This window comes from Streptomyces sp. NPDC048734 (assembly GCF_043198675.1).
Taxonomy (GTDB): Bacteria; Actinomycetota; Actinomycetes; order Streptomycetales; family Streptomycetaceae; genus Streptomyces.
The window spans coordinates 1-56954 of the sequence record NZ_JBICUZ010000013.1 but is presented as its reverse complement, the minus strand read 5'-3'; the positions used below and the strand labels follow the sequence as shown (position 1 = coordinate 56954).

Here is a 56954-nt window from a genome sequence, read left to right as displayed (position 1 = left end):
TCCGATGTCGTCCGCCGGATACGGGCGCAGCAGCGCCGCGGTGTCGTCGTTGACGTAGCGCAGCAGGGTGTAGCCGATGCCCTGGTCGGGCAGGGCCCGCCGCCGCTCCTTCACCCGCTTCAGGGCGTCACCGGCGGCGGCTCCCCCGGTGATCGCGGCGTCGACGTCGATCCCCGAGACGTCGAGGCGTACGGGGGTGACCGTGGTGAACCAGCCGACCGTGCGGGACAGGTCCGCACCGGGCGCCAGCTCCTCCTGCCGGCCGTGCCCTTCGGTCCGTACGACCGTCGTGCCCTCGGTGAGACCTCGCCGTTCCCGGGCCAGCGCGAGGACGAGGGCGGTGAGCAGGACGTCGTCCGCGCCGCTGCGGTAGGCCGCGGGGACGGAGGTCAGGATCGCGTCGGTGAGGTCGGCCGGGAGCTCCACCCGGACGGTGTCGGTGGTGGAGGTGAGGTCCCGGCCGGGGTCGAGCGGCCGGGAGCCCACGGGTGCGACGGGGGCCGCGAGCAGGTCGCGCCACCACGTCACCTCCGCCACCCGTTCGGGGCGGGCCGCCTCGTCGGCCAGGGCGTGCAGCCATCTGCGCAGGGAGGTGCCCACCCGCGGCAGAGCGGGGATCCGGCCTTCCTGGACCTGGTGCCAGGCCGCGGCCAGGTCGGGCAGCAGCACCCGCCAGGACATGCCGTCGACGACCAGGTGGTGGACCGCGACCAGCAGCCGCCCGGGCCCGCCCGCGGCCCCCCGGAACCAGACCAGCCGGAGCATCCGCCCGTCCCGGGCTTCGATGTGCCGCACGGCCTCGGCGGCCTCGGCGCGCAGCAGGGTCTGCCACGCCTCGTCGTCCCAGTCCCCCGGGCAGTCGACCCGGTCGACGAGCGCGTCGGCGTCCACGGTGCCGGGTGGCCGCACCAGCAGGCCGTCGTCCGTCAGCCGTGCGCGCAGGACGTCGTGCCGGTCCAGGACGCAGCGCAGGGCCGCGGTGAGGCCGGGGAGGTCGACGGCCGCGGGCAGCTCCAGCACCAGCCACTGGGCGAGGCGGTCCAGGCCGGGGCCCCGCTCGGCGTACAGCCGGGCCATGGGGGGCAGTGGCAGCAGGCCTACGCCCCCGCCCTCGAGTTCGGCGAGGGCGGCCGGGGCGGTGTCGCGGGTCGCGGCCTGCGCGAGCGCGGCGACGGTGCGGCACTCGAACACGGTGCGCGGGCTGAGCGCCAGACCGCCGGCGCGGGCGCGGGCCACCACCTGGATCGCCCGGATGCTGTCACCGCCCAGAGCGAAGAAGTCGTCGTCCACCCCGATGTCGCTCAGGCCGAGCACCTCGGCGAACGCGGCGGCCAGGAGGCTCTCGTCACCTGTCCGGGGCGGCCGGTGGGCACGGCCGGTGATCTCCGGCTCGGGCAGCCCGGCCCGGTCCAGCTTGCCGTTCGCGGTCACCGGCATGCGGTCCAGCGCGACGAAGGCGGCGGGCACCAGGTGGGCGGGCAGCCGGGCCGCCACGAAGCCCCGCAGCTCGGCGAGGTCCAGACCGGCGTGCAGATCCCAGTCGGTGCCGGTCGGGCCGCTGCCGCCGGAGGTGGCCGGGACGACGTAGGCGACGAGCTGCGCGGCTCCGTCCGCGCCTCGGCCGGGACGGGCGACGACGGCCGCCCTGAGCACCCCGGGGTGGTCGGTCAGCGTGTCCTCGATCTCCTGGGGCTCGACCCGGAAGCCGCGGATCTTCACCTGGTGGTCGGCGCGGCCGGCGAACTCCAGCTCACCGTCGGCGTTCCAGCGCGCCAGGTCGCCGGTCCGGTACATGCGCCGCCCGGGCTCCCCGAAGGGGCAGGCCACGAAGCGTTCCGCGGTCAGGCCCCGGCGGTCGTGGTACCCCCGGGCTAGTCCGGCGCCCGCGATGTGGAGGTCGCCGAAGACGCCGGGCGGCAGCGGTCGCAGCCGGCTGTCGAGGACGTAGAGCGCGGTGTTCCAGATCGGGGTGCCGATCGGTATCGTGCGCGCCCCGGGCCGGTACTGCCACGCGGTGACGTCCACGGCCGCCTCGGTCGGCCCGTACAGGTTGTGCAGCGGCACGCCGAAGGTCCGGTGGAACCGCGCGGCCAGCTCGGCCGGGAGGGCCTCTCCGCTGCACACGACGCGGCGGAGACCGGTGCACGCGGCAGCCCTCTCCTCGGTGACGAACTCGGCCAGCATCGACGGGACGAAGTGCGCCGTCGTGACGCCGGCCCGCCGGATCACCTCGGCGAGGTAGTCCGGGTCTCGGTGCCCGTCCGGTCGGGCGACCACCAGGGTGGCGCCGCTGATCAGCGGCCAGAAGAACTCCCAGACGGACACGTCGAACGAGGCGGACGTCTTCTGCAGGACCCGGTCGGTGCCGTCGAGCCCGAAGCGGTCCTGCATCCAGAGCAGCCGGTTGACGATCGCGGCGTGCGTGACGACGACGCCCTTGGGCCGTCCGGTCGATCCCGACGTGTAGATCATGTACGCGGGGTGGTCGACACCGTGCGGGGCGGAGGTGACGGGCCCTTCGGTGAGCGGGGCGTCGTCGACCATGACCACGGGGACATCCGTCCGGGGCAGCCGGTCCGCGGTGTCCTTGACCGTCAGCAGCAGCGCGGGCCCGGCGTCGGCGAGCATGAACTCCACCCGCGCGGCCGGGTAGTCCGGATCGACGGGGACGTAGGCGGCGCCCGCTCTGAGGACCGCGACCAGGGCGACGACCAGTTCCGGGGAACGGGGCACCGCGACCGCGACGAACCGCTCGGGCCCGGCACCGCGCTCGGTCAGCAGGCGGGCGAGCCGGCCGGACCTCTCGGCCAGTTCCCGGTAGGTCGTCCGGGAGTCCTCGAAGGTCAGCGCGACGGCGTCCGGGGTGGCGCGGGCCTGCCGGTCCAGCAGTTCGGTCAGGGTCGCCGACGGCGGGGTCACCGTGAGGCCGGCGTACTCGGTGAGCAGCGCGCGGCGCTCGGAGGGGTGCAGCGCGGTGACGGTCCCGACCGGGGCGTGCGGGTCGGCCAGGGCCGTCCGCAGGAACGTCACGAACCGCTCGGCGAGCCCGGCGACGTCCTGGTCGTCGTACTCGGCCCGCGGCGCGTCGAACCGGACGTACAGGTCGCTGTCGGCCCTTCCGTCGGTGTAGACGCAGACCATCACCTCGTCGATCACGCCGAAGGTGCCTCCGGCGAAGCGGGCCGAGGCGCCCGACAGGTCGAGCGCCTCCACGGAGGGGAGCACGTTGACGACGGCGCCGAACGGGCTGCGCGCGTCTCCGGTGTGGCCGGTGGCCCGTTTGATCAGGGATATGTCGTGCCGGGCGTGCCGCAGGACACGGCGTCGCTCCCGGCCGAGCGCCTCGGCCAGTCCCACGAAGTCGGCCGCGGGGTCCACCCGCGAGCGCAGCGGCACCCGGTTGGAGAGCAGGCCGAGGGAGCGGCGCAGTGCGCCGACACGGTGGTTGACGGTGATGGTCAGCAGCGGCTCGGACAGACCGCACATGTGCCCAAGAAACGCGGTGGCGGCCGAGGCGATCAGGTCGGGCACCGAGGTCCCGGCCGCGGTGGAGGCGTGTTCCCAGACGGCGAGTTCGGCGGCCGGGACCGTCGCGGTGCGGGTGGACATCCCCTGCGGTGCGGTGAGGCCGTCCCAGTACCCGGGCTCGCCGGCGGGGGCGCCGGCGCCGGGACGGACACCGGCGGGCAGGCGGGCGGCGGGCAGGCCTCCGGCGAGGTAGTCGGGCCAGAACCGCTCGGCGTCGGCGAACCGCTTCGACGCCCGGTAGGCGGCGTCCTTCGCCGCCGCGTCCTCCGGCGGGTTGGGGGCGCCCTCCGGCAGCGCGGAGCCGGCGCGCAGCGCGCGGTAGATCTCGGCGATCCGCCGGGACAGCAGGGTGAGAACGCCGAACGCGTCGGTGAGGATGTGGTGGAAGACGAGCACGAGCAGGTGACGGCCGGGGCCCAGCCGGATGGAGCCGACCCGCAGCAGCGCGTCCTCGGCCAGGTCGAACGGCCGGCGCACGAGATCGGCGACGACGGCGCGGGCCGCGTCGGCGGGGTCGGCGGCGTCGCCGACGTCGAGGTGGAACGGCTCCCACGCCCCGAGGTTCCGGGCGACCGGCCGCAGTCCGTCGTCGTCGCGGCGGAAGTTCACCCTCAGCGCGTCGGCTTCCGCCACCGCCGCCCGCAGGGCCTCGGCGAGCAGGGCGGTGTCCAGGTCACCGTCGATGTCCCAGAGCGTCGCCACGTTGTTCGGTACGTCAGGGGTGAACTCCTGCGCGAGCCACATGGCTTCCTGCGCGGATGTGACGCCGGTACAACCCATCCAGATGCCCCCAGCAAAGTGGTTTCCCGGACAACGGCCCCTCGCCGTGCCGATGCTTGTCGCGGCCCATGTGGTTGAACAACCGCGATGAAAGATGTTGGCCAGAGATCGAAAAGGAATTGGCCACCACCCGAAACAAATCCGCCATACAGTGCGGTTCGGCGCCCGTCCGGCGCCCGTTCGGCGTCCGTCCGGCGCCCGTCCGGCGTCCGTCCAGCGCCCGTCCGGCGCCCGTCCGGCGCCCGCCACAACCGTCCTCGAAGGACATCCCCCGTTCGCAGATCCGGGTGTCCTCGCGGCCGGCCTCCGCCTGCTAGGGCGTGTCTGACAATTCCCGTCGGGCGCGCGACGCCTGGCACGGCACTCCCCCGGCTTTCGGCCGGGGGAGTGCCGTGCCGGGCCTCGCAAGCCGGTGAGCCTTTCCGGTCACAGCACTAGTGCGGCTCCTCGGCCGCTGCGGCCGGGCTCCGGTCGTCGTGCGCGCTGGTCCGGATCACCTGGGCGACGGTCAGCTCGTAGGCGGAGTACCAGTGTTTCCTGCCCATGCTCTGCGCCACCTGGTGCTCGGGGTCGCAACGCCACTTGTCCAACGTCTCCTCGTCGCGCCACATCATGACGGCGAGACGTTCACCGTCCTCCCCGGTGTAGTGCTTGACCTCCACCGGGTCGGACCCGGCGATGGCGCGGACCCGTTCCTGCATCCGCTCCTCGGTGGCGTGGTACTCCTCGCCGGCCTGCTCGGACAGGTGCGACTTGAACAGGATCACGAACATCCGGAGTCCTCCAGGGTGGCTGGGGTCGGGGCGGGGGGAGGGGTGCAGGCGCGCAGCCGGTCGTCGGGCGCCGAGACCAGTTCGGTGCCGTACCGGGCCAGCAGATCCGCCACGAGCCGGTCCAGACGCCGGTCGTCGCGCAGTACGGAGGCGTAGCTCTCCTCGCTGAAGGCGCACCGTTCGTACAGCGGCACGAACCGGTCGGGGAAGAGGGCAGTCAGCCGCCCGCGCAGCACGTCCGCGGCGCTCTCCTCGCGAGGCGGATCGGCCATGGTGAAGTAGTGCCGGTAGGAGAGCCGGGAGATCGCGTCGGCGTCCTCGGTCCGCGACTTCTCGTAGGCGGCCAGGCCCGCCGCCCAGTCGGCGGAGGCGTCGAGGCAGTCGACGAGGACCCGGGCGTCCTCGAAGCCGCAGTTCATGCCCTGCCCCATGAAGGGCGCCATCGCGTGACAGGAGTCACCGAGCAGGGCGAAGGCGTCTCGCCAGACCCATCGGTCGCAGTGGACGGTCGTGAGGGTCGAGACGGCCTTGGTGGCCAGCTGGTCCGCGATGTCGGGGATGATCGCGGTCGGCTCGGGAAAGTGGGCGGCGAACATCTCGGACAGGTCCTGGCCGCCGCGGGCCGCCGCGTAGGACGGGGCGGGGCCGTCGAGACGCATGAACAAGGAGCCGGAGAGCTTCCCCGACGGCAGGGGGTGCGCGGCGAACATCGCCTTCCCGGTGGGCCAGTAGTGCGTGATGGTCGGGTCCAGCCGGCCGGCCGGTACGTCGATCTCCTGGTAGGCCAGGTCCAGCTTGCGCACCTCGACCCGGGCGCCACGCGCCTCCAGGGCGGCCCGGGCGGCGGAGTGCGCGCCGTCGCAGCCGAGGACCCGGCGGCACGTCAGCCGGCGCGAGCCGTGCCGGTCCTCCACCAGCACCGCGGGTTCGTCCAGGTCCACCGAGCGCACCCGCTGCCCGAAGCGGATGCGCACACCGGGGGTCGCCTCGGCGGCGTCCAGCAGGATCTGGTGCAGCCGCCGGCGTTCCACCGCCCAGATGGGCTGTCCGTCCCGGCTGTAGGGAGTCAACCGCGTCCGGCCGTCGGGCAGGTGCCCGCAGCGTCCGTGCAGGGGGACGCATATCCGGCGCACGGCGTCCGCGACGCCCAGGTCCGACAGGGCGCGCCAGCCTCGCGCCGACAGCATCACGACGAGCGACCGGCGTTCTGGACCGGGCTCCAGTCTGGGGTCCGCCCGCTTCTCCAGCAGGGTGACCGGTCCGAAGCGGGGGGCGAGGTAGCGAGCCGTGACCGCGCCCACCAGGCCGGCCCCCACGATGACGGTCTCCGGGTTCCCGTCCGCGCGGTTCGTGTCGTTGCCGTTCATGCTGTCCCCGCCCCTCGTCCGTCGTTCCGCCCGCAGTTCCGCGGTCGAGTCCGCCTCCACGCCTCGCTATGGCCGCCGCAGTTCGGTCAGGACCACGGTGCCCACCTCCTTCGTGCTGAGGGATCCGCCGAGATCGGGGGTGACGCGGCCGGCCGCCACGGCCGCGGCGACCGCCCGGCGGACCGCGTCCGCCTCCTCGGTTTGGCCCAGGTGCTCGGCCAGCAGGGCCACGGAGAGGATCGCGCCGAACGGGTTGGCGGTGCCGGTACCCGCGATGTCCGGGGCGCTGCCGTGCACGGGCTCGAAGAGCGCCTGTCCGGTCACGGGGTTGAGATTCGCCGACGCCGCGACGCCCAGGCCGCCGGCGAGCGCGGCCGTGAGGTCGCTGAGGATGTCGCCGTAGGAGTTGTTGGTGACGATGACGTCGAAGGCGGTCGGATCGGTGGCCAGCCGCAGGGCGGCGGTGTCCACGTAGAGGTGGGACGTCTCGACGTGCGGGTGCCGTGCCATTGCCTCGCTCCAGCACCGCTGCCACAGCTGCCCGCCGTTGCGGACGGCGTTGGCCTTGTCGACGAGGCACACCGACCTGCGCGCCACGGAGAAGGCGAACTCCAGCACCCGTGACACACCTTGACGGGTGTTGAGGTCCACGTCGATGGCGATCTCCTGGGGGGTCCCGGTGCGCGTACCACCGCCGATGCCGCTGTAGAGCCCCTCGGTGTTCTCCCTGACGATGACGCAGTCGATCGCCCGGCGGGCCGGGTCACGCAGCGGACTGAGCCTGTCGTGCCAGAGTCTGGCGGGCCGGTAGTTGACGTAGAGGTCGAGTTCGAGACGCAGGGTGGTGAGGACATCGCGCACGTACGCGGTGTCGCTGAGCCTGGGATCGCCGACCGCGCCGAGGAGCGCCGCCTCGCTGGACCTGATCCGGTCGAGGTCGGCTCCGGTCAGGGCCGTTCCGGTGCGCAGGTAGGTTTCCGCGTTGACGTGGTCCAGGACGTCCGTCCGCGCCCCGAGGCCGAGGGCGTCGAGGACGTCCAGCGCCGGCTCGATCACCTCGGGGCCGATGCCGTCACCGGGGATCACGGCGATGGTGGTCACGGCCGCCTCACTTCCGGCCCTGGCTCAGCACGTCCGCGACGAGTTCCGCGACGTCGGCCGTCACATGGAAGTGCCCGCCCGGCCGCGCGGTTTCCGTGAAGCCGCCGGAGGTGACGTCCGCCCACCCCGCCAGCTGGGCCTGCTCCACCAACGGGTCGCCCTCGCCGTGGTAGCAGCGCACGGGGCAGGACAGCGAACGGGTGCCCGGGCGGGGCCGATAGGTCGCGTGGGCCCGCAGGTCCGAGCGGATGACGGGCAGGAGGAGGTCGCGCAGCTCGGCGTTCCCGGCGATCGCGGGTTCGATGCCGCCCAGCGCGCACAGCGTCGTCCAGAACTCGTCGTCGGGTGCCAGGTGGACGCTTCTGTTGTTCATCCGTCCGGGCGGCAGAGCGGCGGACACGCAGAGCGCCAGGGGTTCCTCGCCGGCGTCCCGCAGCAGCAGGGCGGTCTCGTAGGCGACCAGCGCGCCCAGGCTGTGCCCGAACAGTATGTGGTCGCCCGGCGGCAACCGCAGCAGCTCCGCCGCCACGCAGCCCGCCATCGCGGCCACGTCGTCCACGGGCGGCTCTCCGAAGCGGTCGCCGCGACCCGGGTACTGGACGGCCATCAGCGACACACCGGGCGGCACCGCGGCGGACCACCCGCCGAAGGCGATCCCCGAGCCACCCGAGTGCGGGAAGCACACCACGCGCACGCCGAGCGGGTCACCGATGGTCATCGACCGCACCCATCCGCGTTCCCCTATCCGGCTCATCCTCTTCGCCCTCCTGGCCCGCCGTCGTTCCGTCCGCACCATGTTTTCCACTCGCCGCGGATTCGCGCGGCCCGCGACAGATGTCGGCAAGAGATCGGGGGGCGGCGGACCGTGGAGCTGACGATGCCAAGGGACAGGACAGCAAGGACCGCAGGCACGCCGCCGCACGGCACCAGGCTCACGCCGCGCGCGGACGTCGCGCACCACCGCACCGGACACCGCCCGCCACCGCGTGGAGGCACCCGCCCTCCGGCCGCATTGCCGACGGCCCGCGGCCGGGACGGACCGAGCGCACCCGCGGCTCCACCCGGACCTCCGCGCCCCTCGATCCACGCCTCGACCGACCGCTGAAAGGGAACGCGATCATGCTTGACGGTTTTGTGCACTGGCCTGAACAGCTCGCGGCGGAGCTGCGCCGGACAGGGGTCTGGCGCGGCCGGCCGATCGGTGACTTGTTGCACGAGTCGTGCCGGCGGAACGCCGAGCGGGTGGCCGTGGTGTGCGGCGACCGCCGGATGACCTACGCGGAGCTGTCCCGGCGGGCGGACGGACTGGCCGGCGGCCTGATCGCACTGGGCGTCAAGCCCCTGGACCGGGTGGTGGTCCACCTCCCCAACGTCCCGGAGTTCGTCGTCCTGGTCTTCGCGCTGCTGCGGGCCGGAGCCATCCCGGTGCTGGCGCTGCCCGGTCACCGCAGGGCCGAGATCACGCATCTGTGCGCGCACTCCGGCGCCGTCGCCTATGTGGCGAAGGACGAGTTCGGCGGGTTCGACTACCGCACGATCGCCCGGGAGCTCCCGTCGGTCCCGCACGTGATCGTCAGCGGTGACGCCCAGGAGTTCACACCGCTGGAGTCGCTGGACGCCCCGGACGTCGCGCTGCCCCGGGTGGACGCGTCCGACCCCGCGCTGTTCCTGCTCTCCGGTGGCACCACCGGACTGCCGAAGCTGATTCCCCGGACCCACGACGACTACGAGTACGTCATGCGGGCCAGCGCGAAGGCGATGGAGGTGGGCCCGGAGGTGGTGTACCTGGCCGTCAACCCGGCCGCGCACCAGGCGGCTCTCGCCTGTCCGGGCGTGTTCGGCAGTCTCCTGTTGGGCGGGAAGGCGGTGCTCACCTCCAGCGTGCGGCCCGATGACGTCTTCTCGCTGATCCGCCGCGAGGGGATCACCGTGACCACGGTCGTGCCCTCGGTGCTGCGGCTGTGGGCCGATTCCGGACGACCGCCCGGCGAACTGTCCCGCCTGCTGATCCAGGTGGGCAGCGCGCCGCTCGACCCGGCCCTGGCGCGCCGTGCGGCCCAGGTGCTGGGCTGCCGGATCCAGCGGTGGTACGGCATCAGCGAGGGGCTGCTGACCCACACCCGGCTCGACGACCCGGAGGAGGCGGCCGTCAACACGGACGGCCGCCCGATGTCACCGGGTGACGAGGTCCGGGTCGTCGACGAGTCGGGGCACCCCGTGCCCGATGGGGAGGCGGGCGAGATGCAGGTACGGGGGCCGTACACCATCCGCGGGTATTACCGGGCCCCCGAGGAGAACGCCCGCTCGTTCACGCCGGACGGTTTCTTCCGCACCGGCGACCTCGTCCGGCGCAGGCCGGACGGCAACATCATGATCGTCGGCAGGATCAAGGACGTCATCAACCGGGCCGGCGAGAAGGTCTCCGCGGAGGAGGTGGAGCGGCAGCTGCGCACCCACCCCGCCGTGCAGGACGCGGCCGTGATCGGCGTGGCGGACACCGTGCTCGGCGAACGGACCTACGCGTTCGTCGTCCTCGACGAGGCGGATGTCCGCCCGTCGGCCATGAAGGAGTTCCTCAGGGGCCGCGGCCTGGCCGCCTACAAGATCCCCGACCGGCTGATACCGATGCCGCAGCTTCCGCGCACACCGATGGGGAAGGTCGACAAGAAGGCACTGCGCGCGGGAATCGCCGCCTCGGAACGCTGACGATGCCCGCGACGCGGGACGGGATTCCGCGTCCGTTCCGCGTCTGCCTCGGCCGGTCGACCACCGCATCCGACCGGGATCCCACCGGGCACCGGGGCCTGCCCGGCCCTACCGCCGACCATGGTGCACACCGGCTCGTGACCGGCGGATGAGCAGTTCACTCGGCGCCGCCGGGCCGCCCCCGAGTGCGGCGACGGGCGCCCGTGTCAAGGAGGTGATCGGCAGTCCGGGCATGAACCGCATCGCTCAGCCCCGACATACGCGACCTGGCGCTCCATCAGGGCGAGCGTCACATGAGCGTCAGAACGGTCCGGCACCGCCCCGGCGAAGCCCGGGGGCATCATGCGTCCGCTTTCCCGTCACCGATCGAAACCGCAGGTCGGCCGGCGTCCGTCCGGCATGCGGCCCGCACCACGTCGCGCGCCCGTGAAAACAGGTCGGGCCGGCCCGCCCGGAACCTCAGGAATCAGAGAAGTCGCAGCTCAGAGGCTCTTCGCAGCGGGCTCAAGGACGGCGACACACTCCACGTGGTGCGTCATCGGAAAGATGTCCCGGCAGGATGGATCTCGCACAACACCAGGTCAGGGGCCGTTTTCTGCTCCGCCGAAGGGCCCTTCGTGCGCACGGGGCGTCAAACGGGCGTCACGCCCGAGGGCTACGTCCTGGTCGGTCATTGCCGGGGATTTCAGGACCCCTGCCAGTACAGCCAGCCGCTCGGCCTCCACGGCCCGGTGGCCAGACCGCCCGATGGGCGAAGTGGTCAGTTGTCGGGTTCCTTCTTCGAGCGCTGAGGGGCGGCGGCCCCGGTGGGGCGGGCGCCGGCCTCGATCTGCTGGGCGTACACGGCGTTCGTCACGAGCTCGCGCGCGTATGCGGCGTCCAGTCGACCGGGGCGGAAGAGGATGCGGTACATGATCGGCGCCACGACACGGTCGATCAGCAGTTCCGTCTCGGGCACCGGCTCCCCCCGCTGCACCGCACGGGCCAGCACGGCGTCGATCTGCTCTGCGGCATACGCCGAACACTGACCGGCGTTGGTTCCGTCGGGGTCACCGAGCAGGGCGTCCCGGATGTAGGCGCGCCCGGGCGGCGAGGCCATCTCGTCGAGGAACTGTTCCGCCCACGCGTCGAGATCGGCCCGCAGGCTTCCGAGATCGGCCGGAGCCGTTTCCGGGCGCAGTCGTTCGACGGCCACGTCGGACAGGAGTTCCTGCAGGTCGCCCCAACGACGGTAGATCGTGGAGGGGGTCACGCCCGCCCGAGTGGCCACCATCGGGACCGTGAGCGCGTCGCGGCCCACCTCCCCTACGAGTTCACGTACCGCCGCATGGACGGACTCCTGTACGCGTGCGCTGCGCCCGCCGGGGCGGACCATGGGCCTGGGACTCATGCGATCCACCTTAATGCGATTTTGTTGCTTCTAGGCGGTGGCCGGCGCCGGCGACCCGCGGGGCTGCGCATCCGGGCGCCCGAGCACGGCGGACGCCCCCGCAGCGACGCGACCGCATGCCTGCTGGAACGTCCGCCTTCCCTCAGGCAGCGAGGGGAGCAAGCCGCCCCGCGCCGGCCACCGACTCCTCGTAGACCCGGCCCACACGGAGCACCGTCGCGTCGTGGAAGGGGCGCGCCATCAGCTGCATACCGATCGGCAGTCCGGCGCGGTCGTGACCGACCGGCAGGGTGAGGGCCGGGACGCCGGTGATGTTGGCCGGGGCACAGAGGCGGACGTAGCTGTCCGACACGGCCTCGGTCGTGCCATCGGCCCACTCGACGGCTTCCTGCCCCGCCTCGGCGGCGGTCATCGGCACCGTCGGCGCGGCGAGGAGGTCGATTCCGTCGAACATGCGAGCCCAGGCTTCTCGCATCATGGTGCGGGCCCGCTGGGCGCGGAGGTAGTCGCCCGCGGAGGTGAGTTCGCCGGCCTCCAGCAGGATGCGAACGTCCGCCGCGTACAGGTCGGGGGTGGCCCGCAGCGACCGCTCGTGGTAGGCGGTGGCCTCGGGAACCATCAGCCCCCACTGAACGGCCTGGAGGTAACGCGCCATCGGGATCTCGACGTCGACGAGCTCCGCCCCCAGCTCCGCCAGCCGCTCGATCGCGCCGCGTACGGACTCCTCCACCTCGGGCGTGACCCGGTCGAAGTAGTGGTTCCGCGGTACGCCGACCTTCAGTCCTCGCAGGTCGCCCCCCGGGAAGCGGTCCAGCATCGGGCCGGACACGCTCGCCGGGTCGCGCGGGTCGTGGCCGGCGGTCGCCGACAGCACCAGCGCGGCGTCCTGGACGGTGCGGGTGAGAGGGCCCACGTGGTCCAGGGACCAGGACAGCGAGGTCACGCCTGTGCGTGGGACCAGGCCGTAGGTCGGCTTGAGGCCCACCACGCCGTTCAGGGCCGCGGGGACCCGGATGGAACCGCCCGTGTCCGTGCCCATGGCGAACGTCGCCCCGCCGGCGGCGACAGCCACCGCCGAGCCGCCGCTCGACCCGCCCGCGACCCGGCTGTGGTCCCAGGCGTTGTTCGTCTGCGGAGTGGTCAGGCCGTAGGCGAACTCGTGCGTGTGCGTCTTGCCCAGGAGGACGGCCCCGGCGGCGCCGAGCCGTTCGGCCACCCGGCTGTCGCGTTCCGCCACGTGCCCCGCCCGGACGTGCGAGCTCGCCGTGGTGGGCATCCCCTCTGCGTCGATCAGATCCTTGAGCGCCATGGGGATCCCGTGCAGCGGCCCGCGCGGTCCGCTTGCCGAGATCTCCCGTTCGGCGCGGACCGCTGCGGCCAGGGCCGCGTCGGCTGCGACGGTGACGTAGGCGCCCAGCCGTCCTTCGACGGCGGCGATACGGGCGAGCACCGATTCGGTGAGTTCGACGGGGGACAGCTCCCGGGCGCGCACCGCACGGGAGGCTTCGGTCAGCGACAGCTCAAACGGTTGCATCGGCGGTCCCCTGTCCGGCTCGGTAGGAGGACGCGGGAGGGGTCTCGCCGAAATCGAGCTCGCGCAACGTGCTGATCACGGAGTGGATGTGGTTGGCCGTCATGGCCACTCCTTCGTGTCGGCCGTCCCCGAGGGGGAGCCCCGCCCGCAGCGCCCCTCGGGCTGCCTCTTGGGGGGTGAGTTCGCTGGTCATGGCTTCCTTCCGGATCCGTGCGGCGCGACGGGCCAGGGCTGGTGCAGGACCTCCGACCACCGCAAAAGCGAATCGTTTGCTTTAGTCGATCATAGGATCTACGGTGGCTTAAAGCAAACGAATCGCTTTTAGTACGGGAAGGAGACTCATGCAGAGCGTCCCCGCGGGCCTCGCGCCTCCCCGCACCTCCCCATCCGGACGCCTGCCGTTCGCCTTGCACGCCTCGATCCTGATCGCGCTGCTCGCCGCATCCAGCGCGCCGACCCCGCTGTACCCCCACTACCAGGCTCAGTGGCAGTTGTCGTCCCTCGACATCACCGTGGTCTTCAGCGCCTACGCCCTGGCGCTCCTGATCGCACTGCTGACGACCGGAACCCTTTCCGACCATGTCGGACGCCGCCCCGTCCTCCTGGGCGCGCTCGCGGTCCAGGTCGCCTCCATGGCACTGTTCGCGACGGCCGGCGGCCTGACCACCCTGATCGGCGCCCGCGCGCTGCAGGGCATCGCGACCGGCGCGGCGACCAGCGCAGCAGGTGCGGCTCTCCTCGACCTGGAAGACCCCGCCCGGCCGGGTCGCCCCGCTCTGGCCAACAGCATCGCGCCGGTGACGGGCATGGCGGCCGGCGTCCTGGCAGCCACCCTCATGGTGCGCTTCGCCCCCGTTCCGACGATCACGGTGTACGCGGCTCTGATCGCCGTGTTCGCCGCGCAGGCCATCGCCCTTGTCCCGACGTCCGAGACCGTCCGCCGCCGTCCCGGAGCACTGCGCTCGACGCGGCCCCACCTGGCGCTGCCGCCGGCGGCCGCCCACGCTCTCCTGCTCAACGGCGCCGGCGTCGTCGCCGTCTGGGCACTCGGCGGCTTCTACTCGTCCCTGGGACCGGGCTTCACACGGCTCGTCTCCCCCGGCGGACCCGAGTACGCCGGCGGCATGGTCTTCTTCACGCTGACGGCCGTCGCCGCCCCGACGGTGTACTTCACGCGCAGGATGCCTGCCGACGTCTCCGCTCTTCTCGGGAGCTGCGCGGTGATTCCGGCGGCCGTCCTGACCCTGGGTGCCCTCTGTCTCGCCGGCCCCGTACTTCTCTTCGCCGGGGCGGCGCTGGCCGGGTTCGGCTTCGGAGCCGTCTCCCAGGGTGCGCTGCGCGCGGTCGTCGACTCGGTCCCGGCCCGGGAGAAGGGCGGCACGCTCGCCTCCTATCACGTACTCAGCTACCTGGCGATGAGTCTGCCCGCCATCGGCGCCGGCGCCCTCACCGCCGGCTTCGGGCTGCGTGCGGCAGCACTGGCCCATGCCGGCTGCGTGGCCGTACTGGCGACCGTCGCAGTCGCGACGTTGACCGCGTCGCTGCGCAGTCGGCGCCGGACACCGTCCCCGGACATCCACTCCCGCCCGGCAACGAGCAACTACACACCCGCCTCACCCGACACACCCGGCACACCCGGCACACCCGCTCCAGACATCTCCGTCCTCGCGACCCATGACAGGTAAGGAAAGTCGCCGTGTTCACCTCATCGCAAACGACCAAGTCCACTACTCCCCCCGCCTCTTCCTGGACGGTGGGCAACCACACCGTACGGCGCATCGACGAAGTGGTCCTGCCCGCCCGGACCGGTCCGTGGCTGCTGCCCGGGGCAACCAGCGATCTCGTGAGCCGGACTCCCTGGCTGAGCCCCGAATTCGCCGACGAACAAGGCGTCCTGCGCCTGGCGAGTCACAGCTTCGCCGTCGAGGTGGACGGCATGCGGGTGCTGGTGGACACCGGCATCGGAAACGGGAAGCGGCGCGCCAACCCCGCCTGGCACAACCTGAACAGCGACTACGAAGCACGGCTACGGGCGGCGGGCTTCGCGCCGGAGAGCGTTGACGTCGTGGTCCTGACCCACCTCCACGCCGACCACGTGGGGTGGAACACGCGCGCCGAGGGCGACGCCTGGGTGCCCACCTTCCCGAACGCGCGCTATCTCACCTCACGCACCGAGTGGGACTACTGGGCGGGTGTCGACATGGAGGAGGCGCGTCGGCAGATGTTCCGGGACTCGGTCCATCCCGTCCGGGAAGCAGGTCTGTTCGACCTCATCGATGTCGCGGACGAGGGCACGGACGTCGCGCCGGGCGTCCGTCTGCTGCCCACCCCCGGCCACACACCGGGGCAGGTGGCGGTGGAACTGAGCAGCCGTGGCGAGACCGCATTGGTCACCGGCGACAGCATCCACCACCCGGTCCAGATGGCGCATCCGGAGCTCTGCAGCTGTGTGGACGTCGCTCCCGGACTCGCGGCCAGGACCCGGAACCAGGTGCTCGGCTCACTGGCCGGTACGTCGACTCTCCTGCTCGGGAGCCACTTCCCGCCGCCGACCGCCGGACACGTGCTACGCGAGGGCGGCGGGTACCGACTGGTCCCGGCTCCCTCAGGGGTCACGCCCACCGGCGGCTGAAGCGGATCGGAGCACCCGGGACGTGCCGCACACCGAGTCGCACCGAGTCCGTGCGGGTGACGTCCTGGGCGTCCGCGACCGGACGGCCCGGGAGCGGCTGTGAGACTCCTCCGGCATGCGCTCCGTCGTCACCGACGGGGCCGGACGACGTCATGACCGATCACCGGCTCGCGCCCTTCGCGCAAGCCGGCTGTCGGCTGTCCCTCGTGGGCGACGGTCACGCCGACGCGTCGCGAACGAGGGCAATCTGCCGGCCCCACTCGCCCATCGCCGGCCGAGCGACGCGGCCCTGCTCCAGCCTCACGAATCGAGCGTCATTCGAGCGTCAACAATGATGAACGCACGTCGCCGACATCATTCGTACGAACCCCGCCACACCCTGCAACCGCAGGTCAGGCGAGTTTGAACAAGCAGTGGGTCCGCCCGACCCGCTGTACGGAGGAAAACAGGTCGAGCGGCCCACCTGGGCGGCGCAACCGCAGGTCAGACGCCCTTTGCCGCAGGTTCAAGAATCGCCACGCACTCCACATGATGCGTCATCGGAAAGGTGTCGGCCTGAGCGCATCTCGAAAAAGGCCAGGTCAGATCCGGTGCTGGTGCTCGTGGCTCCACTTGTCGGCACCCAGAGCGTCAAACGAGCGTCATGGAGGCTGCACGATTCCTACATCCGTCGCAGCCGGGACAGCGCCCATGCCTACGGCATCAACGGTGACCGGTTCGCCAGTCGGTGTCACGGTGCCCTGAGCGTGCCGCGCCCCGCGCCACCTCGGACACAGTCCCTGCTGTTGCATGCCCGGACCCGGTCAGAACGTCGAGGAGTGACAGGCCCCCCACTGATCCATCTGGCGGGATCGGGCCCGGCGGGTGCACGTCGGCGGCTGCGTCGTCCGTGTGGAAAGAGCCGGCGCGGACCCGGTACCCATGGTGATGATCCCGGCCCCTCAGGAATGTGGTCGGCAGCTCAGTCATCGTCGTTCTGCTTCTCGGCCGCAGATGAAGAAGACAGACTCGCCACTCTGGCAGGCATCAATCGGTGACGAAGTCCTCCGGGACGGACCGGCAGACGGCGGCGAGCGTGCCGAGCGCCTGTGACAGGACGTCCGGGTAGGTGGAGGCGAGGCCGAGGCGAATGGCGTTGGGGGCGTGGTTGCCGCCGACGCGGCAATTCGTCGCGCAGGAACGCCCGGATCGCGTCCTTCACCGCAATGAGCCCGAGCCTCAGCACGACCTGGGCCAGGTGCTCGACTCGCTGCTGGGACATGCTGGACGAAAGCGGGTTCATCGCCGTCCTGCAAGACCGGCTTCGCACCTCGCTGGACCTCTTCGAGCGGGCGCTGGTCAAGGGCACGGCGGGCGGGGTCACGATCATCAAGAAGCACGGCGAGCCGTGGATCAGGCTCTCCCCGCGCGGGTGAGTTCAGTCGAGGGAGGAAATGGCCGCGTGCAATTCGCGGAGTTTCAGGCGGAGCAGTGCGGTCAGTTCCTGATCGCACGCGGGATCGACCCAGCACGCGTAGGCGTCGGTGAAGGCGAGGACGCCCAGCCAGGCGGCTAGCCCGGCCGCCGGGTCGGCGATGCCGCGCCGGCGCAGCGCCAGCGTCATGGCGTCGGCGAAGGAGTGGTGCTTGAGTGCCTCCCGCTCCCGCAGGTCGCTGTTGCTCTCGACGACGGCGCGCAGGGCGGGGCCGATCGCGCGCAGCTCGGGGGTGAAGTTGCCCGCCACCGCTTCCAGGCCGGCCGCGACGGCGCTCAGCGGCGTCGCCTCGTCGGGCGCGGCGTCGATCCCGCCGGCCAGCAGCTCGCACAGCACGTCCTGGCCGGCGAAGAGCACTTCCCTCTTGTCCGGGAAGTGCCGGAAGAAGGTGCTTTTGGTCAGGCCGGCCCGCTGGGCGATCTGCACGACGGTGGTGTTGTCGTAACCGTGCTCGTCGAACAGTTCCACGGCGGCGCGAACAAGTCGTTCCCGCGCTTGCGGCTCCCAGCGGCTCATGCGCCCAGGATAGGCGATGGGACTTGGTCCCGTCACCGTGCTACGTTGACGGGACCAAGTCCCATCACTGTGGAAGAGAGCGATTCATGCGCGTTTTCGTCACCGGCGCCTCCGGCTGGATCGGTTCCCCCGTCCTGCGCGAACTCCTCGCCGCCGGACACCAGGTCGTCGGCCTCGTCCGGTCGGACTCCTCGGCGCGTGCCGTAGCGGCGGCCGGGGGAGAGCCGGTCCTCGGCGACGTGGCGGACCTCGACTCCGTGGCCGCACTGGCCCGCGGCGCCGACGGCGTCATCCACCTGGCCTTCGACCACGACTTCTCCCGGTTCGAACAGTCGGTGAAGGAGGAGGGGGAAATACTCGGGGCCCTGGGGGCGGCGCTGGCCGGTTCGGGAAAGCCCCTGGTGGTGGCATCGGGAACCCCGGCGGAACCCGGTGTTCTCGCCACCGAGCGCAGTGACTCCGCCGGGGGCGGTCCCGCCGCGGTGCGCGTGGCGAACGCCCGCGCCGTGCTCGACCTCGCCCGGCACGGCGTCCGGTCCTGCGTGGTGCGGCTGCCCCGGTCCGTGCACGGCGAGGGCGACGCCGGTTTCATCGCCCAGCTCGTCGCCATCGCACGCAGGGACGGCGTTGCCGGCTACGTCGGCGACGGGTCGCAACGCTGGCCTGCCGTGCACGTGCTCGACGCGGCCCGGCTGTTCCGCGCCGGGCTGGAGGACGCCCCCGCCGGATCGGTCCTGCACGCGGTCGGCGACGAAGGCGTACCCATCCTGGCCATCGCCCAGGCCATCGGCAGGCACCTCGATCTGCCCAGCGCGTCGCTGCCCGCCGAGACCCTCGGCTTCCTCGGCGGCCTCCTCGCCGTCGACCAGCCGGCGTCGAGCGCCTACACGCAGGACCTGCTGGGCTGGTTCCCCCGCGAGCCCGGACTCCTGGCCGACCTGGAGGCCGGCCACTACTTCCGCTGACCGCCGCCGATGGCACTGATTTCATTCTCACGCGCACGGCCGGAACCGGCACATGCGCCAACAGACATGGAGCAGCACTGGTGAACGAGTTCGTCACCGAAGACCCCGACGTGGTGATCGTGGGAGCAGGCCCGGTCGGTCTGATGCTGGCCGCCGAACTGCACCTGTCCGGCGTGCGGCCCCTGGTGGTCGACAGCGCGCACGAGCGCGCCCGGGAACCCAAGGCGGGCGGCATCGTAGGACAGGTCGTGAGGCTGCTCGACCACCGCGGCCTGTACCAGCGCATCACCGGGGACACCGAGCCTCCCCGGCCGCTGGAGGCCTACCTCTACGGCGGAATGACACTGCGCCTGCACGACTGGCCGGAGAACCAGCTGTACGGCTTCACCGTCCACCAGTGGGACCTGGAGACACGGCTGGAGGAGCGGGCGCTGGAGCTGGGCGCCGAGATCCGCCGCGGCAGCGAGCTGGTCGGTTTCGAGCAGGACGCGGACGGGGTGACGGTACAGCTGACCACGGGCACAGTGCGCACCCGGTACCTGATCGGGTGCGACGGCGCGCACAGCAGGGTCCGCAGGCAGGCGGGCATCGTCTTCACGGGAACGAGCAGTCCGCATCCGCTCACCTACGCCGCGGACGCCGCGCTCTCCGACGAGCACCTGGCGGAGCTGACCGGCGACCACTCCACCCCCGTCGGCCTCACCTACCGGCGGACCGAGCACGGCGTGCTCGCCTGCGTCCCGGCCGGCCCCGGCACGCACCGGGTCGTGACGATGGAGTGGGGCAGGCAGGAGGAACACGAGCCCGTCACCTTCGACCAGGTCCGCTCGGCGGTGACCCGCGTGACCGGCCGCGAGGTGTCGATGCGCCGGCCGACCGGCACCGGCTCGCACCTGCTGCGCCGCCGGACGGGCACCAGTTCGCGCCTGGCGGAGCACTACCGACGGGGCCGGGTCTTCCTGGCGGGCGACGCGGCACACGCGCATTCATCGGTCGGCGCACCGGGTCTCAACCTCGGCCTGCAGGACGCGGCCAACCTCGGCTGGAAGCTGGCCGCCGAACTCAACGGCTGGGCGCCGCCCGGCCTGCTGGACACCTACCACGCCGAACGCCACCTGGCCGGACGCAGGGTGATGAGCTCCAGCAGGGCGCAGTCGGCACTGCTGGCTCCTGGGGCCGACGTCACCGCACTGCGCGAAGTGCTCGGCGACCTGCTGGCGGACCCCGCGGTGGCCCGCCGGATCGCCGCGATGATGTCGGGCTCCGACGTCGTCTACCCCTCCGCCGCACCAGGCGGGCACCCGTCGACGGGCAGGTGGGTTGCCGACCTCCGGGTGGACGCCAACGGCGGCTCCGTGCGGCTGGCAGAGCGGGCACGCCACGGCAGGCCGATGTTGCTGTGCCCGTCGGGGGCGGACACGCTGGCAGGCACGGCCTCACCCTGGTCCGGCCGGGTGGACCTGCTGACCGTCACCGCCGCGCCTGGTGCCCCGCCACGCGAGACGGTCCTGGTCCGCCCCGACGGGTACGTGGCGTGGGCAGGCACCGAACCCGCCGAACTCGCCGCAGCGCTGCGGACGTGGTTCGGCCCGCCGTCCCGGCACGTCTGACGATCACCGGTCACGACGCTGGGCGGGCGCGCCCTGCCCGTTCGGCGTCGTGACCGGCCTCGGGACTGGAGGGCTCGCATGAAGAGGTGTCGCGTATTCGGCGTGCGGCTTCGACGGCTGATTATCGACGGCCACCGGCAACGGTGGTCCATCGCGGGTCGATGCGGCCCAGCCATACGTCTTGATCGTCGGCCAGTGGTTGCTCCAGGGGAAGCGGGAGGAACCGGCAGCCGAAAGCGAGGCCGGCGTCGTCTCCGTCGCCGTCCAATTCCTCACGCCGGCCGCCGGTGCCCGGCCTGCGTCAACCACTCGACGACATCGCGCAGTTGGTTGGTGGTGACGAGCGTCGCGTCGTCGCCGGGGTCCCAGGCGCACGGCTTCCGGCAGCGCGACCCTGTTCTGCCACGTCTATGGACGTGGTGACCGCAAGACGGACCAGTTCGTGCCGGGTTGGCCGTACTCCTTCGTTGCCGCGCCGGAGTCCGGCCGCACACCACGGAACTGGCACCGGAAGCCCTGGCGGAGGCACGGCAGTCCGGCCGACTGTCCGATCGGGTGCGCGAGCAGCACGCGGTCGTTCACACCTTGCTGAACGAAGGGCTCGGACTGCGAGTCGTCGCCCGCCGACTCGGCTTGGCCCGCAGTACCGTCCGCCGACTTGCCCGTGCGGCCACGGCGGACGTATGGCTGTCGGGGGCCAGTAGAGCCTCGATGTGGCGCCGCCGCTGACTGCCAGCGCCGCGGCCGTGCCGGACCGCCTGACGGACCTCGATGGGTGTAGCTCCTTTCGAGGGACGGCTCTACCTGCGTGCCCTGCGGATCGGGGTGCTCTCGAGTGATCGACTCGGCCACCGGGGCGGCCGGCGCGGCGACCTGCGTCCTCTACGCTGTCGATCTTCCTGCGGAGCCGAGCGTGACCTGCGGAATTCCGGCAGGATCTCCACGACCGGCAGTCGAGTCGAACCGGCACATGCGCAGCTCAGCCTGTCCCTCGAAAGGAGCTACAAGGGACGCGCCAGCTGCCCGGACCACGAGGGCGCCCAGAGCTCACACGGACTTGCCTGATCGCGCAGCCCGAACAGCACCGAAACCAGGAGGAGTACCAGCGGTAGGATAGGTGGCATGAGTGAAGCTACCCGCAAGTACTCCATCACCATGCCGCAGGACATCGCCGAGGCCGCCCGCGACCGCAGCGGACCCTCCGGCCTCTCCGCCTACGTCGCCGCAGCGGTCGCCCGTCAGGTCGAACGCGACAATCTCAACGAACTCATCGCCGTCGCGGAGGCGGAGCACGGCCCCGTCACCGACGAGAAGATCCAGGCCCTGCGTGACGAGCTCCACCGGGCCCGGCAGCAGCAGGGCCCGGGCCGGGCGGACGCCGCGTGACCCGCGCCTCCCCCGCGGTCCCGGGCGGCACCCTCGTCCTGGACAGCGAAGGACTGGCGAAGGCCGTCCTGCGCGACCGCGCAGTCACCGCCTGGCTCGCCCTCGCCCGCGCCGATGATCTCCGGGTCATCACCTCCGCGACCACCCTGGTCGAGGTCATCCACCCCCGGATCAACCGCCCCGCCCTGGAGTGGACCCTCTCCCGGCTGGTCGTGGAACCGGTCACCGACCCGCTCGCCCGGCACGCCGCCACGCTCCTCGCCGACGCCGGGCTCCACGGCCACGAATACGCCATCGACGCCATACTCGCCGCGACCGCACTCGCCGCCCCCGGCCCCACCACCGTGCTCACCTCCGACCCGGAGGACCTCACCACCCTCTGCGGGACACAGGTCACCGTGATCAAGATCTGACGGGAACCGCCCCACTTGCCGCCTGGTGTGAAGTGCGACTGCCGCAGTGACCGCATCCTCACATGGTCAGCCTTCTCCGTGCCGAGCGGGCCACCGAAGCGCGCTGGCCGAGCCGACTGCGCGGCGGGGGCCTTGATCCTGGACACACGAGACACTGGATCCTGAGGATCTGAGAACGGACATCTCGTGGTCATGAAGCACTATCCGCCGCAGTTCAAGGCGGACGCGGTCGCGCTGTACCGGTCGCGGCCCGAGGCGACGATCGGGCAGGTCGCCGCCGATCTGGGGATCAATTCCGAGACGCTGCGGAACTGGGTCCGGGCGGCCGGTGCGAGCCGGCCGCGGGGGCGCCGGGCGGAGGTGCCGGCGGAGCCGCCGACGCCGTTGGAGGCGGGGAACGCCGCTCTGCGGAAGAGGGTCCGTGAGCTGGAGGAAGAGCGCGAGATCCTGCGGAAGGCGGCGAAGTATTTCGCCGGGGAGACGCGCTGGTGAACCGCATCCAGTTCGTCGCCGACCATCAGCGCCGTTACGGCGTGAAGCGGCTGTGCACCATTGTGGGCATCGCCCGCTCCAGCTTCTGTTACTAGCGGGCGGCGGCCGCGGATCGGGCCGCCCGGCAGGCGGCCGACGCTCGCCTCGCCGCCCGGATACGGGCCGTGCACCGCGAGTCGGACGGCACCTACGGCGTTCCCAGGATCACGGCCGAGCTCCGCGAGGCGGGCGAGCGCGTCAACCACTGGGGGTACCCTCGCTCGCGGGGGAGGATCGCGCGGCTGATGCGGGCTGCCGGTCTGGCGGGCGTGCGCTTGCGCCGCAGGCACCGCACCACGGTCGCGGACCCGGCCGCGGCGAAGGCCCCGGATCCCATCGGCCGCGACTTCACCGCGCGTGAGCCCCATACGAAGTACGTCGGCGACATTACCTATCTCCCGCCGAACGGCGGGAAGTTCCTGTATTTGGCCACCGTCATCGACCTCGCCTCGCGCCGCCGCCGGGAGGAGTTCCTTATCTTCGTGCCGAGGGCCCGGTACGCACGGCCCCATGCCGGAGAGGTCCGTGGGGTTGAGACTCCCGATTCGAGCGTCATGTGAGCGTCAAGCATCTCCGAACGAGCCCTTGAAGGCGTCCCCGGCGTAGGCGCCTCCCTCATGAATTCGCAGGTCAGGAGGCTACGAGGAGCGAGTCATCCGCTCGACCCGCTGCAAGGAGGGAAACAGGTCGGTGACCCACCCGAGCCGCATAACCGCAGGTCAGGCAGTCTTCTTAGCCGGCTCCAGGATCGCCACGCACTCCACGTGGTGGGTCATCGGGAACAGGTCGAACGCCCGCAGGGTCCGTACCCGGTACCCCCCGTCCCGGAAGTACGCCAGGTCCCGTGCCAGCGCGGCCGGGTCGCAGGCCACGTAGGCGATCTTCCGCGCGCCCAGGGAGGAGAGGTGCTCGACCGTCTTGCGGCCCGCCCCCGCCCGCGGCGGGTCGAGGACGATGAGGTCGACCTCGTTGATGCCCGTCCGCGGGAGCACGCTCTCCACCTTGCCCTGCTCGATCCGCACGCGCTCGAAGCCGGCGAGGTTGTGCCGGGCGTCCTCGACGGCGCGCTTGCCGGACTCGATACCGAGGACCGCGCCCTTGTCGCCGATGCGGTCGGCGAGGGCGCCCGCGAAGAGGCCGACGCCGCAGTACAGGTCGAGCGCCATGTCGCCCTTGCGCGGCAGCAGACCCTGCATGACCGCCTTGACGAGGGTGTCGGCGGCCTGCGGGTGGACCTGCCAGAAGCCGCCGCTGCCGACGCGGTGGGTCCGGCCGTCGGCACGCTCGCGCACGAACGCGCGGCCGTGGACGCGGTGGATGCCGCCGTCGTGCTCCTCGACGCGCATGACGGAGACGGGCCTGTCGAGCTCGACGAGGGGGAGGCGGGCGCCGGGCCGGGGTTCGAGGATCACCATGCGGTCCTGGGAGCCGGTCGCGGCGATGGCGTCGACGGACGCCATCCCGGACCAGTCGCGCTTCTCGATGCCCAGCTCGCTGACGCCGGGCGCCGCGATCATGCAGTGCTCGACGGGCTCGACCTCGTGGGAGCGGTGGCGCCGCAGTCCGGCGTTGCCGTCGGCGTCGACCGCGTACTGCACGCGCGTCCGCCACTGCGGCACCTGGCCGGCGGGCAGCTTGTCGCCCTCGGCCGGCATCACGGTGCCGTCCCAGCCGGCCTCCTCGGGCGTGAGGCCCGCGAGCCGCTTCAGCTGCTCGGCGATCACCTCGCCCTTGAGGCGGCGCTGGGCACCCGGCTTGGCGTGCTGCCAGTCGCAGCCGCCGCAGCGGCCGGGTCCGGCGTACGGGCAGGGTGCCTCGACGCGGTCCTTGGACGCCTCCAGCACCCGCACCGCGTCCGCGCGCAGGAACCGGGCCCCCTCCTCGCCGTCGGTCACCCGGGCCACGACCCGCTCGCCGGGAAGCGTGTGCCGGACGAACAGCACCTGTCCCCCGTCGGTGCGGGCGATGCAGTGCCCGCCGTGCGCGACGGGGCCGACCTCGACCTCGTACTCCTCGCCGACCAGCGACCTCGCCTGCGGGTCCGCCTGCGACTTCTTCGTTTCTGCCTGCATGGCGGGGTGACTCCACTACGTCGAACGAGGTACGGCCGGACAACAGCCCACCAGTCTACGTGGCTGTCGTCCGGCCGTTCACCATGAACAGGTCAGGCCTGCGGGCCCGCGTCCGGCGCGTCCGGGGAGCCGGCGGACCCCTTGGAGGAACCCGTGCCCGACGGCTCCTTCGCGTGCCCCTCGTGGACCGGGCCGCGCCGCACGGAACCGGGAGCGTTCCACTCCTGCCTCCTGCGGGCGCGCTTCTTGGCCACCTCGGAGGACTGGAGCTGGTAGGGCACCGAGGTCACCATCACGCCGGGCGTGAACAGCAGCCGGCCCTTGAGCCGGAGCGCGCTCTGGTTGTGCAGCAGGTGCTCGTACCAGTGACCGACCACGTACTCGGGGATGATCACCGACACGGCGTCCCGCGGCGACTCCCGGCGCAGGTTCTTGACGTACTCGATGACCGGCCGCGTGACCTCGCGGTAGGGCGAGTCCAGGACCTTCAGAGGTACGTCGATGCCGCGGCGTTCCCACTCCGCTCGCAGCACCTTCGTCTCGGCCGGGTCGACGTTGACGGTGAGCGCCTCCAGCGTGTCGGAGCGCATCAGCTTGGCGTAGGCCAGGGCGCGCAGCGTCGGGCGGTGGATCTTGGAGATGAGCAGCAGCGAGTGCACGCGCGAGGGGCGGACGCTGTCGTCGCTGGGGCCCTCGGGTGCGGCGAGTTCCTCGGAGACGCCGTCGTAGTGGCGGCGGATCGCGGTCATCGTGCCGTAGAAGATCACCATGCCGAGCAGGGCGACCCAGGCACCGTGGGTGAACTTCGTGACGAGGACGACCACCAGGACGAGGCCGGTGAAGAACGCGCCGAAGGTGTTGATCGCCCGGGAGCGGACCATGTGGCGGCGCTTGGCCGGGTCGGTCTCGGTCGCCAGGTGGCGGTTCCAGTGCCGGACCATGCCGGTCTGGCTGAGCGTGAAGGACACGAACACGCCGACGATGTACAGCTGGATCAGCCGCGTGGAGTCGGCGCCGTACACGACGATCAACAGGGTCGCCGCGCCCGCGAGGAGGACGATGCCGTTGGAGAACGCCAGGCGGTCGCCGCGGGTGTGCAGCTGGCGGGGCAGGTAGCGGTCCTGGGCGAGGATCGAGCCGAGCACCGGGAAACCGTTGTAGGCGGTGTTGGCCGCGAGGAACAACACCAGCGCGGTCGCCGCGGCGAGCACGACGAAGAGGAAGCTGCCCTTGCCGAAGACGGCCTCGGCGACCTGGGTGATCACCGGGTTCTGGACGTAGTCGGGGCCGACCGCGACACCGTTGTTCACCAGGTCGACGGCCGGGTTCTCGGCCATGCGGACGTCGGTGACCAGGGCCAGCACGATGATTCCGCAGAACATCGTGACGGCCAGCAGCCCCATCGCGGCGAGGGTGGTCGCCGCGTTCCTGGACTTGGGCCTGCGGAAGGCGGGCACGCCGTTGGAGATCGCCTCCACGCCGGTGAGCGCCGCGCACCCGGAGGAGAAGGCCCGCAGCAGGAGGAAGACCAGGGCGAAGCCGGCGAGGCCCTCGTGCTCGGGCTTGATCGTGTAGTCGGCGGTGGGCGCCCGCATGGTGTCGTCCAGGACCAGCCCTCGGTACGCGCCCCACGCGATCATGATGAAGACGCCCGCGACGAACACGTACGTCGGAATCGCGAAGAGCTTGCCGGACTCCTTGACGCCGCGCAGGTTCATCAGCGTCAGCAGCACCACGACGCCGGCCGCGCAGGCCACCTTGTGCTCGACGACGAACGGGACCGCGGAGCCGAGGTTCTCGATGCCGGAGGAGATGGAGACGGCGACGGTCAGGACGTAGTCGACGAGCAGGGCGCTCGCGACGGTCAGGCCCGCTTTGGGACCGAGGTTGGTGTTGGCCACCTCGTAGTCGCCGCCGCCGCTCGGGTAGGCGTGGACGTTCTGCCGGTAGGAGGCGACCACGGTGAACATCAGCACGACGACCGCGAGCGCGATCCAGGGGCTGAAGTGGTAGGCCGACAAGCCCGCGATGGACAGGACCAGCAGCACCTCTCCGGGCGCGTAGGCCACGGAGGACAGCGGGTCGGAAGCGAAGACGGGCAGGGCGATGCGCTTCGGCAGGAGCGTTTCCCCGAGCCGATCGCTGCGCAGTGCGCGCCCGATCAGAATCCGTTTGGGCACGTCGGTCAGTTTGGACACAACTGAGCATCGTAGGCCTTCGAACAGGGGACCGCCCACCCTCCCCCGGGGTCAGCCGGGTGACACCGCGCCCCGGCCACCTCACGGACACCCTCCGTCTGCCCCACGGGTGAAATCGGCCACGGCGCGGCTGCGGATTCCGCGACCGTGTCGCCCCCCATGCCTATATGACGATTCCCGTCCCCTGTCGCTCTCTGGAGGTTCCACGCACATGACCGCGGAGCTGATCGGCGCCACCGGCACCCTCGTCGGCATCGGAATCCTCACCCTGCTCAGCCTGTGGAGCATCAGCCGTCGCTGACGCCGGGAACCGTGCACGGGGGTGCCCTCCGCGGACCGCGCGTGTGTAGCTTGGTCGGCGGTCTGAGACCCTGTTACAGCCAAGTCAGCAACATTTGACCTCGGAAGGACGGTCGTGCACATCGTCATCATGGGCTGCGGCAGAGTGGGTTCCGCTCTCGCCCAGACCCTGGAGCAGCAGGGGCACACGGTCGCAGTGATCGACCAGGACCCCACCGCCTTCCGACGTCTTGGCTCCTCGTTCGGCGGCCGCCGGGTCACCGGGGTCGGCTTCGACCAGGACACCCTGCGCGAAGCGGGCATCGAGGAGGCCGGGGCTTTCGCCGCCGTCTCCAGCGGCGACAACTCCAACATCATCGCGGCCCGCGTGGCCCGCGAGATGTTCGGCATCGAGAACGTCGCCGCCCGCATCTACGACCCCCGCCGCGCCGAGGTCTACCAGCGCCTGGGCATCCCGACGGTGGCCACGGTCCGCTGGACGGCCGACCAGATGCTGCGCCGACTGCTCCCCTCGGGTTCCGAGCCGCTGTGGCGCGACCCCACCGGCGGCGTCCAGCTGGCCGAGGTGCACGCCTCCGCCGCCTGGGTCGGACACAAGATCAGCAAGCTTCAGGAGGAGACGGGCGTGCGCGTGGCGTTCCTCACCCGCCTCGGCGAAGCGATTCTGCCCACCTCGCAGACGGTTCTGCAGGAGGGCGATCTGGTGCACGTGATGATGCGCACCGACGACGTGGAGAAGGTCGAAGCCGCGTTCGCCGAAGGCCCGAAGGAGGACGGTCACTGATGAGGGTCGCCATTGCCGGAGCCGGCGCAGTCGGCCGCTCGATCGCGGGCGAGCTGCTGGAGAACGGCCACGAGGTCCTGCTGGTCGACAAGGCACCGACCGCCATCTCGGTCGAGCGTGTCCCGCAGGCGGAGTGGCTGCTGGCCGACGCCTGCGAGATCACCTCCCTCGACGAGGCGGCCCTCCAGCGCTGCAACGTCGTGATCGCCGCGACGGGCGACGACAAGGTCAACCTCGTCGTCTCCCTGCTCGCGAAGACGGAGTACGGCGTCCCGCGCGTCGTCGCCCGCGTGAACAACCCGAAGAACGAGTGGCTCTTCAACGAGTCCTGGGGCGTGGACGTCGCCGTCTCCACCCCGCGCCTGATGTCCGCCCTGGTGGAGGAGGCGGTCAGCGTCGGCGACCTGGTCCGCCTGCTCCGCTTCAGCCATGGCGACGCCAACCTCGTCGAACTGACCCTCCCCGAGGAGTCGGCCCTGGCCGGCACCCAGGTCGGCGACGTGGAGTGGCCCGAGGACACCTCCCTGGTCACGATCATCCGCGGCACCCGCGTCCTCACCCCGTCCCGCGAGGACTCTCTGGAAGCAGGCGACGAACTCCTGTTCGTGGCAGCCCAGGCCCAAGAGGAACAGCTGGAGGACCTGCTGTCGGTCCGCCGCGACGACGTCAACGGCTGACCCCTCCCGTCCCGCCCGGGAACAACGCCGGCCCTGCCGGTTCCTTGAGGGAGGAGCGAAGGCCGCAGCCGTCCCGTACCCGAAAGACGACCTGCTGACAGCAGCCTTCGGCAACGGGCGCGGAGGCGAAGGCCTGGAGGCAGCTCCCGGGCACGGAAGCGACGGCCTGGGCGAAGTATCCCGGGCACGGAGGCGACGGCCTGGAGGCAGCTCCCGGGCACGGAAGCGAAGGCCTGGGGTTCCAGCCTTCCGGGACGGAAGCGGAGGCCTTGGAGCGGCAGACCCCGGGGACAGAAGCGGGTCCCGAGGACGCCCGTCCGCCCAGAACCGGGAACGGGGGGCCAAGGGCGGCAGCCGCCCGGGCCGGGAACGGGGGACTCGGGGCCGGCAGCTCCCCGGACGGAAGCAGGGGCCCGAGAACACCACTTCCGTCCGGAACCCGGAACGGGCCTGGCGGGCGACAGCCACCCAGGCCCTGAAGAAGGTCCTGCCGACGGCAGTCCGGGACGGAAACGAAGGCCCGACGAAGCCGGCTCACCCAGGACCCGAACCGAGGACCTGGGGGCGGCACCCCCAGGAAAAGAAACGAAGGACCGACGACGCCGGTCGCCCATAACCGGAACGAGCGGGGGTCCGGGGGCGGCGGCCCCCGGGGACGGGAAGAGAGGGGAAGGGGCGGCGGGGCGAGAAAACCCCCGCCGGAACTACCTGTCCCGCCGGTGCCGCGGACCGGCCTCCGCCGACTCGTGCGACGCCCCGGCCGCCCTCGCCTCCGCCGCCTTCTCCTCCGCCTCCATCTCGGCGAAGACATCGATCGGCGCGGGCGCCTTCGCCAGGAAGACCCACGTCAGCCAGACGGCCAGCAGGAACGGCGGGATCTTCAGCGCGATCAGCACCCAGCCCAGCTGCGTGGTGTCGGCCCACCAGTACAGCGGGAAGAGAATCGCGCACTTGGCGAGAAGGATCAGCCCCCAGGCGTAACTGGCCTTCGCGTACGCCTTCTTGCGGCCGGGATTGCGGGTGCGCCAGGAGAGGTTCTCCTTGAACACCGGCCCGAGGATCAGCCCGAGCAGCGGCATCCCGCACAGGGTCGAGACGATGTACGCCAGCGACAGCCCCAGCGTGTAGAGCATGCCGGGCAGGTAGAAGTCCTTGGCGTTGCCCGTCATCATCGCGAACACGACACCGAAGGCGACGCCGAAGACACCGCTGAAGGCGTGCTTCACGGTGTCCTTCATGGCCAGGCGGACCACGACCAGGACCAGCGACACCGCCAGCGCGGCGATCGCCGACATGTGCAGGTCTTTGTTGATCGTGTAGATCGTGACGAACAGCAGGCCGGGCACCACCGTCTCGACCATGCCCCGCACCCCGCCGAACGCCTCGAACAGCGCGGCTTCCGTCACCGCCCGGGCGTCGTCCTGCTGAGTGTCTTCGGTCGGCTTGTCGAGCGACGTCACCGGCTACTCCCTACCAAGGGGTCTCAGTTCGTACTTGGGGTTGAACAGCACCCGGCGGCCCCGGCTCATCGAGATCCGGCCCGATGCTATGAGCTTGCGCCCCGGCTCTATACCCACGATGGAGCGTCTGCCCAGCCACACCACGTCCAGCGCGGCGGAGCCGTCGAACAGCTCGGCCTCCAGGGCCGGGACTCCGGCACGCGGTCGCAAGGTGACCGTGCGCAAGGTACCAGTAACCGTGACTATCTGGCGGTCCTGGCAGTCTCCGATCCGCGTACAGCCGGCGGTCTCGGCATCCTCCCGCAACTCCTCGGACTCCAGGTCCTCCTGCGAGGAGGAGAGCCGATCGAGCATGCGCCGGAACCGGCCCACCGGCTTCTCGGAACGAGGAACAGCACTCATATCTGAAGGGTACCGGGAGGCACCACCGGGCCCGTACCCGCGCTCCCACGCCCCTCTTCGCCCCATCCCGCCCCCGCCCCTACCTGCTGTGGCTCACTTCTCGAATCGGTACCCCATCCCCGGCTCCGTGATGAAGTGCCGGGGATGAGACGGATCCGCCTCCAGCTTCCTGCGCAGCTGCGCCATGTAGACCCGCAGGTAGTTCGTCTCCGTCCCGTACGACGGGCCCCACACCTCCTGGAGCAGTTGCTTCTGGCTGACCAGGCGGCCGGTGTTGCGCACCAGCACCTCCAGCAGGTGCCACTCGGTGGGTGTGAGCCGTACGTCCTTGCCGTCCCGGTCCACCTTCTTGGCGCCCAGGTCGACCGTGAACCCGTCGGTCTCGACCAGGACCTCCGACTCCGCCCCGCCCGCGGGTTCGGCACGGCGGACGGCGGCCCGCAGCCGAGCCAGCAACTCGTCCATGCCGAAGGGCTTGGTGACGTAGTCGTCGGCGCCCGCGTCGAGCGCCTCGACCTTCTCGTCCGAGGAGTGCCGGGCGGACAGCACCAGGATCGGCACCCGGGTCCAGCCGCGCAGGCCCCTGATCACCTCGACGCCGTCCATGTCGGGCAGCCCCAGGTCGAGCACGATCACGTCCGGACGGCGGGCGGCGGCGAGCCGGAGGGCGGTGGTCCCGTCATGAGCCGCGTCGACCTCGTATCTGCGGGCCTTGAGGTTGATCACGAGGGCGCGCACGATCTGGGGTTCGTCGTCGATCACGAGCACCCTCGTGGGACTCTGGGTGGTACCCCCGGTCGAGCTCATGACGCCTGCCTTTCGGTTGGTGCGGGGTGGTCCGGGAAAGGGCCGGCGGTGAGGGGTGCGAGGTCCGCGGACGGCCCCGGCCGGGCCGCGCCCCGGTCCTCGGCCGCACGCACGGTGAGCACCATGGTCAGCCCCCCGCCCGGTGTGTCCTCGGCGTGGAGCGTCCCGCCCATCGCCTCGGCGAAGCCGCGCGCGACCGCGAGGCCCAGGCCCACCCCTGCTCCGCGCGGAGCGTCACCGTACCGCTGGAAGGGCTCGAAGATCCGCTCCTTGGCCTCGTCCGGGACACCCGGCCCACGGTCCACGACCCGGACCTCGACCCGGCCGGCGAGCACGCTGGCGGCGACCAGCACGCGGACTCCGTCCGCGCTGTACTTCACCGCGTTCTCGACCAGGTTGGCGACCGACCGCTCCAGCAGCCCGGCGTCCACCGCGACCATCGGCAGCGTCTCCGGGATGTCCAGCGCCACGCTGTCCTCCGGAACACCGCCGAGCGCCATCGGCACCACTTCGTCCAGGTCGGTCTCCCGGATGATCGGCGCGACCGTGCCGGTCTGGAGGCGGGACATGTCCAGGAGGTTCCCGACCAGGTGGTCGAGCCGGTCGGCGCCGTCCTCGATGCCCTCGAGCAGCTCCGCCCGGTCCTCCTCCGACCAGGCCACGTCGTCGGATCTGAGACTGGACACCGACGCCTTGATCCCGGCCAGCGGGGTGCGCAGGTCGTGGCTGACGGCGGCCAGCAGTGCCGTACGGATCCGGTTGCCCTCGGCGAGCGTGCGGGCTCGGTCGGCCTCCTCCTGGAGGCGCCGCCGGTCCAGCACGACGGCCGCCTGCGCGGCGAAGGCGGCCAGCACCCGCCGGTCCTCCGCGGGCAGCAACCGCCCGGTGAGCGCCAGCGCCAGACGGTCCCCGACGGGCACGTCCACATCGGCGTCCTCGGGCCGCACGACGGGCCGCCCCGCACCGGCCCGGCCCGCGCAGATCCAGGGCGCCGTGTCGTCCCCGCGCTCCAGCAGGGCCGCGGACTCCATGCCGAAGGTCTCCCGGACCCGTTCGAGCAGCGCCTCCAGGCTGGTCTCGCCGCGCAGCACATTGCCCGCCAGATAGGAGAGGATCTCCGACTCCGCCCGCAGCCTGGCCGCCTGATGGGTGCGCCGGGCGGCCAGGTCGACCACCGACGCCACGGACACCGCGACCCCGACGAAGATCACGATGGCGACGATGTTCTTCGGGTCGGCGACGGTCCAGCGGTGCAGGGGCGGTGTGTAGAAGTAGTTCAGCAGCAGGGAGCCCAGGGCCGCCGAGGCCAGCGCCGGCAGCAGGCCACCGAGCAGCGCCGCCGCCACCGTCACCGCCAGGAACAGCAGCATGTCGTTGGCGAGGCCGAGGTGGACCGCGCTGAGCAGCACCGTCATCAGCGGAGGACCGGCCAGCCCGACCGCCCAGCCCCAGGTGATCCGGGCCCGCCCGAGCCGGGCACCCCGGGTCACCGGCAGCCCTCGTCCCTTGGCCGCCTCCTCGTGGGTGACGATGTGCACGTCGAGGTCGGGCCCCGACTCGCGGGCGACGGTGGCACCGACGCCGGGTCCGAGCACGTACTGCCAGGCCTTGCGACGGGAGGAGCCGAGGACGATCTGGGTGGCGTTGGCGCCCCGGGCGAAGTCGAGCAGCGCGGCCGGGACGTCGTCGCCGACGACATGGTGGAAGGTGCCGCCGAGGTCCTCCACGAGCGTGCGCTGGACCGCCAGTTCCTTGGGCGAGGCGGAGGTCAGGCCGTCGCTGCCGGCGATGTAGACGGCCAGCACCTCTCCGCCGGCGCCCTTCTCCGCGAGCCGGGCCGCGCGCCGGATCAGCGTCCGCCCCTCCGGGCCGCCGGTCAGTCCGACCACGATCCGCTCCCGCGACCCCCAGATCGCCGACACCCGGTGCTCGCTGCGGTACTGCTTCAGGTACTCGTCGACCCGGTCGGCGACCCACAGCAGGGCCAGCTCGCGCAGGGCGGTGAGGTTGCCCGGCCGGAAGTAGTTCGACAGGGCCGCGTCGACCTTGTCCGGTGAGTAGATGTTGCCGTGCGCCATGCGGCGGCGAAGGGCCTGTGGCGACATGTCGACCAGCTCGATCTGGTCGGCGCGGCGCACGAACTCGTCCGGGACCGTCTCCTGCTGCCGTACCCCTGTGATCGACTCGACGACGTTGCCGAGGGACTCCAGATGCTGGATGTTGACCGTGGAGATCACGTCGACGCCCGCGGCCAGCAGTTCCTCCACGTCCTGCCAGCGCTTGGTGTTGCGCGAGCCCGGAACGTTGGTGTGCGCCAGCTCGTCCACCAGGGCGACCCGGGGGCTGCGGGCGAGCACCGCGTCGACGTCCATCTCGGTGAAGGCGCCGCCCCGGTACTCCAGCCGTCGGCGGGTGATCTCCTCCAGGCCGTGCAGCATCACCTGGGTGCGCGGCCGGTCGTGGTGCTCGACGAAAGCCACCACGCAGTCCGTGCCCCGCTCCACGCGGCGGTGGGCCTCGGACAGCATCGCGTAGGTCTTGCCCACGCCCGGTGCCGCGCCGAGGTAGATCCGAAGCTTCCCGCGTGCCATGGCCTCATCGTCTTCCGGTGTCTCCTGCGTGCGCAGCGTCGACCTTACGACCAACGAAACGGACAAAGGGAGCGAGGAGGAGGGCGCGGGATCCCTTTGACGCAACCCTGACGCGGTGGACTCTCCGCAGGTCGCCCCGGCCATACGCCCTCCCTCTCACTCCCCTGCCGTTACCCCTCACCCCTACATCGGATGAGACCCCTCGAACGGTTCACGCACACCGGCCCCGCTTTCGCACGCCGTGCCCGGGAGGAGGGGGCCGCCGGTACGGACCGATGAGCCGCCGAGGGTGCGCGCACGGAACAGGGCCGCACCCCGTCAAGGGTGCGGCCCTGTGCTGTACGGCTGGTGACGCGGTACGGCTGCTAGCGGACCTCGGTGATCTCCGGTCCCCGCTGCAGCTGGCCCATGCCCCCGGAGAAGCGGGACCCCGCGTCCTCCTGCTGGACGCTCTCCGGAACCATCTGGGCGTCGTTGGGCAGCTTCAGGACGATCGGGTCGCGGGGCGCCATCGGGCCCTCACCGCGGACCACGACCGTGTCCCGGAAGATCTGTTCCAGCAGGCCGGCGGCCTGCGGCTGCACCGCGCCCTGACCGGAGATCACGCCGCGCAGGAACCAGCGGGGACCGTCCACGCCGACGAACCGCACGACGTGGAAACCACTCGTGCCGTCCGGCAGCTGCACCGGCACCTGCGCCCGCAGCTCCCAACCCAGCGGGCCCTCGACCTCGTCGATGATGCCGCCCTGCTGGGTGATGCCGGAGGCGATCTCCTCGCGCACCTCGCCCCAGATGCCCTCACGCTTGGGGGCGGCGAAGGCCTGGAGCTGGATGGCGCTGTCGCGCAGGACGACGGTCGCCGCGACGATCGCGTCGCCCGCGACCTCCACCCGCAGCTCCATGCCGTCGACTCCGGGCACGAAGAGGCCGCCCAGGTCCACGCGGCCCTCGGCGGGGTCGCGCACCTCCGAACTGTCCCAGGGACCGTCGGGCCTCGGCTCCGGCTCCAGCCTCACGCGCTCGCGCCCGCCCTCAGCCTCGTCCGCCTCAGTGTCGACACTGTCGACGACCTGCTCGGCCTCGCCGGCCGCGTCCTCGGCGGCACCCTTCTTGTTGCGACGTCCGAACACGTCACTGTCCTTCCCGGTCGGATACGACCGAAGCGTATCGATTCCCACCCGTCGCGCCGCCCACGGCGGCTTGACCGTCTGTGCCGCTTCCGCCGTCCACGGCGGCGTGGCCACCGGTGGACCCGAAGCCCCCCTCGGCCCGCGCCGAGTCGGGAAGTTCCGCGACCTCCTGGAAGCGGACCCTCTCGACCTGCTGGACAACCAGTTGGGCAATCCGGTCGAAGCGCTCGAACCGCACGGACTCGCGCGGGTCGAGATTCACCACGATCACCTTGATCTCCCCACGGTACCCGGCATCAACCGTCCCCGGGGCATTCACGAGAGCGACGCCGCATCGGGCGGCGAGCCCCGACCGGGGGTGCACGAAGGCCGCGTACCCCTCGGGCAGCGCGATGGACACCCCCGTGGGCAGCACGGCCCGCTCCCCCGGCGCCAGTTCACGACCCTCCGTGGTCCGCAGATCGGCCCCCGCGTCACCGGGATGCGCGTACGCCGGAAGCGGTACGTCGGGATCGACGCGCCGGATCAGCACGGGCACGGGTTCACGGCTCACGGGTTCACCTCGAAGGCGCGGCTGCGCCGGACCTGGTCCGGGTCGCTCATGGCGGCGTCGATCTCCTCCTGGCGGCCGTGCTGGACGAAGTGCTTGACCTGGACCTCGACGAAGAGCGCGTCGGCACGGACGGCGACGGGCCCCCCGGGGCCGCCGATACGGCCGGTGGCCGCGGAGTAGATCTTCCGTCCGGCCACGGCCGTCACCTCGGCCTCCAGGTACAACGTCGTACCGACGGGGACGGGCCGTACGAAGTCGGTCTCCAGCCGTCCGGTCACGGCGACCGTCCGCAGCAGCCAGCTCAACGAACCGAGCGTCTCGTCGAGCGCGGTGGCCAGCACCCCGCCGTGCGCCAGACCCGGCGCACCCTGATGAGCGGGCTGCACGGTGAACTCCGCGGTGACGGTCACTCCCTCACCGGCCCGCGCCTCCAGGTGCAGCCCGTGCGACTGCCCGCCGCCACATCCGAAACACTGTTCGTAGTGGGCGCCGAGAAGCTCGCCGGGCGCGGGCGCGTCGGGGTGCCGGACCGGTTTCACGGCGTCGGCCGGAGGCTCAAGAGCTGCGGAAGTACCACTCACAGCCGCAGACCTTACCCGCCCTCCCGCCACCCACCACCACCCCGACCGACAGCACTACGCGCCGCCCCCTCATCCCTCCCGCCACCCACCACCACCCCGACCGACAACACCACTCACCAACCCCTCTCGTCCTCACCGTCGCCCGCCGCCACCCTGGGCCGGGCGCGGTCCGGACACCGTGCCAAGCTTGGTCCATGCAGCTCTCCGCCACCCCGTACGACGAACGCCTCACCGCCCCCCGCTCCTGGTGGGCCATCTCGTTCCTCGTGGGCGTCGCCCTCGCCCTGATCCTGCTGCCGTTCGGCACCCTGCCGCTGCTCGGCGGCCTGGTCGGCGGCACCGCGGTCGCCGCCGTCGCGGCCAGTTCGTACGGCTCGCTCCGCATCCGCGTGGTGGGTGACTCCCTGATCGCGGGCGAGGCGAAGATCCCGGTCGCGGCGCTGGGCGAGGCAGAGGTGCTGGACGCGGACGAGGCGCGGGCCTGGCGCACGTACAAGGCGGACACCCGGGCGTTCCTGCTGCTGCGCGCCTACATCCCCACGGCCCTGCGCGTGGAGGTCACCGACCCGGCCGACCCGACGCCCTACCTGTACCTGTCGACCCGTGACCCGCAGCGGCTGGCCGAGGCGCTGCGGGCGGCACGGCAACCGGCGGCCTAAGGGTCTTTCGTTTGGATCGGGCCGGATCAGGGAGCGGGGTCCGGTGCCGGGGTACCTCCCACGTCTTCAGGCGGTGGGGGGAGCCTCTCGAGGCGGAGGAGGGAGTCGGGGCGGGGCCCTGGCGACCGACGACAACGCGGCGAGGGGCGGTGCCGGACCCCGCGAGCCCGGCATGATCCAAACGAGAGGCCCTAGGCGTACGGCCCTGCGAGGTCGCCGGATCCGGCGGGCGGGAGGTCGCGGCGCGGGCAAAGGCTTCGCCTCCGCCGCGCAAAGACCCGCCCCGCCAAGACCTCGCTCAGCCGCCGAGCTCCCCGGGTCTGTCCCCGAGCGGGAGCGGATTCTGCGGCTGCTCCAGGGGTGGCAGTTCGGGCAGCGCGTCCCACGGCACCTGCATCCTGCGCAGGTCGGCCCGGACCTTGGCGGCCAGTTTCCTGGTGTCCCGGCGGTTCATGAACGCGCCCACGGCGGCGCCCACCAGGAAGGGCATGAGGTTCGGCAGGTCGCGGACCGTGCGCTTCATGATCTGCTGCCGCAGCTCGCGCTTCATGTGGCCGCCGAGTGCCGAGTTGAACGAGGTGGGCTTCGTTACGTCCACACCGCGCTCGCCCGACCAGGAGCGCAGATACGCGGTGCTGCGGTCCACGAGGTTCCCGGCGGGGCGTACCCCGTAGACCTCGTGCAGTTCGGCGATCAACTTCAGCTCGATCGCCGCCACGCCGCTGATCTCCGCGGCGATCTCGGCCGGCATCGCCGGCGGTACGGGGAGCATGGCCGCCGCACCGACACCGGCGCCCACGGTGGACGTGGCCTTCGCGGCGCCCGCCACGAGCTTGTCGGCGATCTGCTCCGGCCCGAGCCCGGGGAACTGCCGGCGCAGCGTCCGAAGATCCCGTACGGGGATCCGCGGGGCCATGTCGATGATCCGGTCGGCGAGGTGGGCGATGGCCGCCCTGGCGCGGTCGCCGCCCCTGCGGGCGCCTTCCTTGGCCAGGTCCACCGCCTTGTGCCGGATCGCCGCGGCCCGTCGTCGGGCGACGGGCGCGGCGCCCTGGGCCGGCGCCGGGAGATCGCCCCGGCCGCCCGCCGCATCGAGCGAGGCCGATCCCGCAGGGAGAACTCCCTTGCCGGATGGGCCTCGCTCGTCGTCACGCACGCCGTGAGGGCCGTCGGACGGCCCCTTGTCCGCTCCCGACAGGGGGAAGCGGCGCTTCCGAGGAGGGGTCGAGCCAGTCACGGCCGACCCGCCCTCAGTCGCAGTCGCGGCAGATCGGCTGGCCGTTCTTCTCGCGGGCCAGCTGGCTGCGGTGGTGCACCAGGAAGCAGCTCATGCAAGTGAACTCGTCCTGCTGCTTGGGCAGTACCCGGACAGCCAGCTCCTCGTTGGAGAGGTCTGCACCGGGCAGTTCGAGGCCTTCCGCGGCCTCGAACTCGTCGACGTCGACCGCGGAGGCGGACTTGTCGTTCCGCCGGGCCTTCAGTTCTTCAAGGCTGTCGGAGTCAACGTCGTCGTCGGTCTTGCGTGGGGTGTCGTAATCGGTTGCCATTTCGCCTCTCCCCCTCTGGGTTTTTGCGGTGTCTCCAGCGCACGTAACGCGTGAGAGGCCGGACTTGTGCCCGCCTCGAGGCGGAGATTTTGCCTCACATCAAGGTCTGTTACTCAATCGACACCCAACCGGACTCCTCACGAGTGATCGGCTTGGATGGCGATCGGGACCGTACACGGTCCGAATGCCGCACCACAAAGGCGCCTCACCGTGTACTTCCCGTGATCAGGACCCCTGAAAACCCGGAGTTTCCGGGCTTTCCGACAGCATCCATGATCACGGAGAGTAGATGACCAGAAAATCGTCCTTGTGATCGATCACACACGGGAAAGCCCGATCGAGGCCCAAAAAATTCCGCGCAAAGCGAACAAGCCCATGTGTGTCGCGGCCGGGTCTCACAGCGGCAGACTGACTCGCATCACGAGCCCTCCTCCCTCGCGCGGCTGCGCCGCGATGTGGCCGCCGTGCGCCCGTGCCACGGAGCGCGCGATCGACAGGCCGAGCCCGACGCCCTTGTCGCTGCCCGTACGCTCCGTGCGCAGCCGCCGGAAGGGCTCGAAAAGGTTGTCGATCTCGTAGGCGGGGACCACCGGGCCCGTGTTGGACACGACGAGCACCGCCTGGCCGTGCAGGACCTCGGTGGTCACCTCGACCCAGCCGTCCTCGGGGACGTTGTAGCGCACGGCGTTCTGCACCAGGTTAAGCGCGATCCGCTCCAGCAGTACGCCATTGCCCTGGACTACCGCGGAATCCCGCTTCCCGCGGATCCGTACGCCCTTCCCCTCCGCCTCGCCGTGTACCTGGTCGATGGCCTGCCCGGCGACCTCGGCGAGGTCGACCGGCTTGCGCTCGACGATCTGGTTGTCGCTGCGGGCGAGCAGCAACAGGCCCTCCACGAGCTGCTCGCTGCGCTCGTTGGTGGCCAGCAGCGTCTTGCCGAGCTGCTGGAGTTCCACCGGCGCGTTCGGGTCGGAGAGGTGGACCTCGAGGAGCGTGCGGTTGATGGCCAGTGGCGTTCTCAGCTCGTGCGAGGCGTTGCCCACGAAACGCTGCTGGGCGGTGAAAGCCCGCTGCAGCCGCTCCAGCATGTCGTCGAAGGTGTCGGCCAGCTCCTTCAGCTCGTCGTCCGGCCCGTCCAGCTCGATACGGCGGGACAGGTCCGAGCCCGCCACGGAGCGCGCGGTGCGCAGGATCCGGCCGAGCGGGGCCAGCACCCGGCCGGCCATGGCGTAGCCGAACGCGAAGGCGATCACGGCGAGCCCGAGCAGAGCCAGCAGCGAGCGGCTGAGCAGGTCGTCCAGTGCGTGCTGGCGCTGCTGGTTGACGCACTCGTTCATCGCGCGGTTGAGTTCGCTGGCGCTCGGCTCGGCCGGGAAGTTGCAGATGTCGCTGGCGACCTGTCCGACGAGGATCTTGAAGGGCAGTTCACTGCCCACGTTCAGCGCGTTCGCCGCCAGCAGGTAGATGATCGACAGCAGCAGGATGCCGGCGATCAGGAACATTCCGCCGTAGAGCAGCGTGAGCCGTATCCGGATGGTCGGGCGCAGCCAGGGGAAGGGGGCCTGCGGCCTCCTGGGGTCCCAGGTGGGCTTCGGGGGCGCCTGGGGAGGCGCCGGAGTCGTGGCCATGGGATCAGATCCGGTAGCCGGAGCCGGGGACGGTGACGATCACCGGCGGTTCACCGAGCTTGCGACGCAGGGTCATGACGGTCACGCGCACGACGTTGGTGAAGGGGTCGGTGTTCTCGTCCCAGGCCTTCTCCAGGAGCTGCTCCGCGGAGACGACGGCGCCCTCGCTGCGCATCAGCACCTCCAGGACGGCGAACTCCTTGGGAGCGAGCTGCACCTCCTTGCCGTCCCGGAAGACCTCGCGGCGGTTCGGGTCGAGCTTGATGCCGGCGCGCTCCAGCACGGGCGGCAGCGGCAGGCTGGTGCGCCGGCCCAGGGCCCGCACGCGTGCGATCAGCTCGCTGAAGGCGAAGGGCTTCGGAAGGTAGTCGTCGGCACCGATCTCCAGGCCCTCGACGCGATCGCTGACGTCACCGGAGGCCGTGAGCATGAGCACGCGGGTGGGCATGCCCAGCTCGACGATCCTGCGGCAGACGTCGTCGCCGTGCACGAGCGGGAGGTCACGGTCGAGGACGACCACGTCGTAGTCGTTGACGCCGATGCGCTCCAGGGCGGCCGCACCGTCGTACACGACGTCGACGGCCATGGCCTCCCGGCGCAGTCCGGTGGCCACCGCATCGGCGAGCAGCTGCTCGTCCTCGACGACGAGTACGCGCACGTCGCTTGTCCTTCCTGTGTCCACCCGCGTAGCGCGCTGTGGGCGCACGCGGGCAGGGGGTTCGGTGGGTGTGGGCCTCCATCCTGCCCTTTTCGGCCATAAGTCGGCGGTAAGGCGAGGGCGGGGCCGTGCGGGACGGGAGTGAGGCCCGGGAATGCCGGATTTTCTCGTCGGGTTGAGGTTTCTGCGGGAGGGAGCGGGGGGAGGACGGCTTTACACCCCGCGATCACGCTCTGCATGTGCCGCAGCACCATGCGGCACTCCGCGATCCGCTTTCCGCAGAGTGGGCGTGGGTGTCCGGCACCGTCGCCGCCCGGCCGGGCAGCGCTGGGCACCTACTGGAGACGTGATCGCCCCTTCCCAATCGGCACACCCCCGTGCCACAGACCCACGACCAAGGACGAGGGGGCGCAGCATGGACGCATTCACCGCAGGACTTCTGCAGCGCATAAGGGCGACCGAGTCCGACCTGACGCGGGCTCGGAGCGAGGGCGACGACTTCCTCGTGGAGGTCGAACAGAGCGAGCTCGACGACCTGCGCCGTCTCGCCGCCGAGCACGGCGTGCAGGTCGGCGCGACAAGCGTCTGAGCAGTTCGCACGCACGACGGAGGGGCCCCGGCGAATCCAGCGCCGGGGCCCCTTCGTGTGCCCACGTCGGACGTCCGGCCTGGCATGCGGCCGGACGCCCCGCGGACGCGCCGTCGTGCGGTTCAGTCGTGCCAGGCGCCGAAATCCTCCAGGAGCCGCTGGAGGGGCTCGAAGACGCCCGGCGTCGCGGCGATCGCCAACTCGCGCGAGGGTCGCTCTCCGGGACGTCCACCGGTCAGGGCACCCGCCTCCCGGGCGATCAGGTCGCCCGCCGCGAGGTCCCACGGGTGCAGACCGCGCTCGTAGTACCCGTCGAGTCGGCCGGCGGCCACGTCGCACAGGTCGACGGCCGCGGAGCCGCCGCGCCGGATGTCGCGCAGCAGCGGGATCAGTTGCCGGGCGACCTCGGCCTGGTGGGTGCGGACCTCGGTGACGTAGTTGAATCCGGTGGAGACCAGTGCCTGTTCGAGCGGGGCCTGCGGGCGGCAGGTGATGCGGTGTTCGCCCTCCCGGGCTCCGGTCACCCACGCGCCGCCTCCGCGCACCGCACGGTAGGTCTCGCCGCGCATCGGGATCGCCACGACGCCGGCGACGGTCTCGCCGTCCTGTTCGGCGGCGATGGAGACGGCCCAGGTGGGCAGGCCGTACAGGTAGTTCACGGTGCCGTCGAGGGGGTCGATCACCCAGCGGATGCCGCTGCTGCCCTCGCTGGAGGCTCCCTCCTCGCCGAGGAAGCCGTCGTCGGAGCGGTGTTCGGAGATCAGTCCGGTGATCAGTTTCTCGGCCGCGATGTCCATCTCGGTGACGACGTCGATGGGGCTCGACTTGGTGGCGGCGACCGCGAGGTCGGCCGGCCGGCCGTCCCTCAGCAGCTCACCGGCCCGGCGGGCGGCCTCCTCCGCGAGTTCGAGCAGTTCCCGGTGCAGGGGGTCGGTCACGGCGCTCCTCACGCGTACGGGCTGTCGGCGCCCGCCGCGGCGGGCCTGGGGGCTCGGGACGGGCAGCAGCCCACCGGGCAGACGTTGTGGCTCGCCCCGAGCGCGCCCAGGGCGCACGGGGTGGCGTCCCGGCCGCTCTCGGCCGCGGCACGCTCCAGGACGAGGTCGCGGATGGCGGCGGCGAAGCGCGGGTCGGCGCCGACGGTGGCCGAGCGGCGCACCGGCAGGCCCAGTTCCCCCGCCTTGGCCGTGGCCTCCGTGTCGAGGTCGTAGAGGACCTCCATGTGGTCGGAGACGAAGCCGATGGGGGCCATCACGACGGCCGGTGCCCCGGCGGCGTGCCGCTCCTCCAGGTGGTCGCAGATGTCGGGCTCCAGCCACGGGATGTGGGGGGCACCGGACCGGGACTGGTAGACGAGCTGCCAGGGGTGGTCGACGCCGGTGCGCTCACGGACGGCGTCGGCGACGAGCCGGGCCACGTCCAGGTGCTGCGCGACGTACGCCCCGCCGTCGCCGTGGCCCGCCTCGGGGCCGGAGGTGTCGGCGGCGGCCGTCGGGATGGAGTGGGTGGTGAAGGCGATGTGGGCGCCGTCGCGGACGTCCTCGGGGAGATCGGCGAGGGAGCGGACCACACCGTCGACCATGGGCTCCACGAAGCCCGGGTGGTTGAAGTAGTGCCGCAGCTTGTCGATCTTCGGGAGCTCCAGGCCCTCGGCCTCCAGCGCGGCCAGCGAGTCGGCGAGGTTCTCGCGGTACTGGCGGCAGCCCGAGTACGAGGCGTAGGCGCTGGTGGCGAGGACGAGGACGCGGCGGCGGCCGTCGGCGACCATCTCGCGCAGGGTGTCCGTGAGGTACGGGGCCCAGTTGCGGTTGCCCCAGTAGACCGGCAGGCCGAGTCCGTGGTCCGCGAAGTCTTGGCGCAGGGCGTCCAGCAGGGTGCGGTTCTGGCCGTTGATGGGGCTGACCCCGCCGAACAGGAAGTAGTGCTGACCGACTTCCTTGAGGCGTTCCTTGGGGATGCCGCGCCCGCGTGTCACGTTCTCCAGGAACGGGACCACGTCGTCCGGGCCTTCAGGGCCGCCGAAGGAGAGCAGGAGCAGGGCGTCGTAGGGGGTGGCATCGAGCGCGTCTGGCATGTCTCGATCCTGCCACCCGTCGCCGACAGCGCGGAAACTCCGGGTGCCGTGGCGGACGGCTCCCCGGCGGAGAGCGCTCGCGGGGGTGCGTTAGGGTTACCTAACTCGTAAGCTGTATCGGCTGCGTACACGCCTTACCGGGTGGGCAGCGCACGCCCGTACGTCCTGCCGAGCCCCGCAGCACCACCTTTCCTCGCGCCGTGCCGAGCCGTCACGCACGCGTGACCGGACCCGACGGAGACCTCCGTGCCCAGCTCCTACCGCGCCCTGTTCGCCGCCCCAGGCTCGAGGGGTTTCTCCGCCGCGGGGTTCCTCGGCCGGATGCCGCTGTCGATGATGGGCATCGGCGTGGTCACGATGGTCTCGCAGCTCACCGGGCGCTACGGCCTCGCGGGCGCCCTGTCGGCGACCATCGCGCTGTCGGCGGCGGCGATCGGGCCGCAGATCTCCCGCCTGGTGGACCGGCACGGGCAGCGCAGGGTGCTGCGGCCCGCCACGCTGGTCGCGCTCGCCGCCGCGGCGGGGCTGCTGCTGGCGGCGCACTTCGCGTGGCCGGACTGGGTGCTGTTCGCGTGCGCCGCCGCGATCGGTGCGGTGCCCTCTCTCGGCGCGATGATCCGGGCCCGCTGGGCGGCCCTGTACCGGGGCACCCCGCAGCTGCACACCGCGTACTCCTTCGAGTCCGTGGTGGACGAGGTCTGCTTCATCTTCGGCCCGATCATCTCCATCGGTCTGTCCACGGCCTGGTTCCCGGAGGCCGGCCCGCTGCTGGCGGCCTGCTTCCTCGCCGTCGGCGTCTTCTGGCTGACCGCGCAACGGGCCACCGAGCCCGAGCCCCACCCGCGCGAGCACAAGGGCGGCGGCACGGCGATGCGTTCGCCCGGTCTGCAGGTGCTGGTGGCGACGTTCGTGGCGACGGGGACGATCTTCGGGGCGGTCGACGTGGTCACCGTCGCGTTCGCCGACGAGCAGGGGCACAAGGCCGCCGCGAGCGTCGTCCTGGCGCTGTACGCGGCCGGTTCCTGTGCGGCGGGCCTGGTCTTCGGCCTGCTGCGCCCCCAGGGAGCCCCGGAACGGCGCTGGTTGCTGGGCGTGTTCATGATGGGCGTGAGTATGATCCCCCTCCTACTGGTCGGGAACCTGCCGTTTCTGGCCGTGGCGCTCTTCGTCGCGGGCCTCGCCATCGCTCCCACGATGATCACGACGATGTCCCTCATCGAAGAGCACGTACCACGCGCGCAGCTGACCGAGGGCATGACCTGGGTGAGCACCGGGCTCGCGGTCGGGGTCGCGCTGGGCTCCTCGATCGCCGGCTGGGTCATCGACACGGCGGGCGCGCGGGCCGGGTACGGGGTTCCGGCGGTGTCCGGGGCCGTCGCGGTCGCGGTCGGTTTCCTCGGGTACCGTCGGCTCAGCAGGCCGGCGCCGGGTCGTGGAGGCACCGTTGAGCAGCACAGCGAGCGGGAAGAGCGGCACGTGGCGTAACTGGGGCGGCAATGTCGTCTCCCGCCCCGCGCGGGAGGTCACGCCCGCCTCCGTCGACGAGCTGGCCGCGGCCGTGCGCCGGGCGGCCGAGGACGGGCTGACGGTCAAGGCGGTCGGCACGGGCCACTCCTTCACGTCGATCGCCGCGACGGACGGTGTGTTGATCCGCCCTCACCTGTTGACCGGCATCCGCGACATCGATCGCGAAGCGATGACCGTCACGGTCGAGGCGGGCACCCCGCTCAAGAGACTCAACCTGGCGCTGGCGCGCGAGGGGCTGTCGCTCACCAACATGGGCGACATCATGGAGCAGACCGTCTCGGGGGCCACCGGTACGGGCACCCACGGCACGGGCCGCGAGTCGGCCTCCATCGCCGCGCAGATCAGGGGCCTGGAGCTGGTCACGGCCGACGGCTCGGTGCTGAGCTGCTCGGAGGAGGAGAACGCGGACGTCTTCGCGGCGGCCCGGATCGGTCTCGGCGCCCTCGGCGTCATCACCGCGATCACCTTCGCCGTGGAGCCGCTCTTCCTGCTCACCGCGCGCGAGGAGCCGATGCCGTTCGACAAGGTCCTCTCCGACTTCGACGAACTGTGGGCCGAGAACGAGCACTTCGAGTTCTACTGGTTCCCGCACACCGGCAACACCAACACCAAGCGCAACAACCGCAGCGCGGGCCCGCGCAGGCCGGTGGGGCAACTGGCCGGCTGGTTCGAGGACGAGTTCCTCTCCAACGGCGTCTTCCAGGCGGCCCAGTGGGTGGGCCGGGCGGTGCCGGCCACCATCCCGGCCATCGCCAAGGTGTCCAGCAGGGCGCTCTCCGCACGCAGCTACACGGACATCCCGTACAAGGTCTTCACCTCGCCGCGCCGGGTCCGGTTCGTGGAGATGGAGTACGCCGTGCCGCGCGAGGAGGTGACCGGGACACTGCGCGAGCTGAGGGCCATGATCGAACGCTCTCCACTGCGGATCAGCTTCCCCGTGGAGGTGCGCACCGCGCCGGCCGACGACATCACCCTGTCCACCGCCTCCGGCCGCGACAGCGCGTACATCGCCGTCCACACGGCCAAGGGCTCGCCCTACCGGGGGTACTTCACCGCCGCCGAGCGCATCTTCACCGCGCACGGGGGCCGACCGCACTGGGGGAAGATCCACACGCGGGACGCGGAGTACTTCGCCGAGGTCTACCCGCGGTTCGGCGAGTTCACGGCACTGCGGGACCGGCTGGATCCCGACCGGCGCTTCCAGAACGACTACCTGCGGAGGGTTCTGGGGCGGTAGCGGACCCGTCGGCGTGGAGGCGGTGACGTCGATTCCGCCCTTGCGGTGCCCGCGGCCTGAGGGGTGCTCAGGCCGGTCCGCCCCTTGGCCCGCCGCCTCCCGGCTCCGGTGACTGCATGACGTACGCCACACCCGAGATCCCAGAAAGCGCTTGCCGAATCAACAAGTCGCATTCCTTGCCAGAAGTTGGGCGGCGCGCCAATCCGCGCACGTGGCCCGAATGGAGTACTGTTGCGAGCCCTGGGTCCGGTCTCCCACCAGGATGTCCGGAGCCTTGACGGACAGCCAGGAAGGGGCCGGTTGCGCAGGGTTACGGAGTTGGTCACTCAGCGTGGCGAATTGATAACCGTGCCATAACGGCGATCAAGGGCCCGCGCGCGACACGCCGGGCAACTCGGCAAGGTTGTGGCAGGCTGCACCCGGGCAGGCCACACTCGACTAGCGGAAGCAGCGACGCACGTGACGTCGGCAGGCACCACCCGGGAGGTCCCCATGCCCGAACTGCGTGTCGTGGCCGTCTCGAATGACGGCACACGGCTGGTGCTGAAGGCTGCGGACAGCACGGAGTACACGCTTCCGATTGACGAGCGTCTGCGCGCCGCCGTTCGCGGCGACCGTCCCCGCCTCGGCCAGATCGAGATCGAGGTGGAGAGCCATCTCCGCCCCCGTGACATCCAGGCGCGCATACGTGCCGGCGCGACCGCGGAAGAAGTCGCGCAGATGGCAGGCATCCCCGTCGACCGCGTACGCCGCTTCGAGGGCCCTGTGCTGGCCGAGCGCGCGTTCATGGCCGAGCGCGCCCGCAAGACCCCGGTCCGCCGGCCCGGTGAGAACGCCGGACCGCAGCTCGGCGAGTCCGTGCAGGAACGGCTGACGCTGCGCGGCGCCGACAAGGACACCGTCCAGTGGGACTCCTGGCGCCGCGACGACGGCACCTGGGAGGTCCTGCTCGTCTACCTGGTGGCGGGCGAACCGCACTCGGCGAGCTGGACGTACGACCCGCCGAGGCGACTCGTCCAGGCCGTCGACGACGAGGCGCGCTCGCTGATCGGCGAGTCCGACGACCTCGCCGCGCCGGAGCCCAGCTTCCCGTTCGTCCCGCGCATCGCCCGGCTGCCCCGCGACCGCACGATGGACCGCGCTCTCGACCGGGCGAGCCCGCCCGCGCAGTCCTCCGAGCCCGCCGAGGAGAGCGCCGGCGAGCGCGAGCGGGACTCCCTGACCAGCCTGTTGGAAGCGGTACCGAGTTTCCGGGGCGACATGGTCGTGCCGGAGATCCCCTCCGAGGAGCCGGAGGAGCCCACGGACGAACCGGACGTCGAGGAGCCTCCGGCGCCCGCCGCGTCCGCCGGTTCCGCCTACGCGGACGTCCTCATGCCCCGCTCCGTGGGCAGCCACCGCGATCGGCTCATCGGTTCCACGGACCGTCAGGCCGAGGCCGACGGCGTCCGCCCCGGCCGCCGCGCGGCGGTGCCCAGCTGGGACGAGATCGTGTTCGGCACCCGGCGCAAGAAGCAGGAGTAAGCAGGAGCACGGGCACGGGCCGCCGTACGGTGGCCCGCTGGTGGTGCCCGACGCTTCGCCGGAATGGGTTCGCACACGGGTTCATACGTAAGGAGGGGCCGCACCTGTTCGGTGCGGCCCCTCCTTCCTTGACTCGCCTTCTTCGTCGCGCGCGACGGATCTACCGGGGGTCGGGTCCGACGGCGACCGGGCGGGACGGGTCCGAGGACCACTCCGACCAGGAACCGACGTACAGCGCCGCCGGAATCCCCGCGACCGCGAGCGCCAGCACCTCGTGGGCGCCGGAGACGCCGGAGCCGCAGTACACGCCCACCTCTTTGCCGTCGACCGCCCCGAGCGACTTGAAGCGGTCCCTGAGGTCCTCGACGGGCAGGAAGCGGCCGTCCGGGCCGACGTTGTCCGTGGTCGGCGCGGAGACGGCGCCCGGGATGTGTCCGCCGACCCGGTCGATCGGCTCCACCTCGCCCCGGTACCGCTCGCCCGCGCGCGCGTCGAACAGCACGCCGGAGCGGGCCAGCGCCACCGCCGCGTCCGCGTCGAGCAGTCCCGCGGCGGCCGGCCGCGGCTCGAAGTCACCCCCTCCGGACGCCGGGACGTCGACCGACAGTTCTCCCTGCCACGCGGTCAACCCGCCGTCGAGGACCCGCACATCCGGGTGACCCGTCCAGCGCAGCAGCCACCACGCGCGGGCCGCCGCCCAGCCCTGTCCACCGTCGTACACGACCACCGGCCGGGCGGCCGACACACCCGCTCGGCGCATGGCGGTACCGAACTCCGCCAGATCCGGCAGCGGATGGCGGCCGCCCGCGCCGGACGCCCCGGCCAGCTCCCGGTCCAGGTCGACGTAGACGGCGCCCGGCACGTGCCCGGAGGCGTAGGCGGCACGGCCGTCGAACGGCGGCTCTCCGGCCGCCTTCGCCACGCTGAGCTGCCAGCGGACGTCCAGCACGACCGGCGGGTTCTCCCCCGTCAGGGCGCTCGCGAGTTCGGGTGCGGAGATGATGGCGTTCATGGCCCCATCCTCGCGCACGGGGTGGCCCCGCCGTCCAGGTCCGGCTACTCTGCTCGGCCGGACGGGCCCGATCACCCGGTGTACGGGATCGGGCACACGTCGTACAGTCGATCGACGTCCTTCGGCAATCGCACGAAGACGGATGAGGAACCGCACACCGGGCATCCTCCCGACACGACCGCCGTACCCCGGCGGCGCGCCCGGAGCGCTCGGCACCGTGAGTGGTGCGAACATCGGCCCCGGGGTGCGGAAGCGACGCGGCCACCACGAGTGGCCAAGGAGAGAGTGACGATGCCCGAGGCACGTGGGCCGGCCGGCCTGAACGGCGAAGCACACACTCGGTACGCACCCGGCACACCCTGCTGGGTGAGCCTGATGGTGCACGGGTTGACGGCCACGCAGGAGTTCTACGGCGAGCTGTTCGGTTGGACGTTCCAACCCGGACCGCATCAGCTCGGCCCGTACGTACGTGCCCTGCTCGACGGTCGTGAGGTGGCCGGCGTCGGCCAGCTCCCCCCGGACCGCCACCTCCCCGTGGCCTGGACGCCCTACCTGGCCTCCGACGACGTGGACACCACCGCCGAAACGGTGCGCCTGAGCGGCGGCACGATCGGGGTCGGTCCGCTGGACGCCGCCGACGCCGGACGCCTGGCCATCGGTTCCGACCCGGCCGGCGCGGTCTTCGGCATCTGGCAGGCGACGGCCCGCCTCGGCACCGGCATCACGGGCGTGCACGGTACCCCCGCCTGGAACGAGCTGCTGACCTTCGAGTCGGCGAGCGTCGCCAAGTTCTACGAGACGGTGTTCGGCTACCGCCGGGAAGCCGTGGTGGCCGACGACCTCGACCACGTCACCCTGAACATCGGGGAACGTCCGGTCGCCGGAATCCACGGACTGGGCAACGCCCTGCCCCGGGACCGCGGATCGCACTGGATGACGTACTTCCAGGTGGACGACGTGGACGAGGCGGTCGCGCGGGTCGTCGACCTCGGCGGCCGGCCCCTCGCGCCGGCCCGGGACGGCGCGCACGGGCGCGTGGCGACGGTCGCCGATCCCGAGGGGGCCCGCCTCGCGCTGACGCAGGAGCCTCGCTGAGGCCGGTGCGCTGCCCGGCCGGCGCCAACGCGACTGCCCGGCAATCGGCCTGACGAGTCGTGGGATCCGCCAGGTCAACACTTCCGAAACGGTGGCTGACGGCCGGGGCGGCGGGAGAAGATGGCCGGCATGACGGTTGAAGGCTCCCCGATCGACCCCACCAGGCCGAGCATCGCCCGCGTCTACGACTACCTGCTCGGCGGCAAGGACAACTACGCCGCGGACCGGCAGGTCGGCGACGTGTTCAAGCGTGATCTCCCCGGCTCGCTGGCGATCGCCTTCGCCAACCGCGCGGCCCTGACCCGGGCGGTCCGGGAGATCGCGACGACCACCGGCGTACGGCAGTTCATCGATCTCGGGAGTGGTCTTCCGACCGCGGACAACGTCCACCAGGTCGCGCAGCGGCACGCTCCGGAGTCCCGGGTCGTGTACGTCGACAACGACCCCCAGGTGCTGGTCCACGGGCGCGCCCTGCTGGAGGAGAACGACCGGACCCGGGTGGTGCCGGCCGACGTACGCGACCCCGAGGCCATACGCACGCACCCGCAGACCGTGGGGCTGATCGACTTCGGCCGGCCCGTCGCCGTGATGTTCAGCGCCATCCTCCACCACGTCAACGACGAGGAGGACCCGGCCGGGATCGTCCGCTACTGGCGCGACCAGGTGCCCTCCGGCAGCTACTTCTTCGTCAGCCACTTCCGTTCCGGCAACAACCCGGAGACGGAGGAGGCCGAGCGGGTCCTCCAGCAGACGTTCGGTCGCGGCCGGTGGCGCAGCGACAAGGAGATCGAGTCCCTCCTGGAGGGCCTGGAGATCCTCGCCCCCGGCATAGTGCCCGCGCCGCGCTGGCGGCCCGAGGTGGTGGACAGCCCGTGGAGCGGCGACGGCGAACGGGAACTCACCGTCTGGGAGCGCCTCATCGCCGCCGGACTGGCCCGTAAGCCATAGGGAGGTGCCCGTCCGCCTGATGGCGGCCACGGGTGCGCGGTCAGGCGGAGTTGACCGGCAGCACGTCCGGGGACAGGACCGCCGCACGCGCCGACGCGGCCGTCATGCGGCGGCGGTGGTGGCGCCGGCACAGGACCTCGTAGCCGACGGTGTCCGCCTGGTCCACGTCGCCGATCACGACCTGCGCGCCCTCGACGACCATCACTCCGCCGACCGTGCGGGCGTTGTGCGTGGCGCGGGCGCCGCACCAGCACAGGGCCTCGACCTGGAGGACCTCCACGCGGTCGGCCAGCTCGACGAGCCGCTGGGAGCCGGGGAACAGCTTGGAGCGGAAGTCGGTCGTGATGCCGAAGGCGTAGACGTCGATCTCCAGGTCGTCGACCACGCGCGCGAGCTGGTCTATCTGCTCCTCCGCGAGGAACTGCGCCTCGTCCGCGATCACGTAGTCGGCGCGGCCGCCCTGCGAGAGGTGGTCGACGAGGTGGCCGTACAGGTCGTGGCCGTCCTCGACCTCCACCGCGTCGGTGACCAGTCCGAGACGGGAGGAGAGTTTGCCCTCGCCCGCGCGGTCGTCACGGGTGAAGATGATGCCCTGCAGGCCGCGCGCGGAGCGGTTGTGCTCTATCTGGAGAGCCAGCGTGGACTTCCCGCAGTCCATGGTTCCGGAGAAGAACACCAGCTCGGGCATGGGGAGTCGAGCACCTTTCGGTGGGATGTCGGTGGCGTGGTCGGGGCGACGGGCGTCAGGAGCGTACGGCTCAGGAGCGTACTTCGAGCAGCGGGACGAACTGCTCGGCCGGGGTCATGGAGCCGTGGTTGCCGACCATGGCCGACTCCTTCGGTTCGCGCTCCGAGGCGATGAGGAGGACGTCGTCCCGGGCGGCCGCGATCACGTCGCCGAGGCGGGCGTACACCCGTTCGTCGATGTGCGGGCCGAACCAGCCCGCGGCGATCGCCTCGTCCCGCGAGGCCACCCAGAACTGCTCGCCGAGCACCTCGCGCCAGCAGGTGAGGACGTCGTCCTCGGCGCCCGGCACGGCGTAGACATGGCGGGCGCGGCCCTCGCCGCCCAGCAGGGCGACCCCGGCGCGCAGTTCCCAGTCCGCGTCGAAGTCGATGCGGTGGTCCTCGTCGAAGGGCACGTCGATCATGCCGTGGTCCGCGGTGACGTAGAGCGCGCTGCGGGGTGGGAGCTGCTCGGCGAGGCGCTGCACGAGCCGGTCGACGTACATGAGCTGGCCGCGCCAGGTGTCGGACGCGACGCCGTAGCGGTGACCGGCGCCGTCGAGTTCGGCGTAGTACGTGTAGACCAGGGACCGGTCGCCGGCCGCGAGCTGCTCGGCCGCGAGGTCCATGCGCTCCTCGCCGGTGAGGCGCCCGTGGAAGGTGCCGCCGCTGAGGGCGACCTTGGTGAGCGGGGTGTTCTGGAAGTGGGGCGAGGACACCTGGGCGGCGTGCACGCCGGCCGCGTCGGCCAGCTGGAAGACCGTGGGGTACGGCTGCCAGGCGTGCGGCGGGGTCCACGGCTGCCAGCGCAGCTGGTTCATCAGCTGGCCGGTGGCCGGGTCGCGCACGGTGTAGCCGGGCAGGCCGTGCGCGCCCGGCGGGAGGCCGGTGCCGACGGAGGCGAGCGACGTCGCGGTGGTCGCCGGGTAGCCGGCGGTGAGCGGGCGCCCGGTGCCGCCGCGCGAGCCGGCGAGGAGGCTGTGCAGGTAGGGCGCCTCGTCACGGTGGGCCTTGAGCTGCTCCCAGCCGAGGCCGTCGATCAGGAAGACGCAGTTGCGGTCGGCCGGCGTGAGTTCGGCGATGGCCGCGGTCGTGCCCGGGACACCCATGCCGGCGGCCAGTGTGGGCAGCAGGTCGGCGAGGGAACCGGAGCCGTACTGGGGGACGGGTGCGGAGGAGACGGCGAGGGGTTCCGGGTCGTCCCAGACGGCGGGCTGAGCCATTACGCGGTCTGGTCCGCGGTCGCCTCGGAGAGGGACTGTGCGAAGGCGAGGGTCTGGCGCACCGTCTCCGGGCCGTCCCCGGCCTCGCTGACGCGCAGGCTGAGGTCGTCCGCCGTCGAGCTTCCGGTGTAGCCGTGGTCGGCGTCGCAGTTCGGGTCGCCGCAGGCGGCGGGCTCGAGGTCGATGCGGGAGACCGCGCCCCAGCCGATCGTCAGCACGACCTCGCGCGGCAGGCTGCCGGGCTTGTACGACTCCGGGTTGGCGACCACCCGGCTCAGCACGACCGACGAGATCCGGCCGAGCTTCACGGACTCGGTGGAGGTGGTGGCGTACGGCGTCGGGGAGGTGGAGTCGGCGGCCTGCTCGTCGGTGTGGCTGACGATGAAGCGGTTGCCGGTGAGGACCAGCACGGTCACGTGCCGGCGCACTTCGTTCTGGTCGAACGTGGTTTCCTGGTGGACCAGGTACGACCGGATGGGCTCGCCGCCCACGGCGGCCTCCACCGCCTCGGCCACGAGGGCCGGGTAGTAGCCGCTGCGCTCGATCGCCGCACGCAGCCCCTGGGTCGTCGTACTGGTCTTGGCCATGCCCTCCATCCTACGGGGACCCACTGACTGCGAGGGACCGGTCACGGCCGTCTCAGTAGACGGGGAGCGTCCGCGGGCCGAGGTCGTCGCGGGCGGGCGGGGGCGCGAGGCGGACGGAGGCGCCGAGGACGCTCAGGCCGTGCGGGGCGACGACGACCGGCTCCAGTGTCACCGCGACGACCTCCGGGTGGTCGTCGACCAGGCGGGACACCCTCAGCAGCAGCTCCTCCAGGGCGGGGGTGTCGACGGGCGTCGAACCGCGCCAGCCGAACAGCAGGGGTGCGGTCCGGATCGACCGGACCAGGGAGGTGGCGTCCCGGTCGGTGACCGGGATCAGGCGGTGCGCCATGTCGCCGAGCAGCTGCGAGGCGGCGCCGGCGAGCCCGAACGACAGTACGGCTCCGGCGGCCGGGTCGATGACCGCCCGGACGACGGTGTCCACCCCGCGCGGGGCCATCGCCTGGACCACCGGGCGCAGCTGCTGCGGGTCCCCGAACAGCTCGGTCAACTCGGCGTACGCGCGCCGGAGTTGCTCTTCGTCGGCGAGGTCGAGGCGGACGCCGCCCAGGTCGGCACGGTGGCGCAGGTGGGGTGCGGTGGCTTTGAGGGCGACGGGATAGCCGAGGGTGCCGGCGGCCTGTGCGGCCTCGTCGGGGTCAAGTGCGGGGATGGCCCGGCGGACCGGGATGCCGTACCGGCCGAGCAGCTCGCAGGTCTCGTCGGTGCCGAGGGTGAGGCCCTGCCCGCGCGCGAGGAGCCTGCCGATCAGCGCGGCGGCGCCCTTCTCGTCGATGTCCTCGTGCTCGGGCACCTTGCCGGGTTCGGCGGCCTCGCGCCGCCACTGCGCGTACTTCACGGCCTCGGCGAGGGCGCGGACCGCGCGTTCCGCGGCGGGGTAGGCGGGGATGAGGTGGGCGCCCTCGGGGGTCCGGGAGCGCTCGGCGGGTTCGCCGGGCACGGCGGCGGGAGCGGGGGGTGTGCCGGTCGGCGTCGTCGACGCGGCCGTTACCGGGCCGGAGCCGGTAGGCCCGGTTCCCGACACCCCGGTCATCGTCGTCCCGGTCGCCGCCGAGCCGGTCGCCACCGAGCCGGGGCCGGTCGCTCCGGTCGATGTCGTCCCCGCCCCGGTCGGCCCGGTTCCCGCCGGCCCGGCCTCGGCCGCCGTCGTACGCGCGCGTGGGGCGGTGCTCGTCGCGGCGGACAGGGCCTCCGCGAGGCCGCCCAGCTCCACGTGCACCACGAGCACCGGCTTGGCGGGACCGGCGGCCGCGGCCGAGCGCAGCGCCTGCGCCAGTTCCGCGTCGTCGGGGGACGCCTCGCCGATGGCGGGGATCGCGGTCACCACGACCGCGTCGCACGTCTCGTCGGCCAGGGCGTGCGCCAGCGCGGCGTGGAAGTTCTCCGCCGACGCCTCCGTGGTGAGGTCCAGCGGCGGCTGCGGGCGCAGGCCCTCGGAGAGGCACGCGTCGTAGGTGAGCAGTCCCAGGGACTCCGAGTTGCCGAGGATGGCCACACGCGGTCCCCGTGGCAGCGGCTGGCGTGCCAGCAGCAGGCCCGCGTCGACCAGTTCGGTGATGGTGTCCACGCGGATCACCCCGGCCTGGCGGAGCAGGGCGGACACCGTGGCGCGGGGCAGCCGCGTGGCCCGTACGGCGTGGCCCTGGGGGGCCGAGCCGGCACCCTGGACCACCACCAGCGGCTTGGCCGCGGCCGTGCGCCGCGCGAGCCGGGTGAACTTGCGCGGGTTGCCGATCGACTCCAGGTACATCAGGGCGACATCGGTGTCGGGGTCGTCGTACCAGTACTGGAGGACGTCGTTGCCGGACACGTCCGCGCGGTTGCCGGAGGAGACGAAGGTCGACACGCCGGTGATCCCGGTGACGCCTCCGCCGCGCCGGTGCAGCCGGGAGAGCAGGGCCACGCCGATGGCGCCGGACTGGGCGAACAGGCCGATCCGGCCGGGGCGCGGCATCTGCGGGGCCAGCGACGCGTTCAGCCGTACCTGAGGGGAGGTGTTGATGACCCCGAAGGCGTTGGGACCGATGATCCGCATGCCGTACGCGCGCGCGTGCCGCACGAGTTCGCGCTGGCGCTCCAGTCCGTCGGGGCCGCTCTCGGCGTACCCGGCGGCCAGGACGACGAGTCCCTGCACGCCGTGCTCGCCGCACTCGGCGACGGCTTCGGGCACGTGGTCGGCCGGGACGGCCACGACCGCGAGGTCGACGTGCCCGTCGATGTCGCGGACCGAGCGGTGGGCGGGCACGCCGTCGAGTTCCTTCAGGTCCTCGGGGAAGGCCTTGTTCACGGCGTACAGGTCGCCGGTGAAGCCGGCCTGCCGGAGGTTGCCGAGGACGCTGCGGCCGACGCCGCCGGGGGTGCGGCCGGTGCCGACGACGGCGACCGAGCCGGGCACCAGCAGCCGCCGTACGGAGCGGGCCTCGGCGCGCTGTTCCCGCGCGCGCTGCACCGCGAGGGAGCGCTCGGTGGGTTCGAGGCCGAACTCCAGGTGCACGACGCCGTCCTCGAAGCTGCGCTTCTGGGTGTAGCCGGCGTCCGTGAACACCTTGATCATCTTGGTGTTGGCCGGGAGCACCTCGGCGGCGAACCGCCGGATGCCGCGCTCGCGCGCGACGGCCGCGATGTGTTCGAGGAGGGCGGAGGCGACACCGCGGCCCTGGTGGGCGTCCTGTACCAGGAACGCGACCTCGGCCTCGTCGGCCGGCGCCGAGGCGGCCGTCCCGTCGGCACCAATGCGGTCATAGCGTACGGTGGCGATGAACTCGCCGCCGACCGTGGCCGCGAGTCCCACCCTGTCCACAAAGTCGTGGTGCGTGAAGCGGTGGACGTCCTTGGCGGACAGTCGCGGGTAGGGCGCGAAGAAGCGGTAGTACTTCGACTCGTCCGACACCTGCTCGTAGAAGCTGACCAGGCGCTCGGCGTCATCGACGGTGATGGGGCGGATGCGCGCGGTGCCGCCGTCGCGCAGCACCACGTCGGCTTCCCAGTGGGCGGGGTACTCGTGGCGGTCCGACGCGCTCTGCATGGGGCCCAGAGTACGGCTCGCGTACGACAACGGCGCAAGGCAGTCTGTGAAGGACGGATGTCGGATCGAGGCCGCGATCCGGCGACCACGCCGGGAGGGCGCCGCACGGCCCTCTCCCTCACGCTTCACGTGTGGAACACTGGTCTAGACAACCTGAACACCGAAGGGCAGCATCACATGGCTGAGCGCCGCGTCAACGTCGGCTGGGCCGAGGGCCTTCACGCCCGCCCCGCTTCCATCTTCGTCCGGGCCGCCACGGCCGCAGGCATCCCGGTGACGATCGCCAAGGCCGACGGCAACCCCGTCAACGCGGCCTCCATGCTGGCCGTTCTCGGCCTGGGCGCCCAGGGTGGCGAGGAGATCGTCCTCGCCTCCGAGGCCGAGGGCGCGGACGTCGCCCTCGACCGTCTGGCGAAGCTGGTCGCCGAGGGGCTCGAGGAGCTTCCCGAGACCGTCTGAGCCGGCTGTCACCCGCAGCGGACAGGAGCCGCGGCGCCCCGGCCCGGGGGGGCGGGGCCGCCGGGGGGGGGGGGCGGGGGGCCCGGCGGGTAACACCCACAGGGCGTGCCGGGGTTTACGCCGGGCCCGCGCCGGGGCCACCGAGAACACCCGCCCG

47 protein-coding genes and 3 pseudogenes (1 of these 50 running past the window's edge) are annotated in these 56954 nt (G+C 71.9%); 21 read left to right on the top strand and 29 right to left on the bottom strand.

Annotated elements, in window-relative coordinates:
• The 5 genes and pseudogenes from ACGFQC_RS28580 to ACGFQC_RS28560 form a co-directional block, all read right to left on the bottom strand.
• Positions 1 to 4308, bottom strand: a pseudogene (locus tag ACGFQC_RS28580) (amino acid adenylation domain-containing protein) (its annotated part extends 3126 nt beyond the left edge of the window); the annotation flags it as partial.
• A gap of 434 nt (positions 4309 to 4742) precedes the next feature.
• On the bottom strand, positions 4743 to 5081 hold the full coding sequence (locus tag ACGFQC_RS28575; protein WP_363090150.1) for an antibiotic biosynthesis monooxygenase: 339 nt from the start codon (positions 5079 to 5081) through the stop codon (positions 4743 to 4745).
• A complete protein-coding gene (locus ACGFQC_RS28570) occupies positions 5072 to 6448 on the bottom strand; it encodes an NAD(P)/FAD-dependent oxidoreductase (protein ID WP_363090151.1) in 1377 nt (458 codons plus the stop codon). The genes ACGFQC_RS28575 and ACGFQC_RS28570 overlap by 10 nt, the downstream gene beginning before the upstream one ends.
• A 66-nt stretch (positions 6449 to 6514) precedes the next feature.
• Positions 6515 to 7549, bottom strand: a complete 1035-nt coding sequence (locus ACGFQC_RS28565; protein ID WP_363090152.1) for an isocitrate/isopropylmalate family dehydrogenase — start codon at positions 7547 to 7549, stop codon at positions 6515 to 6517.
• 7 nt (positions 7550 to 7556) lie between these two features.
• Positions 7557 to 8303: an alpha/beta fold hydrolase gene (locus ACGFQC_RS28560; protein WP_363090153.1), complete on the bottom strand. Its 747-nt coding sequence runs from the start codon at positions 8301 to 8303 to the stop codon at positions 7557 to 7559.
• 365 nt (positions 8304 to 8668) lie between these two features.
• On the opposite strand from ACGFQC_RS28560, the gene ACGFQC_RS28555 reads away from it, so the two are divergent.
• Positions 8669 to 10255, top strand: coding sequence for a (2,3-dihydroxybenzoyl)adenylate synthase (locus ACGFQC_RS28555; protein ID WP_363090154.1), 1587 nt, complete (start codon positions 8669 to 8671; stop codon positions 10253 to 10255).
• 760 nt (positions 10256 to 11015) lie between these two features.
• Here ACGFQC_RS28555 and ACGFQC_RS28550 read toward each other — a convergent pair.
• The 3 genes from ACGFQC_RS28550 to ACGFQC_RS28540 form a co-directional block, all read right to left on the bottom strand.
• Positions 11016 to 11645, bottom strand: coding sequence for a TetR/AcrR family transcriptional regulator (locus ACGFQC_RS28550; protein WP_363090155.1), 630 nt, complete (start codon positions 11643 to 11645; stop codon positions 11016 to 11018).
• 142 nt (positions 11646 to 11787) lie between these two features.
• Positions 11788 to 13179, bottom strand: coding sequence for an amidase (locus ACGFQC_RS28545; RefSeq protein WP_363090156.1), 1392 nt, complete (start codon positions 13177 to 13179; stop codon positions 11788 to 11790).
• Positions 13166 to 13372, bottom strand: a complete 207-nt coding sequence (locus ACGFQC_RS28540; RefSeq protein WP_363090157.1) for a hypothetical protein — start codon at positions 13370 to 13372, stop codon at positions 13166 to 13168. Before ACGFQC_RS28540 ends, ACGFQC_RS28545 begins: the two co-directional genes overlap by 14 nt.
• A gap of 148 nt (positions 13373 to 13520) precedes the next feature.
• On the opposite strand from ACGFQC_RS28540, the gene ACGFQC_RS28535 reads away from it, so the two are divergent.
• The 3 genes from ACGFQC_RS28535 to ACGFQC_RS28525 all read left to right on the top strand — a co-directional run bounded on the left by ACGFQC_RS28535 (position 13521) and on the right by ACGFQC_RS28525 (position 17226).
• Complete coding sequence (locus ACGFQC_RS28535; RefSeq protein WP_363090158.1) at positions 13521 to 14864, top strand: MFS transporter; 1344 nt, start codon at positions 13521 to 13523, stop codon at positions 14862 to 14864.
• An 11-nt stretch (positions 14865 to 14875) separates the two neighbouring features.
• The gene (locus ACGFQC_RS28530; RefSeq protein ID WP_363090159.1) at positions 14876 to 15811 is read left to right on the top strand and encodes an MBL fold metallo-hydrolase; all 936 of its coding nucleotides are present in this window, start codon (positions 14876 to 14878) and stop codon (positions 15809 to 15811) included.
• Between the two features lie 1259 nt (positions 15812 to 17070).
• A complete protein-coding gene (locus ACGFQC_RS28525; RefSeq protein ID WP_363090160.1) occupies positions 17071 to 17226 on the top strand; it encodes a hypothetical protein in 156 nt (51 codons plus the stop codon).
• 2 nt (positions 17227 to 17228) lie between these two features.
• Here the strand turns inward: ACGFQC_RS28525 and ACGFQC_RS28520 are convergent, their stop codons facing one another.
• Positions 17229 to 17801 (bottom strand): helix-turn-helix domain-containing protein, encoded by a 573-nt coding sequence (locus ACGFQC_RS28520; RefSeq protein WP_363090161.1) that lies wholly within the window; start codon positions 17799 to 17801, stop codon positions 17229 to 17231.
• 86 nt (positions 17802 to 17887) lie between these two features.
• Between ACGFQC_RS28520 and ACGFQC_RS28515 the strand changes: the two genes are divergently transcribed.
• From ACGFQC_RS28515 to ACGFQC_RS28485, 7 genes and pseudogenes are all read left to right on the top strand, one after another.
• Positions 17888 to 18766: an SDR family oxidoreductase gene (locus tag ACGFQC_RS28515; protein WP_363090162.1), complete on the top strand. Its 879-nt coding sequence runs from the start codon at positions 17888 to 17890 to the stop codon at positions 18764 to 18766.
• Positions 18767 to 18846: 80 nt separating this feature from the next.
• Complete coding sequence (locus ACGFQC_RS28510) at positions 18847 to 20376, top strand: FAD-dependent monooxygenase (protein WP_363090163.1); 1530 nt, start codon at positions 18847 to 18849, stop codon at positions 20374 to 20376.
• Between the two features lie 394 nt (positions 20377 to 20770).
• Positions 20771 to 20968: pseudogene (locus ACGFQC_RS28505) on the top strand (transposase); the annotation flags it as partial.
• Between the two features lie 530 nt (positions 20969 to 21498).
• Positions 21499 to 21762, top strand: coding sequence for a CopG family transcriptional regulator (locus ACGFQC_RS28500; protein ID WP_363090164.1), 264 nt, complete (start codon positions 21499 to 21501; stop codon positions 21760 to 21762).
• Positions 21759 to 22175, top strand: a complete 417-nt coding sequence (locus ACGFQC_RS28495) for a DNA-binding protein (protein WP_363090165.1) — start codon at positions 21759 to 21761, stop codon at positions 22173 to 22175. Before ACGFQC_RS28500 ends, ACGFQC_RS28495 begins: the two co-directional genes overlap by 4 nt.
• Before the next feature lie 192 nt (positions 22176 to 22367).
• On the top strand, positions 22368 to 22667 hold the full coding sequence (locus ACGFQC_RS28490; RefSeq protein ID WP_363090166.1) for a transposase: 300 nt from the start codon (positions 22368 to 22370) through the stop codon (positions 22665 to 22667).
• A gap of 146 nt (positions 22668 to 22813) precedes the next feature.
• A pseudogene (locus ACGFQC_RS28485) lies at positions 22814 to 23266 on the top strand (IS3 family transposase); the annotation flags it as partial.
• Positions 23267 to 23425: 159 nt separating this feature from the next.
• Here the strand turns inward: ACGFQC_RS28485 and ACGFQC_RS28480 are convergent.
• Both ACGFQC_RS28480 and ACGFQC_RS28475 read right to left on the bottom strand, forming a co-directional pair.
• Positions 23426 to 24778 carry a class I SAM-dependent RNA methyltransferase gene (locus ACGFQC_RS28480; RefSeq protein WP_363090167.1) on the bottom strand — a complete coding sequence of 451 codons (1353 nt, stop codon included), beginning with the start codon at positions 24776 to 24778 and terminating at the stop codon, positions 23426 to 23428.
• A 92-nt stretch (positions 24779 to 24870) separates the two neighbouring features.
• Positions 24871 to 26976 carry an APC family permease gene (locus tag ACGFQC_RS28475; RefSeq protein ID WP_363090168.1) on the bottom strand — a complete coding sequence of 702 codons (2106 nt, stop codon included), beginning with the start codon at positions 26974 to 26976 and terminating at the stop codon, positions 24871 to 24873.
• A gap of 415 nt (positions 26977 to 27391) precedes the next feature.
• On the opposite strand from ACGFQC_RS28475, the gene ACGFQC_RS28470 reads away from it, so the two are divergent.
• Positions 27392 to 28060, top strand: a complete 669-nt coding sequence (locus ACGFQC_RS28470) for a TrkA family potassium uptake protein (protein ID WP_363090169.1) — start codon at positions 27392 to 27394, stop codon at positions 28058 to 28060.
• A complete protein-coding gene (locus ACGFQC_RS28465; RefSeq protein WP_363090170.1) occupies positions 28060 to 28737 on the top strand; it encodes a TrkA family potassium uptake protein in 678 nt (225 codons plus the stop codon). The genes ACGFQC_RS28470 and ACGFQC_RS28465 overlap by 1 nt, the downstream gene beginning before the upstream one ends.
• Before the next feature lie 704 nt (positions 28738 to 29441).
• Here the strand turns inward: ACGFQC_RS28465 and ACGFQC_RS28460 are convergent.
• The 7 genes from ACGFQC_RS28460 to ACGFQC_RS28430 form a co-directional block, all read right to left on the bottom strand.
• Positions 29442 to 30197: a DUF3159 domain-containing protein gene (locus ACGFQC_RS28460; protein WP_363090171.1), complete on the bottom strand. Its 756-nt coding sequence runs from the start codon at positions 30195 to 30197 to the stop codon at positions 29442 to 29444.
• Positions 30198 to 30200: 3 nt separating this feature from the next.
• Entirely contained in the window at positions 30201 to 30599 is a 399-nt protein-coding gene (locus ACGFQC_RS28455) for an OB-fold nucleic acid binding domain-containing protein (protein WP_363090172.1), read from the bottom strand.
• Positions 30600 to 30692: 93 nt separating this feature from the next.
• Positions 30693 to 31406, bottom strand: a complete 714-nt coding sequence (locus ACGFQC_RS28450) for a response regulator (protein WP_363090173.1) — start codon at positions 31404 to 31406, stop codon at positions 30693 to 30695.
• The gene (locus ACGFQC_RS28445; protein WP_363090174.1) at positions 31403 to 33997 is read right to left on the bottom strand and encodes an ATP-binding protein; all 2595 of its coding nucleotides are present in this window, start codon (positions 33995 to 33997) and stop codon (positions 31403 to 31405) included. The genes ACGFQC_RS28450 and ACGFQC_RS28445 overlap by 4 nt, the downstream gene beginning before the upstream one ends.
• A gap of 365 nt (positions 33998 to 34362) precedes the next feature.
• Complete coding sequence (locus tag ACGFQC_RS28440; RefSeq protein ID WP_363090175.1) at positions 34363 to 35127, bottom strand: DUF3710 domain-containing protein; 765 nt, start codon at positions 35125 to 35127, stop codon at positions 34363 to 34365.
• Position 35128: 1 nt separating this feature from the next.
• The gene (gene dut, locus ACGFQC_RS28435; RefSeq protein WP_363090176.1) at positions 35129 to 35680 is read right to left on the bottom strand and encodes a dUTP diphosphatase; all 552 of its coding nucleotides are present in this window, start codon (positions 35678 to 35680) and stop codon (positions 35129 to 35131) included.
• Complete coding sequence (locus ACGFQC_RS28430) at positions 35677 to 36261, bottom strand: PaaI family thioesterase (RefSeq protein ID WP_363090177.1); 585 nt, start codon at positions 36259 to 36261, stop codon at positions 35677 to 35679. The genes dut and ACGFQC_RS28430 overlap by 4 nt, the downstream gene beginning before the upstream one ends.
• 194 nt (positions 36262 to 36455) lie before the next feature.
• On the opposite strand from ACGFQC_RS28430, the gene ACGFQC_RS28425 reads away from it, so the two are divergent.
• The gene (locus ACGFQC_RS28425; RefSeq protein WP_363090178.1) at positions 36456 to 36920 is read left to right on the top strand and encodes a DUF3093 domain-containing protein; all 465 of its coding nucleotides are present in this window, start codon (positions 36456 to 36458) and stop codon (positions 36918 to 36920) included.
• Between the two features lie 298 nt (positions 36921 to 37218).
• Here the strand turns inward: ACGFQC_RS28425 and ACGFQC_RS28420 are convergent, their stop codons facing one another.
• The 4 genes from ACGFQC_RS28420 to ACGFQC_RS28405 form a co-directional block, all read right to left on the bottom strand.
• A complete protein-coding gene (locus tag ACGFQC_RS28420) occupies positions 37219 to 38157 on the bottom strand; it encodes a hypothetical protein (RefSeq protein ID WP_363090179.1) in 939 nt (312 codons plus the stop codon).
• Positions 38158 to 38170: 13 nt separating this feature from the next.
• A complete protein-coding gene (locus ACGFQC_RS28415) occupies positions 38171 to 38467 on the bottom strand; it encodes a DUF4193 domain-containing protein (RefSeq protein ID WP_003993510.1) in 297 nt (98 codons plus the stop codon).
• A gap of 395 nt (positions 38468 to 38862) precedes the next feature.
• Positions 38863 to 40095, bottom strand: a complete 1233-nt coding sequence (locus tag ACGFQC_RS28410; protein WP_363090180.1) for a HAMP domain-containing sensor histidine kinase — start codon at positions 40093 to 40095, stop codon at positions 38863 to 38865.
• Positions 40096 to 40099: 4 nt separating this feature from the next.
• Complete coding sequence (locus tag ACGFQC_RS28405; protein WP_356254900.1) at positions 40100 to 40753, bottom strand: response regulator transcription factor; 654 nt, start codon at positions 40751 to 40753, stop codon at positions 40100 to 40102.
• 415 nt (positions 40754 to 41168) lie between these two features.
• Here ACGFQC_RS28405 and ACGFQC_RS28400 point away from each other — a divergent pair, with 415 nt between their 5' ends.
• A complete protein-coding gene (locus tag ACGFQC_RS28400) occupies positions 41169 to 41342 on the top strand; it encodes a hypothetical protein (protein ID WP_363090181.1) in 174 nt (57 codons plus the stop codon).
• Positions 41343 to 41464: 122 nt separating this feature from the next.
• On the opposite strand, the gene ACGFQC_RS28395 is transcribed toward ACGFQC_RS28400, so the two are convergent.
• Positions 41465 to 42280, bottom strand: a complete 816-nt coding sequence (locus ACGFQC_RS28395) for an inositol monophosphatase family protein (protein WP_363090182.1) — start codon at positions 42278 to 42280, stop codon at positions 41465 to 41467.
• 8 nt (positions 42281 to 42288) lie between these two features.
• Positions 42289 to 43416 (bottom strand): ferrochelatase, encoded by a 1128-nt coding sequence (locus tag ACGFQC_RS28390; RefSeq protein WP_363090183.1) that lies wholly within the window; start codon positions 43414 to 43416, stop codon positions 42289 to 42291.
• A gap of 246 nt (positions 43417 to 43662) precedes the next feature.
• Between ACGFQC_RS28390 and ACGFQC_RS28385 the strand changes: the two genes are divergently transcribed.
• The 3 genes from ACGFQC_RS28385 (at position 43663) to sepH (ending at position 47704) form a co-directional block, all read left to right on the top strand.
• A complete protein-coding gene (locus ACGFQC_RS28385; protein WP_363090184.1) occupies positions 43663 to 44901 on the top strand; it encodes an MFS transporter in 1239 nt (412 codons plus the stop codon).
• Positions 44861 to 46180, top strand: coding sequence for a D-arabinono-1,4-lactone oxidase (locus ACGFQC_RS28380; RefSeq protein ID WP_363090185.1), 1320 nt, complete (start codon positions 44861 to 44863; stop codon positions 46178 to 46180). Before ACGFQC_RS28385 ends, ACGFQC_RS28380 begins: the two co-directional genes overlap by 41 nt.
• 492 nt (positions 46181 to 46672) lie before the next feature.
• Entirely contained in the window at positions 46673 to 47704 is a 1032-nt protein-coding gene (gene sepH, locus ACGFQC_RS28375) for a septation protein SepH (protein WP_363090186.1), read from the top strand.
• A gap of 160 nt (positions 47705 to 47864) precedes the next feature.
• Here sepH and ACGFQC_RS28370 read toward each other — a convergent pair whose 3' ends face one another.
• On the bottom strand, positions 47865 to 48716 hold the full coding sequence (locus ACGFQC_RS28370; protein WP_363090187.1) for a sulfurtransferase: 852 nt from the start codon (positions 48714 to 48716) through the stop codon (positions 47865 to 47867).
• A gap of 291 nt (positions 48717 to 49007) precedes the next feature.
• On the opposite strand from ACGFQC_RS28370, the gene ACGFQC_RS28365 reads away from it, so the two are divergent.
• Both ACGFQC_RS28365 and ACGFQC_RS28360 read left to right on the top strand, forming a co-directional pair.
• Positions 49008 to 49811, top strand: coding sequence for a VOC family protein (locus ACGFQC_RS28365; RefSeq protein ID WP_363090188.1), 804 nt, complete (start codon positions 49008 to 49010; stop codon positions 49809 to 49811).
• Between the two features lie 129 nt (positions 49812 to 49940).
• Positions 49941 to 50759, top strand: a complete 819-nt coding sequence (locus ACGFQC_RS28360) for an SAM-dependent methyltransferase (protein ID WP_363090189.1) — start codon at positions 49941 to 49943, stop codon at positions 50757 to 50759.
• Positions 50760 to 50799: 40 nt separating this feature from the next.
• Here ACGFQC_RS28360 and ACGFQC_RS28355 read toward each other — a convergent pair whose 3' ends face one another.
• The 4 genes from ACGFQC_RS28355 to ACGFQC_RS28340 all read right to left on the bottom strand — a co-directional run bounded on the left by ACGFQC_RS28355 (position 50800) and on the right by ACGFQC_RS28340 (position 56338).
• A complete protein-coding gene (locus ACGFQC_RS28355; protein WP_363090190.1) occupies positions 50800 to 51447 on the bottom strand; it encodes a thymidine kinase in 648 nt (215 codons plus the stop codon).
• A gap of 70 nt (positions 51448 to 51517) precedes the next feature.
• Positions 51518 to 52708 carry a nucleotide pyrophosphatase/phosphodiesterase family protein gene (locus tag ACGFQC_RS28350; protein ID WP_363090191.1) on the bottom strand — a complete coding sequence of 397 codons (1191 nt, stop codon included), beginning with the start codon at positions 52706 to 52708 and terminating at the stop codon, positions 51518 to 51520.
• Positions 52708 to 53295, bottom strand: coding sequence for a DUF5998 family protein (locus tag ACGFQC_RS28345; RefSeq protein WP_363090192.1), 588 nt, complete (start codon positions 53293 to 53295; stop codon positions 52708 to 52710). The genes ACGFQC_RS28350 and ACGFQC_RS28345 overlap by 1 nt, the downstream gene beginning before the upstream one ends.
• Before the next feature lie 52 nt (positions 53296 to 53347).
• Positions 53348 to 56338, bottom strand: coding sequence for a GNAT family N-acetyltransferase (locus ACGFQC_RS28340; RefSeq protein ID WP_363090193.1), 2991 nt, complete (start codon positions 56336 to 56338; stop codon positions 53348 to 53350).
• Between the two features lie 177 nt (positions 56339 to 56515).
• Here ACGFQC_RS28340 and ACGFQC_RS28335 point away from each other — a divergent pair, with 177 nt between their 5' ends.
• Positions 56516 to 56797, top strand: coding sequence for an HPr family phosphocarrier protein (locus ACGFQC_RS28335; protein ID WP_079659035.1), 282 nt, complete (start codon positions 56516 to 56518; stop codon positions 56795 to 56797).
• Positions 56798 to 56954: the final 157 nt, after the last annotated feature.

Coding starts and splice junctions, on each gene's coding strand:
- ACGFQC_RS28340 (WP_363090193.1), bottom strand. CDS start 56,338: ATGCAGAGCGCGTCGGACCGCCACGAGTACCCCGCCCACTGGGAAGCC.
- ACGFQC_RS28365 (WP_363090188.1), top strand. CDS start 49,008: ATGCCCGAGGCACGTGGGCCGGCCGGCCTGAACGGCGAAGCACACACT.
- ACGFQC_RS28540 (WP_363090157.1), bottom strand. CDS start 13,372: ATGACCAGCGAACTCACCCCCCAAGAGGCAGCCCGAGGGGCGCTGCGG.
- ACGFQC_RS28450 (WP_363090173.1), bottom strand. CDS start 31,406: ATGAGCTCGACCGGGGGTACCACCCAGAGTCCCACGAGGGTGCTCGTG.
- ACGFQC_RS28570 (WP_363090151.1), bottom strand. CDS start 6,448: ATGAACGGCAACGACACGAACCGCGCGGACGGGAACCCGGAGACCGTC.
- ACGFQC_RS28465 (WP_363090170.1), top strand. CDS start 28,060: ATGAGGGTCGCCATTGCCGGAGCCGGCGCAGTCGGCCGCTCGATCGCG.
- ACGFQC_RS28370 (WP_363090187.1), bottom strand. CDS start 48,716: ATGAACGCCATCATCTCCGCACCCGAACTCGCGAGCGCCCTGACGGGG.
- ACGFQC_RS28445 (WP_363090174.1), bottom strand. CDS start 33,997: ATGGCACGCGGGAAGCTTCGGATCTACCTCGGCGCGGCACCGGGCGTG.
- ACGFQC_RS28415 (WP_003993510.1), bottom strand. CDS start 38,467: ATGGCAACCGATTACGACACCCCACGCAAGACCGACGACGACGTTGAC.
- ACGFQC_RS28560 (WP_363090153.1), bottom strand. CDS start 8,303: ATGAGCCGGATAGGGGAACGCGGATGGGTGCGGTCGATGACCATCGGT.
- ACGFQC_RS28355 (WP_363090190.1), bottom strand. CDS start 51,447: ATGCCCGAGCTGGTGTTCTTCTCCGGAACCATGGACTGCGGGAAGTCC.
- ACGFQC_RS28515 (WP_363090162.1), top strand. CDS start 17,888: ATGCGCGTTTTCGTCACCGGCGCCTCCGGCTGGATCGGTTCCCCCGTC.
- ACGFQC_RS28500 (WP_363090164.1), top strand. CDS start 21,499: ATGAGTGAAGCTACCCGCAAGTACTCCATCACCATGCCGCAGGACATC.
- sepH (WP_363090186.1), top strand. CDS start 46,673: ATGCCCGAACTGCGTGTCGTGGCCGTCTCGAATGACGGCACACGGCTG.
- ACGFQC_RS28520 (WP_363090161.1), bottom strand. CDS start 17,801: ATGAGCCGCTGGGAGCCGCAAGCGCGGGAACGACTTGTTCGCGCCGCC.
- ACGFQC_RS28490 (WP_363090166.1), top strand. CDS start 22,368: ATGAAGCACTATCCGCCGCAGTTCAAGGCGGACGCGGTCGCGCTGTAC.
- ACGFQC_RS28555 (WP_363090154.1), top strand. CDS start 8,669: ATGCTTGACGGTTTTGTGCACTGGCCTGAACAGCTCGCGGCGGAGCTG.
- ACGFQC_RS28480 (WP_363090167.1), bottom strand. CDS start 24,778: ATGCAGGCAGAAACGAAGAAGTCGCAGGCGGACCCGCAGGCGAGGTCG.
- ACGFQC_RS28390 (WP_363090183.1), bottom strand. CDS start 43,416: ATGCCAGACGCGCTCGATGCCACCCCCTACGACGCCCTGCTCCTGCTC.
- ACGFQC_RS28525 (WP_363090160.1), top strand. CDS start 17,071: ATGCTGGACGAAAGCGGGTTCATCGCCGTCCTGCAAGACCGGCTTCGC.
- ACGFQC_RS28550 (WP_363090155.1), bottom strand. CDS start 11,645: ATGAGTCCCAGGCCCATGGTCCGCCCCGGCGGGCGCAGCGCACGCGTA.
- ACGFQC_RS28575 (WP_363090150.1), bottom strand. CDS start 5,081: ATGTTCGTGATCCTGTTCAAGTCGCACCTGTCCGAGCAGGCCGGCGAG.
- ACGFQC_RS28455 (WP_363090172.1), bottom strand. CDS start 30,599: ATGAGTGCTGTTCCTCGTTCCGAGAAGCCGGTGGGCCGGTTCCGGCGC.
- ACGFQC_RS28345 (WP_363090192.1), bottom strand. CDS start 53,295: ATGGCCAAGACCAGTACGACGACCCAGGGGCTGCGTGCGGCGATCGAG.
- ACGFQC_RS28335 (WP_079659035.1), top strand. CDS start 56,516: ATGGCTGAGCGCCGCGTCAACGTCGGCTGGGCCGAGGGCCTTCACGCC.
- ACGFQC_RS28400 (WP_363090181.1), top strand. CDS start 41,169: ATGGACGCATTCACCGCAGGACTTCTGCAGCGCATAAGGGCGACCGAG.
- ACGFQC_RS28350 (WP_363090191.1), bottom strand. CDS start 52,708: ATGGCTCAGCCCGCCGTCTGGGACGACCCGGAACCCCTCGCCGTCTCC.
- ACGFQC_RS28535 (WP_363090158.1), top strand. CDS start 13,521: ATGCAGAGCGTCCCCGCGGGCCTCGCGCCTCCCCGCACCTCCCCATCC.
- ACGFQC_RS28425 (WP_363090178.1), top strand. CDS start 36,456: ATGCAGCTCTCCGCCACCCCGTACGACGAACGCCTCACCGCCCCCCGC.
- ACGFQC_RS28360 (WP_363090189.1), top strand. CDS start 49,941: ATGACGGTTGAAGGCTCCCCGATCGACCCCACCAGGCCGAGCATCGCC.
- ACGFQC_RS28410 (WP_363090180.1), bottom strand. CDS start 40,095: ATGGCCACGACTCCGGCGCCTCCCCAGGCGCCCCCGAAGCCCACCTGG.
- ACGFQC_RS28545 (WP_363090156.1), bottom strand. CDS start 13,179: ATGCAACCGTTTGAGCTGTCGCTGACCGAAGCCTCCCGTGCGGTGCGC.